We start from the raw sequence: 57,335 nt of genomic DNA on the forward strand, positions 1-57,335 counted from the left end.
GCCGGGTGAGGTTCGACGGGTAGTCCGAGAGCGTGAACTGCCACGTCACCCCGGTGATCGTCGAGCCCACGGGGAGAATTCCCGGACTGCTCGCGTACGAGCTGACGTAGACGGTGTTGGTCCGGTACACCGTGCCCCCGCTCGGGCTGGCGGTGTAGGAGCCGACGGCGGCCTGGGCCGCACCGGCAGGCAGGAGTGCGGCCATGCAGGCGGCGACGACGAGTACGGTTCTACGCCATATGGACATCGTTTCCTCCAATGGAGACGGTGAGGGTGGATGGGCCAATGATATTTATGGGGACACATATTCGTACAGGTAATCGTCCTCATATCGACTTGGCTTCATCTGATGAGGTCCACCCCCGGGAACTGCTCTATGCTGCGGCATCCGAAAAGCCTCGGAATACGCGCGCGACGCGTCGGCGAATTCGAGCGCGCATCGACGCGCGACCATGCGACGAACCAACCCCGGCCGGACCCGGCCCCCGACACCGGGGACGTGGCGCGACAGCGGTCGGTCGGCGCAATGCGACACAACGAGGGCAATGCACTGAAGATGGTCGATCTACGGAATGTCCTGCGAGACGCCGGTACGGCCGCGGCAGGTGCTACATTCCCGCCACGCGACCACCCCTGGCGGTACCAGCGACCGCCGTCGGGCCGGGCCAGAGAGGTGTCCGATGAGCAGTCGGGTCGAATTGCGCACCTGGCGGATGACGGTCAACGGTATCGGCACGCCGGTGCGCGAGGTCGGGCCGGGCGACGATCGGGAGGCCGTGGTCTTCCTCCACGGCAATCCCGGTTCGGGCGCCGACTGGCTCGGGCTCCTCGACCGGGTGGGCGACTTCACCCGGGCCGTCGCCTGGGACGCACCCGGTTTCGGCCGGGCCGACAAGCCGTCGGACTTCCGGCAGGACATCGACAACCACGCCGCCTTCGTCGCCGCCGCCCTCGACCGCCTCGGCATCGAACGGGCCCACCTCGTCCTCCACGACTTCGGCGGGCTGTGGGGCCTGGCCTGGGCGGCAACCGACCCGGCCCGGTTCGCGAGCGTCGTACTCGCCGACACCGGGCTGCTGGTCGACTACCGCTGGCACCGGCTGGCCCGGATCTGGCAGACCCCCGGACTCGGTGAACTGTTCATGGCGAGCACGACCGGGCCCGCGTTCCGCACCCTGCTCAGGGAGGGCAACCCGCGCCCGCTGCCCCGCGCCTTCACCGACCAGATGTACGACGACTTCGACCGGGGAACCCGAGCGGCGGTACTGCGGCTCTACCGTTCGGCGATCGACATCGGCACCCCGAGCAGGCGGATGTCCGCCGCACTGCGGCCGTTGAACCGACCGGCGTTGGTGCTGTGGGGCGCACACGACCCGTACCTGCCGAAGACGCTGGCCCGGCAGCAGCGCGAGACGTTCCCGGACGCGGAGGTGGTGGTCCTCGACCACAGCGGACACTGGCCGTTCGTGGACGATCCCGACCGCTGCGCAGACCTGGTCGCCGGATTCCTCCGACGGGTACGGACGACCGACCCGCACCCGTGAACCGATCGGGGGTCGACGGCCTTCGGATGCCCCGACCGGGGCGACCTTCGGTGACCCGACCGGCGATGGTGGTACCGGCGGGCGGTCGTCGCGCGGGACCGCGCGGCATTGGCTACCGGCGATAGAGTGAGTCGTCGCGTGCTCGTGCGCGACCACCAACGCCGGCGTCACCAGCGCACCAACTCGTCGTTGCCGGCGCCGGCGTCGGAGGGGCGGGTGTTGACGATCGAGTCGACGGGGCCGGAGACGGTCGACGCTTCGGAGTTCACGGTCCGGTTGGCCCGTGAGGTGACCAGGGCCCTCGCCCCGGAGGAGTCGAGCGTCTTCGACGAGGTGGCGACAACCTGGCGGGCCGGTGTGGCGGCGGGCCGGGCGCCCGGCGGGGCGATCGTCTTCGGGATCGAAGCGGCCCTGGTGAACGCGATCGTCCTCGAGGTCATCGCGGTGTCCGTCGCCGAGGTGATGGGGTTCGGTGTCGGTGTCGCGAAATCGCGCTGGCGGCAGTGGCGGACGCGCCGGCACGGCCCGTCCGGCGCCGAGCTGGTCGCCGCCGAGGCCCCGGCGGTGGCCGGCAGGATCGTCATGACGGCGGCCCAGTCGGCCCGACTGCGCGAGGTGTCCCGGCGCCACGCCGTGGCCTCGGGGCTGTCCGAGGCCGCCGCCGACCTGATCGCGGACGCGATGGTCGGTGCCGTACACACCCTCGACGCCCCGCCGCCACCGGACGATGGCGGCTCCTGACGGTCACCCGAGGCCACTGCTGTGGCTGTACGGGCTCATTGGGCGTCGTACACACGTCGGCGATGCTGGAGCCGCTCGACGAACGGTTGCTGGACAACGTACTCGCAAACGCGCTCCACACCCTGCTCCACCTTCGTTGACCTGCCGCGCAGGACCGCCACTGAGCCAGGAGGCCGACCATGACGCAACCGGATGCCGAGCTTGCCGCGACGCTGCGTTCCGAGGTGCCGCACGCCGCGCGGATCTGGAACCACTGGATGGGCGGCCGGGACAACTTCGCCGCCGACCGTGCCGCCGGGGACGCCGTGGCCGAGGTCTACCCGGAGGTCGTCGTCATGGCACGGCAGTCCCGTCGGTTCCTCATCCGCGCGGTGCGGTTCCTGGCCGCCGAGGCGGGCATCCGACAGTTCCTCGACATCGGGACCGGCCTGCCCACGATGCAGAACACCCACGAGGTCGCCCAGCAGGTCTCGCCCGAGTCCCGGATCGTCTACGTCGACATCGATCCGATGGTGCTGGTACACGCCCACACCCTGCTCTCCGGCTCCACGTCCGAGGGGCTGACCACGTACGTGCACGCCGACTACCACGATCCGGGGAAGGTTCTCGCCGGGGCGGCGGAAACGCTCGACTTCGGGAAACCGGTCGCGGTGATGTTCATGGGCGTCCTGGGCTACGAGCCCGACCTGGAGGTGGTGCGGTCGATCGTGCGACGGACGATGGCGGCCACCGCGCCCGGCAGCCACCTGGTGTTGTGGGACGGGACCGACACCAGCGCGGCCGTGGTCGAGGGCGCCGGCAGGCTGGCGGAGAGCGGCGGTGTCCCCTACATCCTGCGTAGTCCCGACGACCTCGCCGGGTGCTTCGAGGGCCTGGAGGTGGTCCAGCCCGGCCTGGTAGCGATCACACGATGGCGCCCGGACGACTCCTCCGCCGAACACATCGACGCGTACGGCGCGGTGGCCCGGAAGCCCTGAGCCGGCACCGGTCACGGCGACCGGCGGCGGCGCCTCGGTCGGCCCGGTCGGCGGTACGCGGGACAGCCCGCCCGACCCCGAGGCCACACCGTACACAGAGGACATGGTGAGCTAGCACACGTCTGCGCGGAGGGATGGCCGTACACGCGGGTGACCCTGTGATGCTGGATCTGGGATCTGGCGTCCGCAGGGCTGCATGGCCGTCGGCTTCCGCGCGACCTACGCAGTTTGACGTGCACTGCGTCGGCATCTCCCCACCGGCCAACTGGACCTGGAGAGTTACGTGACCAATCAAGCCGTCGCGGCGCCCGCGAAACTCGACGCCGCCGTCCTGAAAATCGCCGGAGTGGTCGTACTCGGCGCGATCATGTCGATCCTCGACATTACCGTCGTCAGCGTCGCACTGCCGACCTTCCAGACCGAGTTCGACGCCACGTACGCCGAGGTCGCCTGGACGATGACGGGTTACACCCTGGCCCTGGCCACGGTGATCCCGCTCAGCGGCTGGGCTGCCGACCGGTTCGGCACCAAGCGGCTGTACATGCTCGCCCTACTGCTGTTCACGCTCGGTTCGGCGCTCTGCGCGACCGCCGACTCGATCGGTCAACTCATCGCCTACCGGGTGTTGCAGGGCCTGGGCGGTGGCATGCTCATGCCACTCGGTATGACGATCATGACTCGGGCGGCCGGTCCGGCGCGGATCGGCCGGCTGATGGCGGTCCTCGGCATCCCGATGCTGCTCGGCCCGATCGGCGGACCGATCCTGGGCGGCTGGCTGATCGACGCGGCGAGCTGGCACTGGATCTTCCTGATCAACGTCCCGATCGGCGCGATCGCACTCGTGTACGCCCTCGTCGCGCTCCCCAAGGACAGCGCGGAACCGTCCGAGTCGTTCGACTTCGTCGGCATGCTGATGCTGTCGCCGGGCCTCGCCCTGTTCCTCTACGGCGTCTCGTCGCTGCCGGAGACCGGCACGATCACCGCCACCAAGGTCTGGTCCACGATGCTGGTCGGCGCCCTGCTGCTGGTCGGCTTCGTCCTGTACTCGTTCAAGCCGCAGCACCCGCTGCTCGACCTGCGGCTGTTCCGCAACCGCAACCTGACCGTCGCGTCGATCTCGCTGTTCGTGTTCATCATCGCGTTCATGGGCGCCGGGCTGCTGTTCCCGAGTTACTTCCTCCAGGTCGGCGGCGAGTCCACCCTGAACGCCGGTCTGCTGATGGCACCCCAGGGCATCGGAGCGATGCTCACGATGCCGATCGCCGGCATGCTGGCCGACAAGATCCCGATCGGCCGCACCGTGCCGTTCGCGATGGCCCTCATCGCCGCCGGGTTCTTCGCGTTCACCCAGGTCGGCACGGACACCTCGTACTGGCTGCTCTGCGGTTCGCTGTTCGTGATGGGTCTCGGCATGGGCGGCACGATGATGCCGATCATGACCTCGGCGTTGCGGACGCTGACCAACCACGAGGTGGCGCGCGGTTCCACGCTGGTGAACATCCTCCAGCAGATCGGCAGCTCGATCGGTGCCGCGATCATGTCGGTGATCCTCACCAGCCAGCTCAACGGGTCGGACCAGATTCCGGGGCTGACCGACCCGCGTACCGGTGAGCCGGTCACCGAGGCCGGCGCGGCGATCGCCAGCCAGCACGGCAGCCAGTTTCCGGTCGAGCCGTCGGTCATCGCGCGCGGCCTGGAGTTCGTGGCGGACTCGTTCGCCACGACGTTCTGGGTCGGTTTCGTGCTGGTCCTGCTGACCTTCATCCCGATCGCGTTCCTGCCCCGCAAGCGTGAGGTGTCGCACCTGCTCGACGACGAGAGCGACGGCGGTGACCGCGCGGCGGCACCGGTGATGATTCACTGAGTCTGCGGTCGGCGTCGCTGCGCACGCCGACGGACCGACGAACACCGGGACCGGTGGCTGCCGACCTGACGGCGGTCACCGGTCCCGCGTCGTTCACCCGACCCCGGAGCCGGGGAGGCACTCGGATGCCGCAAAACCCGCCCCGACCAGGCGCGCTTTCGACCATGCTCGGAAAATGGACGCGACGGGGCAGTCGGCACTGATCCGGCCGATGCTGGCCACCGCCGGTGAACTGCCGGCCGAGGCCGGCTGGGCGTACGAGTTCAAGTGGGACGGGGTACGCGCGGTCGCGTACGCCGAACGCGGTGGACGACTGCGCCTGTACTCCCGCAACGACCGGGACATCACCTCGGCGTACCCGGAGATCGCGATCCTGCCGTCGCTGCTCGGCGGCCGAACCGGCGTGCTGGACGGCGAGTTGGTGACCCTGGACCGGCGGGGTGCGCCGAGCTTCTCCGCGTTGCAGCGCCGAATGCACGTGCAGGCACCGAGCGCGGCCCTGATCGCCTCCGCCCCGGTGCGGTACCTGGTCTTCGACCTGCTGCGGCTCGGTCGGACCCGGCTGGTCGACCGGCCGTGGTCGCAGCGCCGGGCCGCGCTGGAGGAACTCGGGCTGCGGGAGCAGCAGGTGGCGGTTCCCCCGGTCTTCGACCTGGACCCGGATTCGGTGATGACGGCCGCCCGCGAGCGGGGACTCGAAGGGGTCGTCTCGAAGCGGATGGAGTCCGGGTACCAGCCCGGCCGACGGTCACCGGCGTGGCGCAAGACCGCGCTGATCCAGACCACCGAGGTGGTGGTCGCCGGCTACAAACCCGGTTCCGGCCGGCGGTCCGGGACGGTCGGGTCGCTGCTGCTCGGGATCAACGAACCGGCCGGGCTGGTCTTCGTCGGCGGTGTCGGTACCGGTTTCACCGGCGCCATGCTCGACGACCTCGGCGAACGCCTGCGACGGCTGGAACGCGACCGGGCCCCGTTCGCCGCGCCGGTGCCGGCGGCCGAGGCGAAGAACGCCCACTGGGTCGAGCCGACCCTGGTCGGCGAGGTGGTCTACCGGACCGTCACCCCGGACGGGCGGCTCCGCCACGCCTCCTGGCGTGGGCTGCGACCGGACCGTGATCCGGACGAGGTCACCCGCCCGCGATCCACCACCTGAACCGCGCCGGGACGACCCTCAACGAACCTCCAGGAAGCTCTCCGGGTTTTCCCACCCGCGCCGCGCATCGTAGATCAGGCCACGCCACCGACCACCGGTGGGTCCGTGGCGAAACACCCAACCGGGTGTTTGTCCCCAGGAAACACACGCGAGGGATTGCCAGCATGGCGAGTGAGAGCCGGAAGGAACGCGCGGCCGCGGCCCGTAAGGCGACGGAGCGTGCCCGGCAGCAGGAGCGGCGGCAGCGGCGGATGATCACCGGCATCGCGATCGGCCTGGCCGCGGTGGTTCTGGTGGTCGTCGGCCTGGTGGTCGCGCTGGATCGACCGGACAGGGCGCCGGCCGCCCAGGCGATCCCGACCCCGCCACCCACCACCGCCGCCCCGGGGCGGACGGACCCGCCGCCGTGGTCCGCACCGGCCGACACCTCCGCCCGGGTACGCGCCGCCGGGCTGCCCATGCTGGGCACGGAGGGTACGGTCGAGCACATCCACGCCCACCTCGACGTCATCGTCGACGGTCAACCGGTGGTGGTGCCGGCGGAGCTGGGCATCGACGAGTCCGCCGGTCAGATCAGCCCGTTGCACACCCACGACACCACCGGCGTCCTGCACATCGAGTCGCCGGTGCAGGCCGACTTCAGCCTGGGCCAGGTGTTCACCGAGTGGCAGGTGTCGATATCGGCCGACCAGATCGGTGGGCTCCACGCGGGCGACGGCAAGGTGCTCCAGGCGTACGTCAACGGCAAGCCGGTCAGCGGTGACCCGGCGGCCATCGTCCTGCACGCCCACGACGAGGTCGCCGTCGTGTACGGCACCCCCGCGCAGCAGGCCAACCCGCCGTCGAGCTACACCTTCCCGGCCGGGGAATAGCCGGCGGGGCGCACCCGGCTCTCCCGGTGGGACCGATCCGAGGATCGTCTCCGGGATCGCCGGGTGCGCCCCCGCGACCTGCCTGGCGGGTTCCGCCGTCGGCCGGGACGCACCCGGTTCGCGGCGGTCAGTCGAGGCAGGTGCCGTTTGCTTCCGGGCCCGCCACGCAGGGCCGGTTGCCGGTGACCACGGTCTTGTCGTCGAGCTTGACCACGACGTCCTTCGCGGCCAGACCGCCCGGCTGCTGGGCCGCGCCGTTCCCGGTCACCTTGCTCCCGAACAGCGACACCTGACCCCCGACCACCGAGATGCCGCCCCCCTTCGACTCCGGGCCGGCCGCGGTGTTGCGGCTGCTCTCGCTGTGCCGGACGAGCACGTTCGACCTGTCGGCGAAGATGCCGCCGCCGTCGCCGTCGGTGGTGTTCTCCACGACGGTGCTGTCGTCGACGGTGAGCAGACCCTGGGAGCTGGAGACGCCGCCACCGGCGACCTCCGAGCTGTTGTGGCTGATCGTCATGTTCCGCAGGGTGATGGTGGCGTCCTTGTTGACGACCCCGCCGCCGGTCCGGGCGGTGTTCGAGGTGATCTTGGTTTCCCAGACCTTCGTCCGGGCGTTGACGCTCGCGATCCCGCCGCCCTCCCCGGCCGTGTTGTGGACCAGGGTGCTCTCGCTGATGTCGGCCGCACCCTGGTAGTTGGCGAAGCCACCGCCGAACCCGCCGGCCCGGTTGTTGGTGAACTCGGTGCCCTTCACGGTGAGTACGCCGCCGTTGAGCAGGCCGCCGCCCCGGCCCGCCCAGCCGGCGGCGCTGTTGTCGACGAACTTGCCGCCGACGAGGGTGAGGTGGCCGTCGTTGAAGATCCCGCCGCCCCCTCCCTCCGGGGCAACGGCGGCGCTCTCGGTGACCGTGGTGCGTTCGATCACCGCGGTGCCGCCGTGGTCGATCGAGACGCTGCCACCGTTGGCGGCGCGTCCGTTCGAGAGGGTGAGGTCGGTCAGCTTCAGCTCGCCACCGTTGCGGACGGTGAAGAACCGGAACTCCTCGGCCGTCGCGTCCCGGACGATGCTCGCGCCCTCACCGGCGATGCTGATCGGTTGGTAGATCACCGGGAGGCCGGACCTGTCGTTGGCGTTCTCGGCCCCGCCGTCGGCTGACGCGAGGAGGACGTAGGCGCACGCCGGAGCGAGCTTGAGGTTGCCTCCGCCCTCGGCGTTGGCCTGGTTGATCGCGGCGACGAGGGCCGCGGGGTCGCACGGGACCGACTTCACCTCGCGACGTGCGTCCGCCGCGCTGGCCGGGTCCGGCTCGGCGGGAGCACGCTCCGCGACCACCGTCGAGGAGCGGTGCTCCAGGCGCGGGCCGGTCGACCCCCCGTCACCGGCCATCGGAACGAGCGCGGTCAGGCCCGCCGCCCCTGCCACCACGCCCCCGGCCAACAGACCACTGGCCAGCAGCCATCGTCGCTGCGACGGCCGTGCCGCCAACCGATCGGGATTCTCCTGACTCCCGTTAGAACCGGACATAAAGCTCCCCGCCTTCCGTACGAGACACGGCCGCACCACCTGGGGCGCGGCGGCTACAGACGCTGCAACCACTAAAAGCCACAGTACGGCGATCATCCGGGCAGGTAGGGCTTATGCGAACAAACCACATGTTCCCGAGAAACGGTCATCAAGCGTCGAAGCGGACAGAGTTCGACCGGTCCCGTACGGTCGTTCTTCGGCAACCGTCCCCTGGAGACCCCCGTGGTGGCGGGAGTCTTCGACGCGCTCGCCGCGCTGGCCGTCCATCCCTTCGCCGAGCGGGTGCACCTGGTCTCCAAGGCCGGACCGAAGGTGGCCGCCAACACCCGTGCCTGGCTGATCCACCACGACTTCTTCGGGCGCACCGGCATTCCCGCCGCCCACCTGCACTTCGTCCGGGAGCGTCGGGACAAGGCCCCGGTATGCCAGCGCCTCGAAATCACCCACTTCGTCGACGACCGCCTCGACGTACTGGCCCACCTCGACGGTGTCGAGCACCGCTACCTGTTCCTGGGCGGAACCGGCAGCCAGGCACCGGACGGACCGCTTCCCGATCGGGTGACAACGGTCGACACCTGGGCCCGACTCGCCACCCTGCTCTGCGGACCGACTCCCGCCCCGACCGGCGACGGCAACCACGACAGCGACGGCGACGGCGACGAACGGCAATCGCCCGCCGAGCCGGTTCCGGGCGGCGAGTCGGACGTACCCGTCATCGCAGTCGGGCGGCACGAGCGGTGAGGTGGCGCCGCTCCTGGAGGCTGGTCGCACGCCGGGCGGCTTCCCGGTAGTCGCCCTCGGCGGCGTGCCGCTCACCCGCCATCTCGCGCAGGTGCGCGCGGGTCGCCAGGAACCGGTGGTGGCGGGCCATCCGGTTGTCCGCGCCCAGCTCCGCCAGCAGGAGCAACCCGGCCGGCGGGCCGTACACCATGGCGACGGCGACCGCGCGGTTGAGCGTCACCATCGGCCCCGGCGCGAGCTGCTCCAGCAGTTCGTACAGGGCGACGATCTGCGGCCAGTCGGTGGCGTCCAGGTGCTCGGCCTCGTCGTGGACGGCGGCGATGGCCGCCTGCACCTGGTACGGGCCGACCGGCCCCCGGGTCAACGCCTCGGTGACGAGGGCGACCCCGTCGGCGATCAGTTGCCGGTCCCAGGTGCCGCGATCCTGCTCGTCGAGCGGCACCAGGGCACCGTCGGGTGCCGTACGCGCGGGTCGTCGGGCCTCGGTGAGCAGCATCAGGGCCAGCAGTCCGGTCACCTCGCCGTCGTGCGGCAGCAACCGGTGCAGCCAGGAGGTGAGCCGGATCGCCTCGTCGGACAACCGGGGTGCGGTCAGGTCCGGGCCGGTGCTGACCGTGTAGCCCTCGTTGAAGAGCAGGTACAACACGTGCAGCACGGCGCGCAGCCGCTCGGCCCGATCCGGTCCCTCGGGCGCCGCGAACCTCGCACCGCTGGCCCGGATGGTCTGCTTGGCCCGGCTGATCCGTTGCGCCATCGTCGACTCGGGGACCAGGAAGGCGGCGGCGATCTGGGCGGTGCCGAGGCCACCGACCGCGCGCAGGGTCAGCGCGATCTGACTGGGTGGCGACAGCGCCGGGTGGCAGCAGAGGAAGAGCAGGGTCAGCGAGTCGTCCCGGTCGGTGTCCGGGTCGGCGTCCGCCGGTCGGCCCAGCAGTTCCGACTGCGGGGTGGCGGCGGCGATCGCGTCCTCCCGTCGCCGCCGGGACCGTTGGCCGCGTACCTCGTCGAGGAGCCGGTGGGTGGCGACGGTGATCAGCCAGGCCCGGGGGTTGTCCGGCAGGCCGTCGGTGGGCCAGCGCATGGCGGCCCGCAGCAGGGCCTCCTGGGTGGCGTCCTCACAGGTGTCGAACTGGCCGTACCGGCGGACCAGCGCGCCGAGGACCTGCGGCGCCAGTTCGCGCAGCAGGTCCTCGACTCGCCGGTCGACGTTCACAGGTCGGCGGGCGCCTCGTGCAGGACCGGCCACACCTCGACCGGCTCGACGTCCGCCCACGGCATGTCCGAGGCGATCTCGTACGCCCGCTGCTCGCTCTCGCAGTCGAGCAGGTAGAAGCTGGCGAGGTACTCCTTCGTCTCCAGGTACGGCCCGTCGGTGACCGCCGGAGGTCCGTCCGTACGCCGCACCATCCGCACCGCCGCCGCGTCGGCCAGCCCGTACGCGCCGAGCAGTTCGCCGGTTGCCTGGTACCGGCGGTTGAACGCGTCCTGCTTGGCGATCTCCGCGGGCCACTTCTCGGCCGGGATCGAACTCCACTTCTCCTGGTTGCCATAGATCATCAGCAGGTACTTCACGAGGTCGTCCCTTCCGGTTCGCGCACCTTGCCGGCGCCATCACCCGGTAAACGGAGCCGGCACGCCGCTCTCGACATCCTTCCCGAAATTTCTTGGCCGAAGATGTCGAGCCGAGCCGGACCGCTCCGTTCGCACTGACGAGGACAGCAGATCACGCAGAGCGGGAGACGTCATGAACACGATCACGATCCGGGCCACCGACAGCCTCGCCACCCGACCGGTGTGGCTGGTCAGCACGCTGGCCGGACTCGCGGCGGCCGTCGCGACCGAGCTCTTCGGCCTGGCCGCCCGCGCGGTGGGGGTACCGATGGTGGCGGGCAGCATCGGTGCCACGGTCACCGAGCCGATCACCGTCGGCTTGTTCGCCATGGGTACGGCGATCTCCGTGTTCTGGGGCACGATCCTCGCGGTGCTCCTCGCCCGGTACGCCCGCCGCCCCGCCCGCACCTACCGGTGGACGACCATCGCGCTGACCGTGGTGTCGATGGCGGGGCCCTACCTCGCCGGGGCCACCGCGACCTCAACCAAGATCATGCTCGGGCTGGCGCACGTCGTCGCCGCGCTGATCGTCATCCCCGTGGTCACCCGCCGGCTCGCCCACGCCGCCGGCCGTCCCGACCGGTCGGTCCGACCCGATCTCGCCCCGGATGTAGCCGCCGACGGCGGGCGCCCCGATGGTCACCGGTAGCCGTACGGTCCGCTGCTCACCGCGATCGCCGGTTCGACCGCCGGCACCGCGCCGTTGTTGCGTACGTCGAAGTACCGGGACCGGTTGGACGCGCTCCCGCTGGACGCCGCCGAGTTCGAACGGACGGCGAACAAGGCGGTGATCGCCTTCGACCTCAACCGGGAGGTGTTCCACCAGCTGGGCCAGGCCCACCCGGCGGTGCGGTAGGGGCCGGGCGGGGACGGGCGATCGGACCACCCGCTCCCCGCCCGGCCGTCACGACGTGCCCGCTACCAGCCCGTCGGTCGAGCCGACGCCGGAGTCACCGTCGGTCGAGCCGACGCCGGAGTCACCGATGTCGTCGCGCCTCAGAAGTCACCGACGTCGTTGCGCCACCGGCGACCGCTGCGGCCGATCAGGCGCTCGGCGTCGGTCGGCCCCCAGGAGGCGGCCTCGTACGTCGGGATCGGCGACGAGTCCTTGGCCCAGTGCTCGATGATCGGGTCGACGATCCGCCAGCACTGCTCCACCTCGTCGGTACGGATGAACAGCGTCGGGTCACCCAGCAGGGCGTCGAGCAGCAACCGCTCGTACGCCTCCGGCGACTCCTCGCGGAACGTCTTGTCGTACGAGAAGTCCATGCTCGCCGTCCGCACCCGGAACGAGTGGCCGGGCACCTTGGCGCCGAAGCGCAGCGAGATGCCCTCGTTCGGCTGGATGCGCAGGATCAGCGCGTCCGCCTCCAGTTCGGTGAGCTGGTCGGTCGGGATCGGCAGGTGCGGGGGCCGCTGGAACTGCAACGCGACCTCGGTGACCCGGGCCGGCAGCCGCTTGCCGGTACGCACGTAGAACGGCACCCCGGCCCAGCGCCAGTTGTCGACGTTGAGCCGCATCGCCGCGTACGTCTCGGTGCGCGACAGCGGGTCGACGCCGGGCTCGTCGCGGTAGCCGGCCATCAGGTCGTCACGGGTGCCGCCTCGGGTGTACTGGCCGCGTACGGCCAGGTCGGCGATGTCCCGGTCGGTGGGGAGCCGGATCGCCTGGAGCAGCTTCACCTTCTCGTTGCGCAGCCCCTCGGCGTCGAACGAGGCCGGCGGTTCCATCAGCGAGAGCGCGAGCACCTGGAGCACGTGGTTCTGCACGATGTCGCGCATCGCCCCGGCGCTCTCGTAGAAGCCGCCCCGGGTGCCGACGCCGAGCGTCTCGGCGACCGTGATCTGTACGTGGTCGACCCAGCTCCGGTCCCAGATCGGCTGGAAGATCGAGTTGGCGAAGCGCAGGGCGATCACGTTCTGGACGGTGTCCTTGCCCAGGTAGTGGTCGATCCGGAAGACCTGCGGCTCGTCGAAGCTGGAGTGCACGATCGCGTCCAGTTCGCGGGCGGTGGCCAGGTCCCGGCCGTACGGCTTCTCGATCACCAGCCGGGAGAAGGAGCCCTCGCGGGCGTGGTTGAGTCCGGCGCCGGCCAGACCGTTGATCACCGGTTCGAAGGCCTCGGCGGGCGTCGACAGGTAGAACAGGCGGTTGCCGGCCGTCCCACGCTCGGCGTCGAGCTGGTCCAGCGTCTCGGCGAGGCGCTTGTACGTGTCCGGGTCGTCGTAGCCGCCGGACACGTACCTGATCCCGCCCTCGAACTGCGGGGTGTTGCGCAGGCCGTGGCCGGTCAGGGCCGAGTCGGCGAACTGCTCGTCGCTCATCGCGGTACGCGCGACCCCGACCAGGGCGAACTCGCGGGGCAGGCGGTTGTGGCGGGCCAGGCTGGCCACCGCCGGGATCAGTTTGCGCCGGGTGAGGTCACCCGAAGCGCCGAAGATCACCAGCGTGGCCGGTGGGGCGTTGCGCTCCTGCGCGAGCTGAGGGGTGCTGTCCATGGTCCTTGAGTCCTCCAACCGCGCGAAGCCGTTCGACCCGCGCGAGTGTCCGAATGTCGCTGGGTAGCGCTACCGAACTCGCCGTCGACATCTGTGGCGACGGCCATCGACGTGGGGGCGATGCCAGTCGTACCACGCCCCGCCGTCGCTCATAACCAGGAAGCTTGCCAGGATCTTCCGGGGCGGGCCGGACAGGGTCGGGCCACGCATCGGGAACACCCCTGGCAGGGCCACATCCGATCGCGCGGCACGGCTTGCGAGCCGGTACCGGTAGTGTCGCAGCTCACCTCGACGCCGCCCGGTCCACCCCCGCGCCGGACGCGGGCCGGTGCGAGCGCCGCCGGCCGCGATCCGGAACACGGACACGGAGAAGGAGAAGAGCGCGATGCGAGGAACCGAACCCGAGCCGGCGCTGGCCATCTCGACCGCGCTTGCGGCCGAGGCCGACGATCGCGAGTTCGTGGCGTCGGTCGTCGACCTGATCAACCGGGTGTACGCCGACGCCGAGAAGGGGCTGTGGCTCGACGGCGCCGCCCGGACCGGCCCGACCGAGGTGCAGACCCTGATCCGCGCCGGTCAGCTCGCCGTGGCCCGGATCGACGGCCACCTGGTCGGCACCGTACGGTTCCAGCGCCTGCCCGGCGGCGAGGGTGAGTTCGGCATGCTCTCGGCCAGCCCGCGGCACCGAGGGGTCGGCATCGGCCGGGAGCTGGTCGCCTTCGCCGAGCGCTGGGCGCGGGACCTCGGACTCGCCCGGATGCAGCTCGAACTCCTCGTCCCGCAGACCTGGGCGCATCCGAGCAAGGAGTTCCTGCGCGGCTGGTACACCCGCATCGGCTACCGCGAGGTGGGCAAGGGCCGACTCGACGAGGCGCACCCCGACCTGCGGCCGTACCTCGCCACCCCGTGTGACTTCGTGATCTACCACAAGTCCCTGTGACCCGGTTTCACACGGCCGCCGGCAGGTCGTAGCGGACACCGGTCAACTCCTCGGAAAGTCGCCAGAGCCGTGCGGCGGTCGCCGGGTCCCCGGCGGACGCCACCGGCCGGACCCGCTTCGGGTAGCCCCGACTCTCGCCCGGCCCGTCCGGGCCGATGAACTGTCCACTCTCGGCGCCCGGATCGGTGGCCGCGTACAACTGCGGCAGCGCCCCCACCTCGACGTTCTGACCGAGGAGCCGGTTGGTGGCACTACCCAGCAGTTTCGTCAGGCCGGTCGGTGCGGTGCTCTGCAGGTTCGTGGCCGTGTAGCCGGGGTGGGCCAGCACGCTGCGCACCGGACTGCCCGACGCCCGCAGACGCCGGTCGAGTTCGAGCCCGAACAGGGTGCTGGCGAACTTGGACTGGGCGTAGAAGCCGAACGACGAGTACTTCCGGGCGCCGGTCAGGTCGTCGAAGCGGATGCGGCCGAACCGGTGCAGAACCGAGCTGATGGTGACCACCCGCGGATCATCGCGTTGCTGCAGGACACCCAACAGCAGGCCGGTGAGCGCGAAGTGACCGAGGTAGTTGATTCCGAACTGGATCTCGTGGCCCTGCGGGCTCAGTGTGCGCGGCGGCATCATCACGCCGGCGTTGTTGACCAGGACGTCGACCGGTACGCCGTCGGCGTGGATCCGATTCGCGAACGTCCGCACCGAATCGAGATCGGCGAGGTCGAGAAGGCGCAGTTCGAGGCGGGCATCCGGCTGAGCGGCGGTGAGACCGGCAACCGCCTGCCGGCCCTTGGCCTCGTTGCGCACCGCCATGATGACGTGCGCACCACGTCGGGCAAGTTGGCGGGAGGTCGCCAGGCCGAGGCCACTGTTGGCCCCGGTGACGACGAAGGTCCGCCCGGTCTGGTCCGGGATGCGACTGGCACTCCATTTACTCTCGTCCATGCAGCCCAGCATGAGGGCGACGGGCGCGAGCTGTCCACAAAGGCCGCAGCCTCCGAGATGTCAGACCGGGCTTTTGCCGCAATCCATGACGAGGCAGCCGGTTCGGGGACCGGCCCCGCTCAGCGGGCGAGCGAGCGGGCGATCACCATCCGCTGGATCTGGTTGGTCCCCTCAACGATCTGCAACACCTTCGCCTCGCGGAAGTAGCGCTCGACCGGGTGGTCGGCGACGTAACCGGCACCACCGAGCACCTGTACCGCGTCCGTGGTCACCCGCATCGCGGTGTCGGTGGCGAAGAGCTTGGCCTTGGCCGCCTCGATCCGGTACGGCCGCCCGGCATCGCGCAACCGGGCCGCCGCCAGGGTCAGTGCCCGCGCCGCCGACACCTGGGTGGCCATGTCGGCGAGCATGAACCCCAGTCCCTGGAAGTCGATGATGGCGCGACCGAACTGCTGGCGCTCGCGGGCGTATCCGGCGGCGTAGTCCAGGGCCGCCTGGGCCAGCCCGACCGCACAGGCGGCGATCCCGAGCCGGCCCGAGTCGAGCGCGGCCATGGCGATCCGGAAACCCTCACCCTCCTCCCCGATCAGCCGGTCGGCCGGCACCGGGGCGTCGTCGAACACGATCTGGGCGACCGGCGACGACCGCAGGCCCATCGTCCGCTCCGCCCGCTGCGGCTCGATGCCGGTACCACGGGCGGGGGCGAGCAGGCAGGAGATACCGTCGGCGCCCGGCCCGCCGGTCCGGCAGAAGACGTTGTAGAAGTCCGCGGTGGCGGCGTGGGTGATCCATGCCTTGGTGCCGGTCACCCGGTAGTGGTCGCCGTCGCGGACCGCCCGGGTGCTCAGCGCGGCGGCGTCCGAACCGCCCTGCGGCTCGGAGAGGCAGTACGCCCCGAGCAGTTCGCCGCCGATCAGGTCCGGCAGCAGTTTGCGCTGCTGTTCGGTGCCGTACGCGGCGGTCGGGTAGCAGGACAGGGTGTGCACGCTGACCGCCTCGGCGACCGCGAGCCACCGGCTGGCGAGGATCTCCAGCACCTGCAGGTAGACCTCGTACGGCTGGTCGGCTCCGCCGTGCTCCTGCGGGTAGGGCAGGCCGAGCAGGCCGCTGCGGCCCAGTGTGCGCAGCACCTCCCGGGGGAACTCGCCCCGGGCCTCGAAGTCGGCGGCGCGGGGCGCGAGTTCGCGGTCGGCCAACTCGGTGACGAGCTCGAGCAGCTCGTACGCCTCTTCGGTCGGGAGGATGCGGTCGACCGTCATAGCTGCACCAGCTCCGTCGGGATGGTGTTGAGTCGTTCGACGCCGTCCACGGTGCAGACGACGATGTCCTCGATCCGGGCGCCGTGTCGCCCGGCCCGGTAGATGCCCGGCTCGATCGAGAAGACCATGCCGGGCTCCAGCGGCCGGTCGTTGCCGGTCACCAGGTAGGGGTCCTCGTGCCCGTCCAGCCCGATGCCGTGGCCGGTGCGGTGCAGGAACTCCGGCCCGTACCCGGCCTCGGTGATCAGGTCGCGGGCGGCGGCGTCGACCGCCTCGGCGGGTACGCCGGGACGGACGGCCGCGACGGCGGCGCGCTGGGCGGCGTACAGCACCCGGTAGTAGTCGACGAAGTCCGACGGCGCGTCGGCGCCGACGACGTAGGTGCGGGTCGCGTCGGAGCAGTAGCCGGTGGGCATGGTCCCGCCGATGTCGACCACCACGGGTTCACCCGCGTCGATCCGACGCGACGAGGTGGCGTGGTGCGGGCTGGCGCCGTTTTCTCCGGCGGCGACGATGACGAAGTCCACGCTCGCGTGGCCGGCTGCCCGGATCGCGGTGGCGATGTCGGCGCCGACCTCGGCCTCGGTCCGCCCCGGCCGCAGCCACTGCCCCATCCGGTCGTGCACCGAGTCGATCGCCGCGCCGGCCTCGCGCAGCGCGGCCACCTCGGCCGGCGACTTGCGCAGCCGCAGTTCGCGCAGCACCTCGCCGGCGAGGCGCTGGGTGCTGCCGGGCAGCGCGTCCCGCAGCGCCAGCACCTGCTCGGCCCACATCCGGTTGCCCAGACCCACGGTGCCGACCGGCCCGCCGAGGGCGGCCACGACCAACGGGTACGGGTCGGTGCCGTCGTCGTGCGCGACGATGCGTACGCCGGTGCCGGGTGCCGGGGACGCCTGCGCGGCCGGCCGCTCCAGGGCCGGTACGACCAGCGTCGGTTCGCCGTGGGCGGGCAGCACCAGGCAGGTGAGCCGCTCCTGCGCGTGCGCGTGGTAACCGGTCAGGTAGCGCAGGTCGGAGCCGGGGGTGACGAGCAGCGCGTCCAGACCGGCGCGGGCGGTGGCCCGTTGGGCTGCGGCCAGCCGCTGCGGTGGGTAGAGGTCGTCGGTACGCACACCGATAGCTTAACGGTCGTTCGGGTGAGGGTCGTCACCCGAGGAGGTGGAGGGGAATGGATCCCCGAGCCACAGGGTCGGCTAGCAGACATCGGGGCACATACGCTCGTCACCATGACAATGGAATACGTACGGCTCGGCGCGACCGGCCTGCGGGTGTCGCGGGTCTGCCTGGGGATGATGAGCTACGGCTCGCCGACCTGGCGGGACTGGGTGCTCGACGAGGAGGCCGCCCACCCGCTGGTCCGCCGCGCGGTCGAACTCGGCGTCACCTTCTTCGACACCGCCGACATGTACTCCCTCGGCGCCAGCGAGGAGGTCACCGGCAGGCTGCTGGCCAAGCTGTTCGACCGCCGGGACGACTACGTCCTGGCCACCAAGGTCTACCAGCCGATGGGTGACGGGCCGAACGAGCGCGGCCTGTCCCGCAAGCACGTCCTCGCCTCGATCGACGACTCGCTGCGCCGCCTCGGCACCGACCACGTCGACCTCTACCAGACCCACCGGTGGGACTACGACACCCCGATCGAGGAGACCATGTCGGCGTTGCACGACGTGGTCCGCGCCGGCAAGGCCCGCTACCTCGGCGCCTCCAGCATGTACGCCTGGCAGTTCGCCAAGGCCCAACACGTCGCCCGGATGAACGGCTGGACCCCGTTCAGCTCCATGCAACCGCACTACAACCTCGTCTACCGGGAGGAGGAGCGGGAGATGCTGCCGCTCTGCCTGGACCAGGGCGTCGGCGTCATCCCGTGGAGCCCGCTGGCCCGTGGGGTGCTCGCCGGCACGCGTGGCCGCGACGGCGACCGGCGTACCACCCGGGCCCACTCCGACGGCATCGCCGACACGCTCTACGACGACTCGGACTTCGCCGTGGTCGACGCGGTCGCCCGGCTCGCCGAGCAGCGCGGACTGCCGTCGGCGCAGGTGGCCCTCGCCTGGCTGCTGCACCAGCCCGCGGTCACCGCGCCGATCGTCGGCGTGACCAAGCCCGGCCACATCGAGGACGCGGTCGCCGCGGTCGGGGTACGGCTCGACGAGGACGAACGGGCCGCACTGGAGGCGCCCTACCGGCCGCACCCGGTCAGGGGCCACTCCTGAGCGTACGACCGGTCGGGGCCGGTACCGGGGCGTCGGCTCCGGCGCCGGCCACGACTGTGCCAGGCTGTCGGGTGTGACCGACCGACGCCCCCTGCTCCTCGTCGACGCGCCCAGCCTCTACTTCCGGGCCTACTTCGGCATTCCGGAGTCCGCCGCACGGGCGCCCGACGGCAGCCCGGTCAACGCCGTCCGGGGCTTCCTCGACATGATCGCCTCACTGGTGCGCAGCCGGCGGCCGGACCGGCTGGTGTGCGCGCTGGACTACGACTGGCGACCGGCCTTCCGGGTGGCGCTGCTGCCGTCGTACAAGGCGCACCGGGTCGCGCCGGCCGGTGGCGAGGTGGTGCCCGACACCCTGGCCCCCCAGGTGCCGCTGCTGCTGGAGGTGCTGGCGGCGATCGGGATCCCGGCGATCGGTGCCGACGGGTACGAGGCGGACGACGTGCTCGGCACCCTGTCCGCCACCCAGCCCGGACCGGTCGAGGTGGCCTCCGGCGACCGGGACCTGTTCCAGCTCATCGACGACGAGCGTGGGGTACGGCTGCTCTACTGCGGCCGGGGCGTGGCCAAGCTGGAGGACTGCGACGACGCGGCGGTGCGCGCCAAGTACGGCGTGCCCGCCGCCGGCTACGCCGACTTCGCCGCGCTGCGCGGTGACCCGAGCGACGGCCTGCCCGGGGTCGCCGGGGTGGGTGAGAAGACCGCCGCCCGGCTGATCGAACGGTACGGCAGCCTGGCCGGCATCCTCGCCGCCCTCGACGAGCCCGGGTCCGGTTTCGCACCGGGGCTGCGGACGAAGCTCGTCGCCGCCCACGACTACCTCGCGGTCGCCCCGCAGGTGGTACGGGTGGCGCTGGACGTCCCGCTGCCGGCGCTCGACACCCGGCTGCCGACGGTTCCGGCGGACCCGGAGCGGCTGTTCGCGCTGGCCGAGAAGTGGAACCTGGCCGGTTCCTGCCGCCGCCTGGTCGACGCGTTGGCCGCCGACCGCTGAGTCGCGGACGTGACCGCGGTGCTCGTGGGGTACGAGTTGACCTCGACGGCATGATCGGGTCATGACTGCCTACTGGATCAACACGTTCACCGCCATCCACGACGAGGCCAGGCTCGCCCGCTACATCGAGTTGGCCGTGCCGGCGATACGGGCCGCGGGCGGAGTGTTCCTCGCCCGCGGCATCCCCGTACACGTGTTGGAGGGATCCGCTGCCCTGCGCACCACCGTCATCCGTTTCGACAGCGCCGATGCCGCGGTCGCGGCCTATCGCAGTAGCGCGTACCAGGAGGCGCTCGCGGAGCTCGGCGACGGTGCCGAGCGCGACATCCGGATCATGAACGGCGTAGCGGACTGACGCCCACTGGAGCGGGGTCGGGTGGGGCATGGTGCGCCCGACCCGACCCCGGTACCGGTCTGTGAAACCCGATCCGAACCGCTTGCGGACCTATTCGGAGCGGGGCGAGCCGGTCGGGTTCAGGTACCCGACCGGACCGTCGCCGGCCGGGCTCCACCACCGGAACTCGGTGCTCGTCGCGCTCAGTGCGACCGACTCGCGGCGCTGGACCGTGTTGGTGCGGAACACCAGCGTCGCCGTCGAGGTGACGTCCGGCTGCGTCGGTGTGAAGCGCACCGACACGGTGCAGGTACGTCCCGGCGCGATCGTGCGGCCCGAGCACTGGTCGCGGTCGAGCCGGAACACGTTCCGGTCACTTTCGGCGCGGAGCGCGTCCCGTGCTTCCAGGCTCGTCTTCTCGACAGCCGTCGAGAGAATTCGCAGCGCCTTGTCGCCGCTGTTGGTGACCGTGACCTTCCGCACCTGACCGGACGTGCCCACCGGTTGCGCGGTGAACACCGGGGTCTCGGCGGAGAACTTCGGCCCGGCCGGCGGCGGCGGTCCGACCTGGATGGTCTTCGAGGTGGTGATCGGCGCGAGCGAGGCGCTGTCGGTGTACTGACGCATCGAGTCGTTCGTGACGGTGACCGTCACCGAACCGCGCCGCAGTGCGGTCAGCGTCTGGGTCTGCGGGTCGAGGATCGCGACCTTGCCGGCCTGACGGGCCTTGGCGATGGCCTCGGTGCCGCTGCCGACCGCGAGGCTCGACGATCCGCTCCAGTGCACCGACATCGGGTACCGCAGGGGCACGACACGCGAGCCGGTGGACACTCCCTGGGGCTGGACGATGCTGCCGCTCAGTTGCGCGGTCGTGTGCAGGTCGAGCAGCTCCGGCGCGTTCAAGGTGATCGACTGCGCGAAGGCCCGTACGTCCGCCTCCAGCCACTGCTGGTTCGCGTTGCGGCGGCTGTCCACCGACCAGTTCACCCATCCGGTGAAGCCGCCCCGGTCCGGCGTGCCGTACGGGTCCTTGCCCGACGACGGCAGCACGACGTACGGGACACCTTCGACGCGGTGGACGTCGGCGATCTGGGCGTGGGAGCCGAACATCACCGCCCCCTTGTTGCTCTCGTCGCGGAAGTCCGTGAGCAGGCTCTCCACGAGCGCCGCCTCATCGCGGTCACCGAGCTGGCTGGACTTCGTCTCGGCCGGGTCGTCCACCGGGTGGTGGGCGGCCACGACGACATTGCGTACCGACGGGTCACGCTTGGCGTCGTCGAGTGCCTGCTGCATCATCGGCAGCTGGTCCCACGCGGTGCCGCGCAGCGTGCCCAGGGAACTGGCCAGCAGGATGAACCGGGTGCCCTTGTGGTCGAACGTCCGGTACGGCTGCCCGAACTCGGCCTTGAACGCCGTCAGGTCCGACTGGGTGTTGTTGAGCCCGTAGGACTCGTGGTTACCCGGAACGTAGTAGCACGGCACCCTGCCGGTTGTCGGGTCGGGCGTGCTCTCCTCGGCCGGCTCCTGGCCGACCGGGATGAGATCGCAGCCCGCGTCGGTCAGCACCTGCCGAGCCAACGCGAGATCCTGCGGCAGACCGCGGTCGGTGATGTCGCCGTTGAGGATCACCAGGTCCGGCTGGGTCTGACGGATCCGGTGCAGGGCGGCGGTCGCGACCTGGGTCAGGTTCGGGTTGTCCGCGGTGAACTGCACGTCCGACAGTGACGCGAAGGTCCAGGTCCCCGCCGCGTCCTTCAGCGACCCGTCGGGCGACACGAGCGGGTCCGGCCGCAGGTCCGGCTGGGCCGGGAGGTCGATCGACGTCGGCACGTCGGCCTCGATGCGGCTGAGCACGAAGGTGCCCGCGCGCTGCTGGGGCACGCTGGTGTTGATCCCCTGGAAGCTCGAGATCGAGATCGGGAACGTCGTGTTGGCCGGCAGCGTGAAGCTGGCGTACTGCCAGTCGTCGCTGGCCACCAGCGCCGTACCGTAGACGCCCGTGCCCTTGCCGTTGGCGTCGGTGTAGCCCAGGTAGGTCAACCCGCTCGGCACGGCGATGCTCGACTTGATCCGTACCCGCACGCGCAGCGGCTGACCCGGCAGCGTCACCCGGTTGGCCGTGGTGGTCGCGGCGATGCCGACGTTGCGCATCGCGGCGAAGTCGATCCGCAGGCCGTCGGGGTCCTTGGCGAAGGTGGTCGCGGCGGTGCTGTTGTTGCGCCACCGCGCGAGCACGTCGTCGGTGAAGTCGTACGCCGAGATGTTCTGCACGCCGATCGTGATCGGCAGCTGTACCGACCTGTCCGCGACGGAGATGGTCAGGATCGTGCCGGCTGCCTTCAGCGGAGTGATCCTCAGTTTCCCGGCGGACGGCTGGACGTCGACGACACTGTGGTCGTAGTCCAGGGTGAGGTCGGCCGGGTCGATCGGAGCGGTGTAGCCCTGGTCGTCGCGGCCGGTGACACTCACCGTCGTCGCGGCGTCGGGCGTGGCGTCGGCGATGGCGAGGCGACCGGTCGACAGTTCGACGCTGTCGAGCTTGCCGAGCACGTCGACCTTTGTCGAGGCTGTCATGCCGCGGACGGCGGCGGTGACCGTGATCCGGCCGGACGCGCGCGCCGGGGCCTGGAGCACGCCGGCCTTCACCGGCGTGCCGGCGCCGTTCCAGCGCACCGACTCCGGGTCGACCGCCACCGGCGTCTCGTGGTTGTCGAGGCCCTGGGCGAGCAGCGTACGACGCAGCCCGGGGAAGACCTTCACGCCTCCGTCACCGGACGCCCCGGCCGGGGCCGGCTTGACCAGGAGCTGGTGGAGCTTGCCGTCGCCCGGTACGACGAACACGCCGACGCCGTTGGGGTCGTTGCGCTCCTGCCCGTCGGACGGCACGTTGCGTACGGTCGTCTCGGTAGCGCCCAGCGCGCGGGCGACCATCGTCGTGGAGCCGCCACCGTCGAGGTTGACCGCCGTCTCCACCCCCAGGGCGGCGAGATCGCGCGCCTCCTTGTCGATGCCGACGCCGCCCTTGCCGGTGCCGCCCGGACCGTCCCAGGTGGCGAGTACGAGGGTGCGACCACCGTCCTTGAAGCCGAGCGCGGTGCGTGGCGCGACCGAGGTGTCCAGGCCGGGTACGACCTTGCCGCCGGACACGATCGTCCCGCCGTTGCCGAGTGCGAACTTCATCGTCCTGGCCACGTCGTTCGACAGCGCGTACGTCAGCGTGGCCGGGTCGCCCGGTTGCAGGGCGCGCAGGGCCGTCGCCGCAGCGTCGCGACCGACGAGCACGAAGCTGTCGTCCGGGATCGCGCCGGAGCCCGCCGGTCCACCGGGCGCGACGGAGACGACCTTGCCGCCGGAGACGAGGACCTCGGCGATCCGGCTGGCGTCGACGCCGGTGAACCCACGGTTGCGGCTGTAGGTTCCCCATGCCGCCGTGAAGGCGACCAGTCCGTCGACGGGTACTCCGGCGCCGTTGGCGGCATTGATCGACAGGACCCTGTGGTCCGCGCCGGCGAAGTTCGCGTTCGAGTCGACGGCGAGGTCGACGAGCTGGGCGATCCCGTCCCGGCTCACCCCGACGTGCTGGCGTCCGCCGATGTCCGCCGTCTTCAGCAGCTGTCCGTCCTGGATCTCGCCGCCGAGCGCGGCGTTGCTGTTGCCGATGTCGAAGAACTCGCCGTTGACGCCGGCCACCGCACCGGCCCTGTTGGCCGCGACGCTCAGCGGGCCGCCCGAGGCGACCGGGCCCGAGGTCAACAGGTCCGTGCCGACCGCGGCGTTCGACAGGTCGACGGTCAGGAACTGCGCGTCGTACCAGCCGCTGCGGTCCAGCGCCTTCACGTGCGCGAGACCAATTCCGGGACCGATTTTCTCGTTCGTGTCGACCAGCGGAATTCCGCCGGTGACGGGTGTGGCCGGCTGACCGGATCTCGCCTGCGCGACCGCCGGAAACGCCATCAGGGTGAGCGCCGTGGCGAGCACGCTCACCAGCGGCGTGACACGCCCGAGGGTGGGGAATTTCGATCTCACTCGGATCCTCGACTCCATAGACACAGGCGCGCAAGCGCGCCACGCCCCGCTCGGCACGGGATCGGCCAGACGCTAACGATCTTGACCGAATCAAAGATGAATCAGCCTCGACCAGCCAATGAATGTCCGTGCGGAGAGAAGATCCGGGGACTGCATCCCGGCGGTTGTCAGCCGCCCTCGCGGCGCTGGGCAGTCAGGACGCCCGGGCGGCTGGCGTCGACCGAACTCTGCCGGACCCGGAGGGCGGCGGGGAACACGCAGCGCCAGTGCGGGGCGAGTTGCCGGTTCACCAGCGCTCGGGTGGCGGTGGCAGCCATCTGTTCGACCGGCTGGTGGACAGAGGACATCGGCGGGGTGGTGCAGGCGGCGAGCACGCTGTCGTCGAATCCCACCACCGCCACGTCCTGCGGCACCCGCCGGCCGGTGTCGGACAGCGCCTGCATCGCCCCGGTCGCCATCAGGTCACAGCCGACGAAGATCGCGTCCAGCGTCGGCTGCTCGGCCAGCAGGCGCAGGGTCAGCTCGTACCCCTCCTCCCGACGGAACTTGCCGACGGCGGAGATGTCCGGTAGCCCGAGGTCGCGTACCGCACGCCGGTGCCCCTCGCGCCTGCTGTCGGCGCACGGGTTGCCCGGTTGACCGTGGAGTGCGGCGATGCGGCGACGGCCGGTCTCGTGCAGGTGGATGACCGCCGCGTACGCGCCGCCGACATTTTCCACGTCGATGAACGGAACCGCCGGAGCCGACCGCCCCATCGCCACGACCCGGTCACACCGGGCATAGAACTCCGCCGCGAGCGCCGGTGCCACGTTGACGAGCAGGACACCCATGCTCGCCGTGTCGGCGACCTTGGCCAACAGCGCGCGTGCGTCCGCCTCCTCGACCACGTGAACACGCAACTGCGCGTTACTGCCGGCCAGTTCCTGCAGGATCCCGGCGGTCACCCGGCCGTAGTACGGACTGGTGCCGAACACCGACGGGTCGTCGACCACGATGAGTTCGACCACGTCACCGTGGCCTGACGCCAGAGCGCGGGCAACGGAGTCGGGCCGGTACCCGAGCCGGGCGATGACCTCCCGGACCCGCTCGCGGGTGGTCGGTGACACACCCGGTGCGTCGTTGACGACCCGAGAGACCGCCGCCTTGGACACGCCCGCCTCGGCGGCGACATCGGCCAGCGTCGGCCTCCTCTGTGACATCGGCCAACTATATGATCTGCAACCCCCTCCGGCCGAGGACGTCCGCGATCATGCCGGGTGGCCCGTCGTGGCCTCGGTCGGGACGGTGGACCGGCGGGTCGGCACCGCACGGCCCGGCACACCGGATCAGCCTTCAGGGGTACGTCCATGGTCTACCCACCAGCGCGGGCTGATACCTCCGTGAGCCGATGACGTCGCCACCGCCGAGCGGCCACCATCTAGGCACGTTGTCAACACGGGGAGGGCACATGGCAGAACCACCCACCACGCGCATCGACCGAGTACGAGTGACGCGCCGAAGCGTGATCGCAGCGGCGCTGGCGGTTGGGGCCGTCGTACCGGTCGGCGCGGCGGGACACGCATCGGTGGCTCGGGCCACTGCGGGTCCGGCGCGGCTCACCCTGCCCGTGCCGACCGGGCCGTACCCGGTGGGCACGGTGCAGTTGCGCGTCGTCGACCGTTCACGTCCGGATCCCGTGCTCGGCGCCGGGCACTACCGCGAACTGATGACCAGCCTCTGGTATCCCGCCCGGGACGTCGGGCGGCATCCGTTGACACGGTGGATGCCCCCCGCCGTCCTGCGCACGTACCTCACGGCCGCCGGGTTCGAGGCGGACGCGGCGGTCGCGCCACTCACGGCCGGTCACCTGGGAGCCCCGGTGCGGCGTACGGGTGAACGGCTGCCCGTCGTCGTGTTCTCGCACGGAGCGCACGATCACCGAGCCGACACCACGATCGTCGTTCAGGAACTCGCCAGCCACGGGTACCTGGTGGTCACAGTGGATCACACCTATGACGCGTACAGTGAATTCCCGGACGGCCGACTCACCGTACCGCTCGACGACCCGGCGCTGGTCCCGTCGGACTTCGCCCGGGACGTTCGGTTCGCCCTCGACCGCGTCGAGGACCTCGTCGCCGGGCGCAACCCGGACGCCGATCACCGGCCGTTGCCGGCCGGCCTGCGGGGCGCCCCCGACCCGCGTCGCGTTGGCATGTTCGGGTGGTCGAAGGGTGCGACGGCTACCGCGCTCGTCATGAGCGACGACCAGCGGATCCGGGCCGGGCTGGGCATCGACGGTCCGATGCAGGCGCAACCGCCGCTCAGCACCGACCTGCACCGGCCCTTCATGCTGATGACCGCGGACTTCACCCGGGCAGCGGAGCCGAGCGTCGCCGAGTTCTGGTCACATCTGCGCGGATGGCGGCTCAACATCCAGGCCGACGGCGCGATCCACTCGTCGTACGGCGACACCCAGGTGCTGGTCCCCCAACTGGCGAGGGCTATCGGGATGAGTGACGAGGAACTCCGGAACTGGATCGGCACCCTCGATCCAGTCCGGGCGCTGCGGATCCAGCAGGCGTACCCGCTCGCGTTCTTCGACCTGCACCTGCGGGGCCGGCGGAGCCACCTCCTCGATGGCCCGAGCGCGGTCTTCCCGGAGGTGCGATTCATTCCCTGACGCGGTGCTCAGATGGGAGGCGTGGGCAGGTCGGTCGCTCGTCCCCTCGACCGGATCGAATCGGCGACGACGATCCCGACCAGGACCGCGGCGGCCGCCGCGCCGATCGCCAGTGGGGGAAGGCGCCCGAGGGTCATCGCTGGCGCGATCAGCGCGACAAGGACCAGCCCGACCACCCGGGGCCAGGAGATCGAGCCGACCACCTGGTACTCGAACAACGCCCGCCCGGCCAGGAACACCACCGGCCCGCCGAGAATCGCGTACAGCCAGACCGGGGTGGTGCGCCCCAGCGGGGTGGTGACGAACAGTTCGTAGCCGACCGAGGCGAGCACTATCCCGCCGACCATCAACAGGTGCGTGTACGCCATCGCGAAGCCGAGTCGGGCCGGCTGGCGCGCCGAGGTGATCGCCGCCGGCAGGAGTTGCCCGGCGCGGTGGAAGTAGACCCGCCAGAGCAGCACGGTGGTCAGGAACGCCACCAGGAACGCGACCGTCCGGTCGAGGGCGAAGTTCTCACCGCTGAAGGTCAGGCCGATCACCAGGATCGACTCCCCCAGGGTGACCAGCAGGAACTGCTGGTACCGCTCGGCCAGGTGCTCTCCGGCGATCGACCACTGGGCGACCCGGGACCGGCCGAGTCTCGGGGTCGGCCAGCCGAACGCCGCACCGGCGAAGTCGAGGCCGACCGCCAGGGTCCACAGCACCCCACGTACACCGGGGTCGGCGGCCACGCCCCCGAGCAGCCACAGCACCCCGCTCACCCCGAGCCAGCAGATCACCCGCACGGAGACGACCCGCTCACGCGAGTGGACCACCGCGAGGAAGACCGACCGGCCGAGTTGGACCGCGACGTACGCCCCGGCGAACACCACCGCACGCTCGCCGAAGCCCCGGGGAACGGCGACCGCCATCACCATGGCCCCCAACATGCTCGCGATCACGACGAACTGGATCTCGGGCCGGTCCGGATCCAACCGGCTGGTGATCAACGCGGTGAACGACCACACCAGCCAGAGCGCCAGGAAGAGCAACAGGGTCTGGCCCGCCTCGGAGAGCAGGATCCGCCGGTCGGTACTGAAATCAGTGATCAACCGCTGGGACACCCGGGTCAGTCCGAACACGAAGACCAGATCGAAGAAGAGTTCCAGGAAGGTGGCCCGCTGTGAGGTCGCCTCGGTACGAAGCAGCCCCATATCCCCGGCACCGCTCATTGTCCCACCCACCGAAACCAGCCTCCGGGACTCGTCGGCCAGCGATCCCCACAACTAACGAGGCAACATCCGACGAGGGCGTGGACTATCCGGGGCGTTGCTGACGAATCTGCGGACAAGACCAGGCAGTAAGCATCCGAATAATCCGCTAAGTCCGACGTATCGTCTTTATCCGCTGCTACGGTCGTTCCGAGACCTCGCGATCCTTGAGGTCATCCGCCCTCGGCAACGAAGGCCACGTCAGGAGCCTCGCCAGCCGGGCGTGGATCACCTGACAGCTCCCTCGGCCATGGCCGGGCGAAGCTTCGAGGCCCGAGGGGTGGGTGTGCGGTGTTCGACGGATTCGAGGTCTTCGACGTCGCGACGTCGGCCACGACCATCCATGGGCGTCGTGGAGGAGCCGGACCACCCGTGCTCCTCCTGCACGGAATCCCGGAGACCCACCTCATGTGGCATCGGGTGGCGCCTCGGCTCGCGGAGCGCCACACCGTCGTCGCCACCGACCTGCGGGGCTGGGGCGACAGCGGTAAGCCGTCCAGCGCGGCCGACCACGAGCCATACAGCATGCGGACGATCGCGCGCGATCAGGTCGAGGTCATGCGGCAGTTGGGCTACGAGCGGTTCGACGTCGTCTCCCATGACCGCGGATCCCGATGTGGCTACCGGCTCGCACTCGACCACCCGGAGGCCGTGACGAAACTCGCCGTCATGGACGTCATCCCCGTGGGGGAGGCATACCGGCGAGCCGGGCGCGAATTCAGCCTCGCCTACTGGGTCTGGTCCTTCCTCGCCGCCCCGGAACCGGCGCCGGAACAGTTTCTCGCCGCTGCGCCGGGCGTGCTGGTCGACTTCATGCTCGACACCTGGACGGAAGTGAAGGACGCCTTCCCGCCCGAGGTACGCGCCGCGTACGTCAAACAGTTCGGCGACCCTGCCACCGCGCACGCGATCTGTGAGGAGTTCCGGGCATCCGCGACGCTGGACTACCAGAACGACGAGAACGATCGCGAAAACAACCGCAGGATCGACTGCCCGGTCCTGTTCCTCTGGTCGCAGCGGGGTTCGGTCGCGAAGCTATACGATGATCCACTTGCCATCTGGCAGGAATGGGCCGATGACGTGCGTGGTGGTCCGATCCCGGTCGGGCACTTCATCCCGGAGGAGGCGCCCGACGAGACCGTCCGCCGGGTGCTGGACTTCCTGCGGTGATCTCGTCCCTCGCGCGTGAACCTCGAACGACGGGGTCACCGGACGCACGACCTGGACCGGCCCTCTCCTGAGGAGGCGAACCGGGCCACGCTGGCCCGGATGGCCCCGCTCCACCTGGCACGACGGCGATCCTCGCCGCGCCGGGCCCGCGTACGCCGCCACCTCTGCCGCGGTGTCCGCCGCCGAAGGCATCCCGGTAGCCATGAGCTCCGGCGGCCGGCCGCCACCGGCTTTCCCAAGATCTGCCAGCAGCGCCACGGGGTCGAGTGCGACACCCTCCACTGGACGCGGGCCAGCCGTTAGGCCGATTGCGGTCAACATCGCCGTTCTATAGATACATTCCAGTACCTCGATGTGCCACCGCACCCATCTGGAGGTAAGTCAGAATGACGTTCTCCACCAAGACGATCGGTCGATGGCGGGCGATGGGCGTTGCGCTCACCGCAACCGCCCTGGTCCTCGCCACGACGGCCACCCCGGCGTCGGCGGGCACCGATCCGGCCGCCACCGACACCGGCCGGGCCGCCGCGGGCGCCAAGGGCTCCCCCGGCTCGCGCACGGCGGGCACCATCCTGCGGGCCGGCGGCAAGACAGCCGTCAAGGACAGCTACATCGTCGTCTTCAAGGACTCGACGGTCTCCCGGACAGCCGTGGCAGCCAAGGCACGGAACGTCGCCGACCGGGTTGGCGGTCGGATCGGCCACCAGTACTCGCACGCGCTGCGGGGCTTCGAGATCACGGTGAACGAACAGGCTGCCCGCAAGATCGCGGCTGACCCGTCGGTCGCCTACGTCGAGCAGAACCACACCGTGTCGCTCGCGGGCACCCAGACCCCCGTACCCTCCTGGGGCCTGGACCGCATCGACCAGCGCAACCGCCCACTGGACAACAGCTACACCTACCCGGTCACCGGGTCGGGCGTGCGGGCCTACATCATCGACACCGGCATCCGCTTCGACCACAACGACTTCGGCGGCCGCGCGGTCAGCGGGTACGACGCCATCGACGGCGGCAGCGCCGACGACGCCAACGGACACGGCACGCACGTCGCCGGCACCGTGGGCGGCAGTTCCTACGGGGTGGCCAAGAGTGTCACCCTGGTCGGCGTCCGGGTGCTCGACGCCAACGGATCGGGCACGTGGGCCCAGGTCATCGGGGGTGTCGACTGGGTGACCGCGGACCACGACCCCGGTGAGCCGGCGGTGGCCAACATGAGCCTCGGCGGCGCCGGCACCGCAGTGAACGCCGCCGTCGCCAACTCGATCGCCGACGGTGTCACCTACGCGGTCGCGGCCGGCAACGAGAGCACCGACGCGTGCACGCGTACCCCGGCGAGCACACCGACCGCCATCACCGTCGGCGCCACCGACAGCGGCGACACCCGGGCGTCGTTCTCCAACTACGGCACCTGCCTGGACATCTTCGCCCCGGGGGTGAGCATCACCTCGGCCTGGCACACGGGCAACACCGCCACCAACACCATCAGCGGTACCTCGATGGCCAGCCCGCACGTGGCGGGAGCGGCGGCGCTCGTCCTGGCGCAGAACCCCGCCCTCAGCCCCCAACAGGTACGCGACTCGCTGGTCAACGACGCCACCAACGGGGTGGTCGGCAACCCCGGCACCGGGTCGGTCAACAAACTGCTGTACGTCACCAACACCGGAACCCCGCCGACGAACGACTTCTCCGTGGCCGTCTCACCGGCCTCGGGCACCACGCCGCAGGGCGGATCGGTCGCCACGACCGTGGTCACCGCGACCACCTCCGGCTCACCGCAGTCGGTCAGCCTCTCCGCCGCCGGCCTGCCCTCCGGTGCCACCGCGACGTTCGCGCCGTCCTCGGTCACCTCCGGCGGCAACGCGACGTTGACCATCCAGACGTCGGGCTCGACGCCGCCGGGCAGCTATCCGGTCACGGTGTACGGCACCGGCGCGTCGGGCACCCGCACGACCACCTACACCGTGGTCGTGACCGGGACCGGTGGCTGTTCGAGCCCCGGCCAGAAACTGGCCAACCCCGGCTTCGAGGCGGGTCACTCGGTGTGGCAGATGACCCCGGACGTCATCGGCCAGCACGCGCCGTACCAGCCGCCCCGCACCGGGACGTACAACGCCTGGCTGCTCGGGTACGGGTTCACCACGTACGACATCCTGCAGCAGACGGTGACCCTGCCGGCCAACTGCTCCTCCTACCAGCTGAGCTTCTGGATGAAGATCAGCACCGCCGAGTACGAGGGCCTCGCCTTCGACGGCATCCAGGTGCAGGCCATCGTCGGCTCGACCACCACTCCCCTGGCGACCTGGACCAACCTGGACGCCAGCGCCGACTACGTACTGCGCACCGTCGACCTGTCGGCATTCGCCGGGCAGACGATCCTGTTGCGGTTCTACGCCACCGAGGACTGGTCGCTGCCCACCTCGATCGTGATCGATGACACGGCGCTGACCGTGTCCTGATCGCCACTGATCGCTGGTGCCCGGGTGCGGGCGCACCCGGGCACCAGCGACGCCCCAGCCCAGTGACTGACCGGGAAGCCGGCCGCCCGTTCAGGCGGTCGCGTGGTACGCGAGGACTCCCCGGTTGATCGCCACCATCGCCTGCCGGGCGGTCGCCCGCAGGTCGGCACTTGCGCCGTTGGCGTTGGCGAGCTGACCGAGCAGGTCGACCACCTGCCGGGTCCAGCGGACGAAGTCCCCGGCCGGCATGTCCCCGTCGAGGTTGTGACCGCTGCCCAGAACCTTGGTCAACGCCTCGCCCCTGGCCCACCGGTAGATCGGCCAGACGAACCCCAGATCGGGCTCACGGGTCGATTCCAGCCCCTGGGCGGCCTCGTCGGCCTCCAACTCGCCCCAGAGCTGCACGGTGGCGTCGACGGCGTCGGAAACGCCGCCGCGCGGCACCGAAGCCCGCTCCTCGGCATCCCGACGGGCCTCGAACACCACCACCGAGACCGCCGCCGCCAACTCGGCCGGGGCGAGCCCGTCCCAGATCCCGCGCCGCAGGCACTCGGCGACCAGCAGGTCCGCCTCGGTCCAGATCCGCCCCAGCATCCGGCCCGCGTCGGTCACCTCGCCCTCCGGGGTGAGATAGCCGCGCGAGGCGAGCAGCCCACAGATCCGGTCGAACGTACGGGCCAACGAACCGGTACGCCCCGACACCCGCTCCCGCAGCTCGTCGGTGTCCCGCTCCAGCCGGCGACGCCGTTCCGCCCAGCGGGCGTGTTCCTCCCGGTCGGTGCAGGCGTGACACGGGTGCCGGCGCAGCTCGACGCGCAACTGGGTGAGCCGGTCGTCCTCGCCGCTGCTCCGGCCCCGGCTGCCCCGCCGCGAGTGGCGGTCCAGACCCAGCCCGTTGAGCGCCGCCCCCAGGTCGCGGCGAGCGGCCGGGGAGCGGTGGTTGAAGTTCTTCGGCACCCTGATCCGGGCCAGTACCTCGGCCGGGGTGGTGAAGTCCGCCGGGGTGATCCGGCCGGCCCACCGGTCCTGGGTGAGCACCAGCGGCCGGGGCTCGCCGAAGCCCGGCGCACCCGGTTCGAGCACCACCGCCAGCCCCGCCCGGCGACCGGCCGGAACCCGGATCACGTCACCGATCCGCAGCCGTTCCAGGGCGGTGATGGCGGCGTTGCGGCGCTGGGTCTGCCCCTGCCGGTTCAACGCCCGCTCGCGCTCACCGATCATCGTGCGGAGCGCGAAGTATTCGTCGAAGTTGCCGTGGTGGCACTCCGCCTCGACGCCGTACGCCTCGATCGTCTCGACGTTGCGCTGCACCTGTCGGGCCAGGCCGACCACCGACCGGTCGGCCTGGAACTGCGCGAACGAGGATTCGAGCAGCACCCGCGCGGATTCCGCGCCGACCGAGCCGACCAGGTTCACCGCCATGTTGTACGACGGGCGGAAGCTCGACCGCAGCGGATAGGTCCGGGTGGAGGCGAGCCCGGCCACGTGCCGGGGATCCACCTCCGGCGACCAGACCACCACCGCGTGTCCCTCGACGTCGATGCCCCGCCGGCCGGCCCGCCCGGTGAGCTGGGTGTACTCCCCCGGCGTCAGGTCCACGTGCGCCTCGCCGTTGAACTTCACCAGCCGCTCCAGCACCACGCACCGGGCCGGCATGTTGATGCCCAGCGCCAGCGTCTCGGTGGCGAAGACCGCCTTGACCAGGCCCCGGACGAACAGCTCCTCGACCACCTCCTTGAAGGCGGGGAGCATGCCGGCGTGGTGGGCGGCCAGGCCCCGTTCCAGCCCGTCGAGCCACTCCCAGTAGCCGAGCACCGCCAGGTCCTCGCCGGGGATGCTGGTGATCCGCGCCTCCACCACCCGGCGGATCTCGGTCCGCTCGTCCGGCGTGGTCAGGCGCAGGCCGGCGGCGAGACACTGCTGCACGGCGGCGTCGCAACCGGCGCGACTGAAGATGAACAGGATCGCCGGCAGCAGGTCCTCGCGTTCCAGCCGCTCGACGATCTCGTGCCGCAGCGGTCCGCGCCACCGTGGCCCTCGCCCGCCGCTGCGTCCCCAGCCGGGCCCGTGCGTCCGCCCGTCGCCGAGTTCGAGCCGGCGCAGCATCTCCCGGGTGTAGCGCAGCAGTTCCGGGTGCACGTCGTGCTTGCGGGCGGCGTCGGCGTCGTGGAACAGGTCGAAGTTGCGCCGCCCGACCAGCATGTGCTGCCAGAGCGGCACCGGCCGGTGCTCGCTGACCACCACCTCGGTCTCGCCCCGGACGGTGATCAACCAGTCGGCGAACTCCTCGGCGTTGGAGACGGTGGCCGAGAGCGACACCAGGGTCACCGACTCCGGCAGGTGGATGATCACCTCTTCCCACACCCCGCCCCGGAACCGGTCGGCGAGGTAGTGGACCTCGTCCATCACCACGTACGCCAGACCGGCCAGGGTGGCGGAGCCGGCGTAGAGCATGTTGCGCAGGACCTCGGTGGTCATCACCACCACCGGGGCGTCCCCGTTGATCGCGTTGTCACCGGTGAGCAGCCCGACCTGGTCGGCACCGTACCGGTCGACCAGGTCGTGGTACTTCTGGTTCGACAGCGCCTTGATCGGGGTGGTGTAGAAGCATTTCCGCACGGCCGGCGGCTCGACCACCGGCGGCGCCCCGGCTGCCGGCGGCCGGCCCCGCAGTGCCAGGTGCACGGCGAACTCGCCGACCACGGTCTTGCCGGCGCCGGTGGGGGCGCAGACCAGCACCCCGCTGCCGCGCTCCAGTGCCTGGCACGCCTCACGCTGGAAGTCGTCGAGGTCGAACCCCAGATCGAGGGCGAACTCGTCCAACGCGGGAAACATGGTGACCTGCGCGGCCCGGCGGCGCGCCGCTGCGTACCGCTCGGCGGGGCTCGACATAGGGTCAAGATTAATGCGTCCCGGCACCACTCATGCGGTGAGGCCGTCGAGCAGACGGGTCGGACCCGGTCGGTAGGGTGCACGGCGTGCCGGACCATGCCGAACCGCCCAAGCCCCGTACGCCGAGCGGACCCGCCGACGCGCTCCCGGCACCACCACGCCGGCCGGTCGACGCGGTGCTCTTCGACTTCCACGGCACCCTCGCCCAGGTGGAGGACCCGGTCAGCTGGGTGATCGCCGGCGCGGCCGAGTGCGGCACCGCGCTGGACCGGGGTCGGGCGACCGTGCTCGCCGACCGGTTGATCACCGCTGGCCGGGCCGGTGGACCGTTGCCGAACCGGGTGCCGCCGCAACTGGCCGAGGTGTGGGCCAACCGTGATCTCTACGAGTACGCGCACCGGGCCGCGTACACCGGGCTCGCCGGCACCGTGAACACCGGCGTGGAGGGCCTCGCCGAGGCGCTCTACGAGCGGCTGCTCCGGCCGGAGGGCTGGGTGCCGTACCCGGACACGGCCGGCGCCCTGCGGGCCCTACGAGCGGCCGGGGTGCCGGTCGCCATGGTCAGCAACATCGGCTTCGACATCCGGCCGTTCTTCACCGCCTGGGGGCTCGACGACCTGATCGACACGTACGTGCTCTCGTACGAGGTGGGCCGTTGCAAGCCCGACCCGGACATCTTCCGGCGGGCCTGCGCGGCGCTGCGGGTCGACCCGGAGCGGGCCCTGATGGTCGGCGACAGCCCGGCGGATGCCGGCGCGGTCCGTGCCGGCTGCGCCACCCTGCTGCTGCCGGCGGCCGAGGCGGGCCGGCCGAACGGCCTGGGCGCGGTCCTCGACCTGGCGATCCCCGACGGCGGCTGAGCGGCCGACCGGCCCGGTCCGGTCGGCCGCTCACCGCAGCAGGCGGGCCGCGCCCGGCACCGCGTCCACGGTCACCGGCAGCGGTCCGATCCGCTCACCGTCGGCGTAGCAGACGATGCCCTCGGCGGCGGCGAGTTCCACCGTCCGGGCCCGGTAGCTGCGCACCCGTGGGTGGTCGACGTGGGTGCCCCGGTAGACCCGCGGCTTGATCCGGATCAGCGTGCCCCGACCGACGGCCCCGGCGACCACCACGTCGAGCCGCCCGTCGGTGGGGTCGGCGGCCGGGCAGATCCGCATGCCGCCGCCGTAGCTCGCGCAGTTGCCGATCGCGACCAGCACCGCCTCGATCTCGTGCGCGACCCCGTCCAGGCGCAGCGTGTAGGACCGTGGCCGGAGCCGGGCGAGTTCGACCAGGATCGCCAGGTCGTAGCGGATCGGGCCGCGCGGCCAGCGCATCCGGTTGGCCCGTTCGTTCACTATCGCGTCGAACCCGGCCGCGAGCACCGCGCCGTACCAGCGCGGCGGTGCGTCCGCACCGGTGATTCGGGCCAGGTCGACCGGGCGGGCCAGGCCGGCGCGGAGCGCCCCGGCGATCACGTCGGCGGCGGCGATCGGGTCGGCAGGAAAGCCGGTCTCCACCGCGAAGTCGTTGCCGGTGCCGACCGGGACCGGGCCGAACCCGACCGGTGTGCCGGCGACGGCCTGCAGGGCCGCGTGCACGGTGCCGTCACCGCCGACCGCGACGAGCGCGGCGGCGCCGTCGGCCACCGCGGCGCCGCAGCCGGCCAGGGCCTGTTCGGCCGTACGCGCCTCGATCAGGCGGACCGGGCGGCCGGCGGCGCGCAGCCGGTCCAGTACGCCGGGCAGCAGGTCACGGTGCCGCCCCCGGCCGGCGGTCGAATTGGCCAGTACGGCCACCGGCCCGTCCCCGATCGGGACGGAGGCGGAACCGATCGGGTCACGGCGCTGCGGCACGGTCACGGCGAGCACGGTACCGCCCGGCGTCGAGGATCGCCGATCCCTCGTTCGCCGGGCGGTGGTGACCGTCTGGTCGTTCGTGCCGTGACCGTGCTCAGGTCATGTCGTCGTAACGGCTGTCGATCGGCTGCGGCGGCGCCACCGGTGCCACCGTGTCGACCCGGGCGGTGGCCTCGACCGGCTCCGGCTCGTGCGTCAACGGGGAGACCTCGTCGTCGTCGAGACCGGCGTAGACCTCCTTGCCCCGCCCGCGCCGTTTGTCGTTGATGAACGCGACCCCGACGGCGGCGAAGTAGAGCAGGGAGAGGCAGAGTGCCAACGCCGTCATGCCGAACGGGTCCGGCGTCGGGGTGACCACCGCGGAGAAGGCGAAGAACAGGAAGATGACGACCCGCCACCAGCTCAGCAACCGCCGGGCGCTGGCGATGCCTACGAAGTTGAGCATCAGGATCACCAGCGGGAACTCGAACGCCACCCCGAACATCAGGATCATGCTGGTGACGAACGAGATGTAGCGGGTGACCTCCAGTTGGGTGTCGAGGCCGGTGACCCCGGACTCAAGCAGGAACTGGAGTCCCTTGTGTACGACGAAGTACGCCAGGAACGCGCCACCGGCGAACAGCGGGGCGGCCAGACCGGTGAACGCGTACGCGTAGCGCCGCTCGTGCCGGTGCAGACCGGGCGCGATGAACGCCCAGAGCTGGTAGAGCCAGACCGGTGCGGCGACGACCAGACCCACCCACAGTGCGATCTTGAGGCGGAGCAGGAAGCCGTCGGCCGGGCCGAGCTGGGTCATCTGACAGCTGCCGTCGGGCTTCGTCATCCCCGGCAGGTCGCAGTAGGGCGCCTTGAGGAGTTCGAAAACCGCGTCGGCCAGCCACATGCCGACGGCGAACCCGACCACGATCGCCAGCGACGCCCGGAACAGCCGGGTGCGCAGGTCGCGGACGTGCTCGATCAGCGTCATCGAGCCGTCGGCGGCCCGCTCGAATTGACTCGGTCCGCGCTTGCGGAGTGCGAAGGCCACGATGCTCGGGCCTCTCCGGGTCAGTTGTCGCGGACGCGCTGCACCGGGTCGGTGACCGGCGGCGCGGGCGGCTGGTAACCCGGCTGGTGCACGCTGCTCGGCTGGATCACCGGATCCGGCGTGTACGGCTGCCGGCTGTGCTGCGCGTCGGCCTTCTCGGCCAGGTCCTTGTCATCGTCGGTGAGGCTCTTGGTCTCGGCCTTGATGATGCGCAGCGAACGGCCCAGCGAGCGGGCCGCGTCGGGGAGCCGCTTCGCGCCGAAGAGCAGGATCAGCACGACCACAAGTACGGCGATATGCCACGGCTTGAGGGCACCCATGGGAAGCTCCAGTCGGTCTTCGTGGAATTGCGAGTGTCGGGGCCCATCGTACGTGTGTTCACGGCCCGTGCCACCCGTCGGGATGCATCCGGTCGCATCCGGTCGGTGAAGTCTTGACCAACACAAGCGCCCCGTCAACCCGCACAATGGCCTCTTCCTGCCCGAACAGCCTCGACCGGGGCCGAAACGGGGCAGCGAGCCGATCACTCCCCGTGTTTGGCCTTGATCAAAATGAGACGTTGCTGGGTGACCTCCGCCTGCCGTTGCAGGACATCGAGCCGCTCCTGGAGCGTCTCCGCCCGAGTGGCGAGCGCCTCTACCTGTCCCTGTCGGCGCAGCAGGGCGAGCGCGGCCCGTTCCAGGCCGGGCAGCCGGGACAGGACCGGCCGGACCGCCAGTACGAGCACCAGGAGAGCGAACAACACCACCGCGAGGACGATCCAGGTCACCACGCCGGTCAGCCTAGTGCCCGACTGCGGCCGGTGTCGGCACGGCGTACGCGTCGAGCGCGGCGGCGGCGGAGTCGCGTACCTGTTCCACCAGGTCCACCGGGGACACCACGGTCACCTCCGGACCGAGCCCGAGAACGAACCGGCGGGCCCAGTCCAGGTCGGTAACCCGCAGCGACACCAGCCACTGGTCGCCGTCGCCCGGCTCGATCTGCTCGCACGGGTAGTACTCCGTGATCCACCGACCACCGCGGCCGACCCGCAGGGTGACCAGGGGCAGGTCGGGGGCGGGGCGGAAGACACCTGCGCTGAAGTCGTGCAACCGGGCCTGCGGGGGCGCCATCGCGGGCTCGTCCAGCTCGGTCTGCGCGTCGATCCGGTCGGCCCGGAACATCCGTACCGCCTCGGCCCGCCGGCACCACGCCTCAAGGTACGCGCGGCCGCCGACCATCAGCACCCGGATCGGGTCGATGGTGCGTTCGGTCGTCTCGTCGCGGGCGGCGGTGTAGTAGGTGATCCGTAGCGCCCGCCCGCGCTGGACCGCGCCGTGCAGGGCCTCGACCCGGTCGTCGTCGCCGGCCATCCGGACCTCGACCGGGGCGTCGGCGAGATCCCCGGCGGCGTCCTCGATCTTCGCCAGCGCCCGCTCGATCGCGTCCCGGTTGGCGATGCCCGGCGTCTCGACGAGCATCCGCAGCGCCACGACCAGCGCCAGCGCCTCGTCGGGGGTGAGCCGCAGCGGCCGGTCGATGCCGGCGTCGTAGGTGATGGTGACCCGGTCCCCGTCGAAGGCCATGTCGATCAGGTCACCGGGACCGTAGCCGGGCAGGCCGCAGACCCAGAGCAGCTCCAGGTCCTCGCGCAGCTGCCGCTCGCTGACGCCGAGGTCGGTGGCCGCCTCGGCCAGTTCGATCCCCGGCCGGGCCAGCAGGTACGGCACGAGGTTGAGCAGCCGGGCGAGCCGGTCGGCCGAGGCTCGCGATCCACTCATAACGTCACTCCGTCGGGTGCTCATGCGCCGGCCCCGCCCACCATCACGTCGTGCTGGGTGGCGATCTCCTTGAGGCGCTGGATGACCGCGTCCCGGACCTCCGGCGGGTCGAGCACCCGGACGTCGGGACCGTAGCCGACCAGGGTGCCGGCGAGCGCCTCGGGGTCGGCGTACGGCAGCACCAGCCGGTCCCCGTCCGGACCGGAGATGATCTCCTGGGCCGAGCGGCGCAGGCCGGCGGCCCGACCCGGCCGGGCCAGTACGGTCGCCCGCCCGGTCCGCTCGACCGGCCCGAACCAGCGGGACACGTGACTGATCAGGTCGACGCCCTCGGGTGGGGCGTAGCCGCCCGGCCGACCGACCGTGCGGACCGTGCCGACCACCCGGGACAGGCGGAAGCACCGGGTCGCCGCCCGGTCGAGGTCGTGCCCGACGACGTACCAGCGGCCCCGCCAGCAGACCACGCCCCACGGTTGCAGCCGGCGGCTGGTCGACACGTCGTCGTCGGGCACCCGGTAGTCGAAGGTGACCGCCCGGCGGTCCCGGGCGGCGGCGGTCAGCGGCGCGAACGCCGGGTCGACCGTGACCACCGGTTCCATGCCCAGGGTCGCCTGCGGGTCGACGTCGATGCCGGCGGCCCGCAGCTTGGCCAGCCCGGAGGAGGCGGCGGCGGCCAGGCCGGCGTGCTGCCAGAGCCGGGCGGCGATGCCGACGGCGGCGGCCTCGTCGGGCTCCAGCGGGATCTCGGGCAGGGCGTACTCGCGGTGCGCGATCCGGTAACCGGGCTCGGTGTCGAACACGCTGGCCGTGCCGGTCTCCAGCGGCACGCCGAGTTCGCGCAGTTCCGCCTTGTCACGTTCGAACTTGCGCTGGAACGCCTCGTGGTCACGCGGGTCGTCCGGATCGTGCTCGTAACCGGGCACGGTCGCGGCGATCTGGGCGGCGGTCAGGAACCGCCGCGTGGACAGCAGACATATCACCAGGTTGACCAGGCGTTCGGTGCGGCTCCGCGACACCTGCAAGACGCTAGCAGTGTTGCCCCGACACGTAAGCACCCACACGGGTGTGGGAAGCAATCCGATCCATCCGTCATGTCGTCCGCAGGCCCATAGGCTGGCGCCATGGCGAGATCGCCGGAGGGCGCGCAGAGTGTCGGCACGGTGATCATCGCCGGGGCGGCCAACCTGACGATCGCTGCGGCCAAGACGCTCGCGGGCCTGCTCAGCGGCTCGGCGGCGGTGCTGTCGGAGGCCGCCCACTCGTTCGCCGACACCACCACCGAGGTGCTGCTCTTCGTCGCGCTGCGCCGGGGTAACCGACCGGCCGACGAGGAACGGCCGTTCGGACACGGACGGGAGAGCTACGCCTGGGCGTTCCTGGCCGCCTGCTTCACCTTCGTCGGGGGCGGCGTCTTCTCGATCACCCAGGGCGTCCAGGCCATCCAGACCGACCAGCGCCAGGACGACAACCTCATCTCGTACGTGGTGCTGGCCATCTCGGCCGTCGCCGAGGGAATCTCGTGGCGCCGGGCACGCCGGCAGATCAAGGGTCGTGCCCGGCGGTTCTCGGTCAGCCCGTGGCGGGTGGTGCAACGTACCCCGGACACCACCGTGAAGGCGGTCTTCTTCGAGGACAGCGCGGCCCTGATCGGGCTCGTGCTGGCCGCCGCCGGGGTGGGAATCTCCCAGCTGACGGACGACACCTTCTGGGACGGGCTTGCCTCGATCATGATCGGTCTGCTGCTGCTGGTGGTGGCCGTGACCCTGGCCAGGAGCAACCTGTCGCTGCTACTCGGCCGGTCCGCCGGGCCGGTCACCCGGGACGAGATCTACCGGGAACTGGTCGGCGTACCGACGGTGGCGCGGGTCGACACCCTGCTGACCCTGCAACTGGGCCCGGACGAGATCCTGGTCGCCGCGAAGATCGATTTCGAGGACGACGCCACCGGTGCCGCCATCGAGGCCGCGGCGGACGAGGCCGAGCGGCGACTGATCGCCCGCAACCCCGCCGTACGGTTCGTCTTCCTCGACCCGACCGGTTCCAAGGCACCGGACATCGAGCAGGACGGCCCGGACTGACCGGCGCCCCCGCCGCCCGGCCGCCCACCCACCCGGCTACCGTGCCGGACATGGTGCGATGGCGGTCCGCGACGGTGACGGCGGTACGGCGGCAGTGGCGCGGCGCGGTCGAACTGGAGGCGACGCTGCCCGACGGCACCACCGTCCGGGCGCTGGCCTACCCCGCACTGGTCGGCACCCCGGAACCCGGCGACCGGGTCCTGCTCAACGTCGGCGCCCTGCTGATGGGGCTCGGCACCGGCGGGTACGCCCTGGTCGTCGCGGTCCCCGACCGGCTACCGGCCGACCCGCCGGAGACGGTCGACACCCGCGACGGCGGGCACCTGGTGAAGGCGCGCTACACCCCGCTGCAACCGATCCTGCTCGGCGCGGACGAGGAGGCGTCACCGCACCGGGCCGCCCTGGTCGACGCCGACGACCTCGCCGGACTGCCGGTGGTCACCGCCGACCTGCACTCCGCGCTCCCGGCGATCGTCGCCGGGATCCGGGCCGACGCGCCACGGGCCGCGATCGCCTACCTGATGACCGACGGCGGGGCACTGCCGGCCTGGTTCTCCCGTACGCTGGCCGCCCTCGCCGACGAACTCGTCGGCACGGTCACCGTCGGCCAGGCCTTCGGCGGTGACCTGGAGGCCACCAACCTGCACGCCGGGCTGCTCGCCGCCCGGCACGTGCTGCGGGCGGACATCGCGATCGTGGCGCAGGGTCCGGGCAACCTCGGCACCGGAACCCGCTGGGGATTCTCCGGGGTCGCGGTCGGTGAGGCCGTCAACGCGGTGACCACGCTGGGCGGTCGCCCGGTCGGCTCGCTGCGCATCTCCGGTGCCGACGCCCGGGACCGGCACCGTGGTCTGTCCCATCACAGCGTCACCGCGTACGGCCGGGTCGCGCTCACCCGAGCGGACCTGGTGCTGCCGAACGGCCTGGAGCCGGCGCTGGCCGCCGAGGTGGAGCAGGCGCTGGCACCGCTGGCCCGGCGGCACCGGGTGGTCCGGGTGGACACGCACGGGCTGGACGCCGCGCTGCGGGCGGCCCCGGTCACGCTCTCCACGATGGGGCGGGGCCTGGACGCCGACCACGCCTACTTCCTCGCTGCGGCGGCAGCCGGCCGGCACGCGGCGACCCTTGCCGGATGAACCGGGCCGGCCGGCCTAGCTGAACACCACCACCGCGATCCAACCCGCGACGAGCAGCACCAACGCCGTCACCAACACCCAGGTCGGTACGGTGTACTCGCCTCGCCGGTTGCGCGCGATCTCTTCGACGATCTTCTCGCGGCGCCGGTTGACCCACCCCTGGCGCACCTGTTCGGAGCTGCGCTCGGGCGGATCCTCGGCGGAAGGGTCAGGAGACGTCATAACGCCCCGAGACTACCCGCCGCCGTCGCCGTCGCGTACGCCGACCCTGCCCTGCTCACATGCTCGCGATCAGCCGCTCCACCCGCTCGTCGTAGGCCCGGAACGGGTCCTTGCACAGCACGGTGCGCTGCGCCTGGTCGTTGAGCTTCAGGTGCACCCAGTCCACGGTGAAGTCCCGCCGCTTCTCCTGCGCGTGCCGGATGAACTCGCCGCGCAGCCGGGCCCGGGTGGTCTGCGGTGGCGTCTCCTTCGCCTCGAAGATCTCCGGGTCGGTGGCGATCCGGTCCACCTGACCGCGCCGCTCCAGCAGGCCGTACAGACCGCGCCCACGGCGGACGTCGTGGTAGGCCAGGTCCATCTGGGCCACCCGGGGGTGGGACAGCGGCAGGTCGTGCTTGGCCTGGTAGCGCTCGATCAGGCGCAGCTTGCTGACCCAGTCGATCTCTCGGGAGACCGGTTCGAGGTCGCCGCTCTCCACCGCGTTGAGCACCCGGCCCCAGAGCTCCACCACCCGCTTCGCGGTCTGGTCGCCACCCCGGCGCTCGACGAACTCGGTCGCCTTGGCCAGGTACTCCTGCTGGATCTCCAGCGCGCTGATCTCCTTGTTCGAGGCCAGCCTGACCTTGCGGCGGCCGGTGATGTCGTGCGACACCTCCCGGATCGCCCGGATCGGGTTCTCCAGCGACAGGTCCCGCATCACCACCCCCGCCTCGATCATCCGCAGCACGATGTCCGCGGTGCCGACCTTGAGCAGGGTGGTGACCTCGTTCATGTTGGAGTCGCCGACGATCACGTGCAGCCGGCGGTAGCGCTCGGCGTCGGCGTGCGGCTCGTCCCGGGTGTTGATGATCGGCCGGCTCCGGGTGGTCGCCGACGACACGCCCTCCCAGATGTGCTCCGCCCGCTGGGACAGGCAGTACACCGCGCCGCGCGGAGTCTGCAGCACCTTGCCCGCCCCGCAGATCAACTGCCGGGTCACCAGGAACGGGATCAGGACGTCGGCCAGCCGGCCGAACTCCCCGTGCCGGGAGACCAGATAGTTCTCGTGGCAGCCGTACGAGTTGCCGGCCGAGTCGGTGTTGTTCTTGAACAGGTAGATCTCACCGGCGATGCCCTCGTCGTGCAGCCTCTTCTCGGCGTCGACGAGCAACCCCTCGAGGATCCGCTCACCGGCCCGGTCGTGCGCGACCAGGTCGGTGACCGAGTCGCACTCCGGCGTCGCGTACTCCGGATGGGACCCGACGTCGAGATAGAGCCGGGCCCCGTTGCGCAGGAAGACATTGCTGGATCGTCCCCAGGACACCACCCGACGGAAGAGGTAGCGGGCGACCTCGTCCGGGGAGAGTCGCCGCTGACCGCGGTAGGTGCAGGTGACGCCGTACTCGGTCTCAAGACCGAAGATTCGCCGCTCCATGAACAGACACTAGCCGCCCGAGGCCGCGGAATGGTCGCCCTCGGGGTGCGCATTCCGCGCGTCGGCGCCGAAACTCCCCGCGGAACGGTTGATGCGGCCGGGCCGGCGGGCCCGGCGGCGACCTCAGCGCAGCAGGTTGAGCAGGTATTCGCCGTATCCGCTCTTGAGCAACGGGAGGGCGAGCGCGCGGAGTTGATCGTCGTCGATCAGGCCGGCTCGCCAGGCGACCTCCTCCACACAGCCGATCTTCATGCCCTGGCGCTCCTCGATCACCCGGACGAACTCGGCCGCCTGCATCATCGAGGTGAAGGTGCCGGTGTCGAGCCACGCGGTCCCCCGGTCCAGCACCGTCACGCTCAGCTCGCCGAGCTCGCGGTACGCCTCGTTGACCGCGGTGATCTCCAGCTCGCCCCGGTCGCTCGGACGCAGGTCGCGGGCGATCTTGACCACCCGGTTGTCGTAGAAGTAGAGGCCGGGTACGGCGTAACGGGACTTCGGCGTCGCCGGCTTCTCCTCGATCGAGAGCACCTGCCCGCGCTCGTCGAAGTCGACCACCCCGTACTCCTCCGGGTTGGCCACCTGGTAGGCGAAGACCCGCCCACCGACCAGGTCGTTCTGCCCGGCGAGCTGCCGACCGAGGCCGACGCCGTGGAAGATGTTGTCGCCGAGGACCAGCGCCACCGAGTCGTCGCCGATGAAGTCGGCACCGAGGACGAACGCCTGCGCGATGCCCTCCGGACGAGGCTGGGCGCGGTACTCCAGGCGCAGGCCGAACTGGCTCCCGTCACCCAGCAGACGACGGAACTGGTCCTGGTCGTCGGGCGTGGTGATGACCAGGATCTCCCGAATGCCGGACATGACCAGTGTGGAGAGGGGATAGTAGATCATCGGCTTGTCGAAGACCGGCATCAGCTGCTTCGATACCGCCTTGGTCAACGGCCACAGCCGCGAGCCGGTGCCACCGGCGAGCAGGATTCCACGCACTCGGGGAGAGTACCGACTCTGCGTGACGTCGGCACGCCCATGTGCCGCCCGGTTCCGCCTACTCGTCGCGTAGACTCACCAACCCGTACGGATCCCCCGTCCACGGGCCGGATCCCAGGGCTCGGCCGGTGAAGCGAGGCGGGGAATGACCGAACGGAACGGCAACTGGCTGGTCACCGGTGCCGGCGGCATGCTCGGCCGGGACCTGGTGACGGTCCTCGGGGCCGACCACGCCCGCCGGATCACCGCCGCCACCAGGGCGGAACTGGACCTGACCGACGCCGACGCGGTACGCGCCGCGGTGAGCGGACACGATGTCGTGATCAACGCTGCCGCCTGGACCAACGTCGACGCGGCCGAGACCAGCGAGGACGAGGCCACCGCCGTCAACGGACTCGGCGTCGAGAACCTCGCCCGCGCCTGCGCCCTCACCGGGGCACGACTGCTGCACGTCTCGACCGACTACGTCTTCCCCGGCGACGCCGACCGCCCCTACCCCGAGGACGCCCCGACCGACCCGATCAACGCGTACGGGCGCAGCAAGCTCGTCGGCGAACAGGCCGTGACCCGGCTGCTGCCGGAGACCGGTTACGTGGTCCGTACCGCCTGGCTCTACGGCACCCACGGCCAGAACTTCGTCAACACCATGCTGCGGCTCGCCACCGAGCGTGACCAGCTCGCCGTGGTCGACGACCAACTCGGCCAGCCCACCTGGTCCCACGCGCTGGCGTCCCAGCTGGTCGACCTCGGTACCGCCGCCCGGTCCGGACGGGCGCCGGCCGGCGTCTACCACGGCACCGCGTCCGGGCAGACCACCTGGTTCGGCCTGGCCCGCGCGGTGTTCGCGCTCACCGGCCTCGATCCGGAACGGGTCCGCCCCACCACGAGTGAGAGCTACGTCCGGCCGGCCCGACGCCCGGCCTACAGCGTGCTGGCCCACGATCGCTGGCGGTCGGCGGGCCTGACACCCATGCCAGACTGGCACGAGATGCTCGGCCGCGCGCTGGCCAGCCGGGGCCTCGTCGCCGCCACCTGACCCACCCGCCGGGCTGCGCCCCCCGCGTAGCCGGGCGACCATCCGACCCCCGGGAGAGAACGCCGACATGCCCGACCCGAACACCGGTTCCCTCGACCACACCCGCCTACCCCGGGTCAGCGCGATCGTGCTCGCGTGGAAAGCCGAGCCGCTGCTACGCCGTTCCGTGGAGTCGCTGCTCGCCTCGGCGAAGGTGGAGGTCGAGGTGGTGCTCGTCGACAACGGCTGCACCACCGACGACGTCGAGGTGCTGGCGAAGCTGCCCGGTGTGGTGGTGGCCGGGAAGGGCGAGAACGTCGGCTTCTCCGCCGGCTGCAACCTGGGCGTCGCGGCCTCCAGCGGCGACTACGTGGCGCTGGTCAACGGCGACGCGATCGTCGAACCGAACACCCTGGCCCGGCTGGTCGAGGTGGTGGACCAGTCGGACGTGGGCATCGCCGCCGGCGCGGTCCGGCTGGCCGACGAGCCCGAACTGCTCAACTCCTCGGGCAACGAGGTGCACGTGCTGGGAGTGAGCTGGATCGGCGGCTTCCGGGAACGGGAGACCCGGTCCGAGCCGACCGAGACCGCCGGGGCGATGGGCGCCTGCCTGGTGACCTCCCGCAGCCACTGGGACCGGCTGGGTGGCTTCGACCCGCACTACTTCGCCTACCACGAGGACGCCGACCTCTCCATCCGTACCTGGCGGGTCGGTCTGCGGGTGCTCAACGTTCCGGACGCGGTCGCCCTGCACCGGTACGAGTTCAGCCGCAACAGCTTCAAGTACTACCTGGTGGAACGGAACCGGCTGATGTTCGTGGCCACCCTCTGGGGTCGCCGCTCGCTGCTGCTGCTCGCCCCGCCACTGCTCGCCCTGGAACTGGTCATGCTGCTGCTCTCGGTCAAGGAGGGCTGGCTGCGGGACAAGCTGCGCGGCTACGGCTGGCTCTGGCAGCACCGCAAGCACCTCGGCGAGCGCCGCCGGCAGTTGCAGACCGAGCGGACCGTGCCGGACCGGGACTGGATGCGGGTGCTGACCGACCGGTTCAACACCCCGCTGATCAGCCCGCCCGGAGTGGGGCTGCTGAACGTGATGATGGCGGCGTACTGGCGGGTGGTCGGTCGCTGGGTCTGACGCCACCCGCCCCACCGGACACCGGGTCAGCCCTCGGGCTGCTCGGTGTCCTTCGTTTCCAGGTCGGCCGAGGCCGCCGAGACGGCGGGCTTGTCCGGGCCGGTGGCCGGGGTCGCCGGCCCGGCCGGGGTGAGCGCGTCGGGCTCGGCGCCCTTCGGCTCCGCCTCCCCGTCGAGCAGGCCGGTCAGGGCCGCACCGGTGATCCGCCGGAAGGTACGCCCGATTCGGCGCCGGTCCAGCACCGCGACCTCAAGCTGGTTGGCCGCGATCGTCCTGGCCGCGCCACCTTCGCCGCCGACGCTGCCCAGGGACTGGACCGCGAGCCGTACGGCCTCGCTGAGCGACATGTCGTTGCGGTGGTTGTCGCGCAGCGCGCCGGTGATCGCCTCGCTCTGCCCACCCATCGCCATCCGACCGGGCTCGTCGTTGACCGAGCCGTCGTAGGTGAGCCGGTAGATCTCGTCGTCGTCCGGACCGACACCGACCTCGGCGACGCAGATCTCCACCTCGAACGGCTTCGACTGCTCGGTGAAGATCGCACCCAGGGTCTGCGCGTACGCGTTGGCCAGGGCCCGGCCGGTCACGTCCCGGCGGTCGTAGCTGAGCCCGTTCAGGTCGGCCATCCGTACGCCCGCGCGACGGAGGTTCTCGAACTCGTTGTAGCGGCCGACCGCGGCGAAGCCGATCCGGTCGTAGATCTCACTGACCTTGTGCAGGGCGCTGGACAGGTTCTCCGCGACGAAGAGGATCCCGCCCTCGTAGCTGAGTACCACCGCGCTACGGCCCCGGGCGATGCCCTTGCGGGCCAACTCGGAGCGATCGCGCATGATCTGCTCTGGCGAGGCGTAGAACTGCATGGCCACGGCGGCGGTTCTCCTTACAAGCTGGTCTGGCGAGGTAACGAGCTGACGGCGTACGGCATTGGTCGGCCTCAGCCGCCCGGGTTCTCCATCCGGGCGGCGACGACGGCTTCGGCGACCGCAGCGGTCTCGGCCTCGGTGAGCCGGTTGGTCCCCTCCGCCGTGGCTGTCATCACCACCGGGTAGATCCGGCGGGTCAGGTCGGGGCCACCGGTGGCGGTGTCGTCGTCGGCCGCGTCGTAGAGCGCCTCGACGGCGAGCCGGACCACCTCGTCGGTGCTCAGGCCGGGCCGGTAGCGCTTCTTCAGCGCCGAGCGGGCGAACAGCGAGCCGGAGCCGATGGCGTCGTAGCCGGTCTCCTCGTAGGGGCCGCCCGCGACGTCGAAGCTGAAGATCCGGCCGGCCTTGGCCGGGTCGGCGACGGCGAGGTCGAAGCCGGCGAAGAGCGGGATCACGGCCAGCCCCTGCATGGCCGCGCCGAGGTTGCCGCGGATCATCGAGGCGAGCCGGTTGGCCTTGCCGTCGAGGGAGAGGACCGCACCCTCGATCTTCTCGTAGTGCTCAAGCTCGACCTGGAACAGTCGCATCATCTCGATGCCGATGCCGGCGGTGCCGGCGATACCGACCAGGGAGTGCCGGTCCGCCGGGTGGACCTTCTGGATGTCCCGGCTGGAGATCATGTTGCCCATGGTGGCCCGGCGGTCACCGGCCATCACCACGCCGGTGGCGCTGGTGATGGCCACGATGGTGGTCGCGTGCGGTGCGATGTCGGCCGCCAGCCCCGGCGGCAGCGGCCGTCGACCGGGCAGCAGCTCAGGCGCGACCTTGCTCAGGAACTGTGTGAAGGAGGACGTCCCCGCGTTGGTGAACACATCTGGTAGCCGCCCGGATGGATCAAAACCCGCTGCCACGTGGTTCCTCTCAGTACGTGATCGCCAATGCCGAACGCCCTGCGCCGTCGCCGAACCGGCCACGACCACCGTTACGGTTGAAGCAGACTACCGTCTGCTTCAGGCCGACGCGATGATCGCGGTACCGGCGTGGTGCGACGGACGCGGACGGCTTGCCGGGAGCCCGATCGGAGGCTACTGGCCACCCTTTTGGACATAGCCCCGGACGAACTCTTCCGCGTTCTCCTCCAGGACGGAGTCGATCTCGTCGAGCAGGTCGTCGACGTCCTCGGTGATCTCGGCGTGCCGCTCCGCGACCTCGGGATTCGCCTCGGTGGTGACGTCCTCGACCTCTTCGTCGCGGCGTCCCTTGCCGGACTGGGACTGACCGCCGGTGTCACGGGTAGCCATCTGGTGCCTCCTCCACGATCGCTTGGAAGAAACTTACCTCGGAAGAGCGACAGAACGGGGCGGCGCCCGCGACCTTTACCGCTCGCCTGCCCGATTCGTGGCCCGTCCCCAGGGCACCGGACGGGCCACCGGACGGCCGGGTTCTACCCGGCGGCGGGCAGCGCGGCCGGTGGCCGACTCCGGTCCGAGGCGTCGGTGCGGTCGGTCGGGCCGCCGGAGGGTACGGGCACCGGGTCCGCCGGAGCACCGCCGCCGGGAGCACCGGGCGTGCCGCCCCGGCGCCGCAGGCGGGGCGGCCAGTCCTTGAGCCGGAGCGCCTGCTTCTCCACCAGGTTCCAGAAGAGCGCGGCGGCTCCCCCGCCTCAGTTGCCGGTGATCGTCTCCAACAGGTCCTTGGCGCTCGGGCAGCGGTCGAACAGCGCGCCGACGTGCTTGCGGGTGCCCCGCTCGGGCTCCATCATCGGCACCCGGACCAGCGACTCCCGGCCGACGTCGAAGATGACCGAGTCCCAACTGGCCGCGACCACCTCGGAGGCGTACTGGGCGAGGCAGCGACCTCGGAAGTAGGCGCGGGTGTCCTCGGGCGGCTCGACCATCGCGAGCCGGGTCTGCTCGTCGGGCAGCAGGGTGGCCATCGAACCACGGGCGACCAGGCGGTGGTAGAGACCCTTCTCCGGCCGTACGTCGGAGTACTGGAGATCGACCAGTTGCAGCTTGTGCGACGCCCAGCCGAGCTTCTCCCGCTCCCGGTAGCCCTCCAGCAGCCGGAGCTTGGCCACCCAGTCCAGCTCACCGGCGCAGAGCATCGGGTCGCGGCCGAGCCGGTCCAGTACGCCCTCCCAGCGTTCGAGCACGTCCAGGGTCTGCTCGTCGGCGTCGTCGCCGTACCGGTCCTCGACGAACGCGCGGGCCCGCTCGTAGTACGCCCACTGCAGGTCGAGGGCGGTGAGCCGGCGGCCGTCGCGCAGCCGCAGCAGGTGTGACAGCGACGGGTCGTGGCTGACCGCGCGCAGGTCCGCCACCGGGTCGGCGATGCCGAGGTCGGGGCTGAGCGCCTTCTCCTCGATCATCGTCAGGACCAGGGCGGTGGTGCCGACCTTGAGGTAGGTGGAGATCTCGGAGAGGTTCGCGTCGCCGATGATCACGTGCAGCCGGCGGTACTTGTCGGCGTCCGAGTGCGGCTCGTCGCGGGTGTTGATGATCGGCCGCTTCAGGGTGGTCTCCAGGCCGACCTCGACCTCGAAGAAGTCCGCACGTTGGGAGATCTGGAAACCCGGCTGCGAACCGTCCTGGCCGATGCCGACCCGACCGGCCCCGCAGAAGATCTGCCGGGTCACGAAGAACGGGGTGAGGTACGTGACGATGTCGGCGAACGGGGTCTGCCGGCGCATCAGGTAGTTCTCGTGCGCGCCGTAGCTGGCGCCCTTGTTGTCGGTGTTGTTCTTGTAGAGATGGATCGGGTGGGTACCGGGAATCGTCTCGGCCCGGCGGGCCGCCTCGGCCATCACCCGCTCCCCCGCCTTGTCCCAGCGGACCAGGTCCATCGGGTTGGTCACCTCGGGAGTCGAGTACTCCGGGTGGGCGTGGTCGACGTAGAGCCGGGCACCGTTGGTCAGTATCACGTTGGCCAGGCCCAGATCCTCGTCGGCGAGTGCCTCGGCCGGATCGTAGGCCGCACCGGAGTAGGTGAACCCGCGCGCGTCGCGCAGCGGTGACTCCTCCTCGTAGTCCCACCGAGCACGACCGCCACGGGTCAGCTCGGGACGTGCGCCGTAGGCGTTGACCACCTGTGACGAGGTGACCATCGGATTGGCCCCGGCCTGCCCGGGAACCGAGATTCCGTATTCGACCTCGGCGCCCATGATCCGCCGCACGCTCATGCCGCTGCCCCACTTTCCTCTTCCATGAGGCGAGCGTAGTCCGCTTTCAGGCTCATCCGTTCGCCCGATGTGACGACACGGCCGCGGAATGCACCTATTGGCCGGTGTCACCCCGTTGGCGCGGTTGCGCGCCGTGGCGGAGCAGCGACGGCGGCCGGCGGGCGCTAGTCGCGCTGGACGGGCAACGGGTACGGGTCCACGTCGACCGGTTGCCGTTGCCTCGGCACCGCCGGTCGGGCCGTCGGCGGGGGCACCGGCTCGTAGCGGCGGACCAGCGCCAGGCCCAGCACCACCATCGCCCGTCCCAGGTAGAACGAGGCCTTGGCGACGGACTGGCTCGGCGTACCGGCCATCCGGGCCCGCATGGCGACCGGGACCTGCACCACCCGCAGGCCGACCCGGGCCACGTGCACCACGGTCTCGACCGTGTCGCCGAGGTACTCCACCGGATAGGCGCGGGCGAACAACTCGATCACCCGCCGGTTCGCCGCCCGGAACCCCGAGGTGGTGTCGGTCAGCCGCGAACCGGTGATCCGGCTGAGTACGGCCGCCAGCAACGACATCGCGTACCGACGCGGACCCCGTACGGCGTAGTCGCCGACACCCGCGAACCGGGCACCGATCACCAGGTCGGCGTGATCCAGGGCGGCCACCAGCTCGGGTACGAACAGCGGGTCGTGCTGGCCGTCCGCGTCGACCTGGATCGCCACGTCGTAGTCGTGGTCGCGGGCGTACCGGTAGCCGAGCCGCATCGCCCCGCCGACGCCGAGGTTGAACGGCAGTTGCAGCACCGCCGCGCCGGCCGACCGGGCCTGCGCCGAGGTCCGGTCGCGGGAGCCGTCGTCGACGACGAGCACGTCGACGGTGGGCAGGGCGGTGCCGACCTCGCGTACCACGTCGGCGATGGAGCCGGCCTCGTTCCAGGCCGGGATGACGATCAGGATCCGCTGGTCACCGATCACCGTTCCACCTCTGCCCCGCGGACCTCGGCCCGCAGCAGCGCCACGTCCTCGGCGAGCACCCGCGTCTCCTCCTCCAGCCGGCTGAGTTCCCAGCTGAGGTGGATGCTGATCAGCAGCAGGAAGACCACCCCGCCGAACAGCACCAGGCTCACGCCGCTGACCACGCCGAGCGCACCGGCGATCTCGTCCGGCAGCCGGGGGAAGAAGGCGAGCGGCAACGCCACCAGCGCGACGGCGATCCAGAGCGCCGCGTACTTCTCCCGCAGTTGGCGGCGGCGCATCAGCTCGACCACGACCACCAGCAGGACCAGGCCGGTGATTCCGGTCAGGAGAGTGAGTCGCATCAGGAGGTCCGTTCCTCTCGCGTACGCGGGCCGGCGGCGACGTCGATCAGCTCCCGCTCGCCGGGCGGCGGTTCCGGGGCCAGGCCGTCGGGGACGGGGACGGGCCCGGCGGGCAGCACCCGGTCGGGCACGGTGAGCCGCCAGTGGTAGGCGACCAGGATCGCGCCGGCCACGGCGGCGAGCAGGATCGGGGTGGCCGAGCCGAGCGCCGGGTGCCAGGCGCCGCCGAGCACGTTGAACGAGATCACCCCGGGCCGGCCCGGCAGCCCGGACTGGTACCGCACCATCAGGTAGGCCAGCGCGGCCAGGTGGGCGGGGACCAGCAGGATCACGAACAGCCGGATCAGCTTGCGCAGCGGATCGACCAGGCCACTCTCGGCCACCGTGTACGCCGCCAGGATCGGCACCCCGACCAGCAGCGGCAGGAAGTACCGCCCCTGACCGATGAACGCGTACTCGTTGACGTTGATCGCCTCGATGACGCTGGGGACCAGCATGCCGAGCACGCCGAGTCCGGCGACCCGCCACCGGGCGGCGTTCCCGCCCAGGGCGAGCGCCAGCAGGACCAGCGTGCCGACCGAGAAATACCAGGCGAGGTTGAGCAGGATCGGCAGCGGGGTGTCGAGCCAGCCGAGGACGCCGACGAGTTCCTGGACGTAGCTCCGCCACCGGTCGAAGACCTCGATCTTCATCGCGTCGACCAGGCTCAGGTGCCGGCTGCCCACCCCGTTCGGGGTGATCTCGGCGGCCTTCTTCCAGAGCGTCCAGCCGACCGAGGCGATCCCGGTCAGCGCGAGCGCCCCGGCCAGGATCCAGAACCGCCGGGACCGCAGCAGGGCGCGGTACGCCGGCAGGGTCAGCCCGATCAGCATGACCGCGGCGATGACCGCGAACCAGGCCGGGCCACCCGACCGTACGGTGAGCAGCACCGCCCCGCCGACCCCGGCGAGCCACCAGGCGGACCGCCGCCGGCCGGCGCCGTCGGGTTCCAGCAGGATGGCGATGAGCGCGACGACCAGGGCGGCACCGGCGGCGATCTCGACCGCGTTCGGGTTGATCGCCCCGGCGAGGTGGGCGGTGATGGGGGTGACCGCGACCAGGATGGCGCCGAACGCCAGCCGGTGCCGCAGCGACAGGGCCACCGACGTCGCCCACGCGAACAGCGCCGCGACCAGGGCGGCACTCACCAGCCGGGCAAGCAGGACGCCGGCCATGTTCGGGGAGAGCACCAGCGGCCAGCCGACGGTGAGGTAGTAGGCGGGGTTGTAGCGGCCGGCCGGGGTGAGCACCTTGACCAGGGTGTCGTCACCGCCCGGCGGGCGGGCACAGCTCGCCGGCTGGTCCGCGTGGTGGGCGAAGCAGTTGGTGCGGATCAGGCTCTTCGGCACCTCGTGGTACGCGCCGGGAAACTTGCCCTCTTTCGCGGGGGCGGGGGCGATATCGCCGGAGGCCACTCCGTACGCGTGCTGGATGTGTCGCATCTCGTCCGGCGTGCCGTCGTACGGTGTGGCGATGGCCCAAGCCGCGAACAGCAGGAAGTAGCCGGCGAACGGCAACATCACCCGGAGTAGCAGGCTGGTGGGGTGCCGGGCCGACGATGGTGGCCGTGCTGGTGCGGCCATGGGGGTGGTCACGGGTGCCGAGGGTACTCGATGTCGGCCCCCGGACGGGTTCGGGCCTGAGCGCGTTCCGGTGCGTACGTCGCTATGCTCACCGGTCGTGACGACGACTGCCGACCAGAGCGCTCCCGACACCCGGGACCCCGCGTCCGCGACCGCCCCGCCGACCGGGCTGCTGCGCCAGCTCCTCAACAGCGGTTTTGTCCGGTACCTGGTCGTGGGCGGTGGCAGCGCGGCGCTCGACACCGGCCTGCTCTGGCTCCTGCACGGGGCGTTCCACGTGTGGCTGCCGTTGGCGACCTTCGTCGGGGTGGTGACCTCCACCGCGCTGAACTTCCTGCTCAACCGGAGCTGGGTCTTCTCCACCACCGGCGAGGCCGGCGGGCAGCTCGTCCGTTACCTCATCCTGGTCGGCGTCAACTGGGTGCTCACCGTGCTGATGGTGGCCGCCCTCGCCGGGCTGGGTCTGAACTACCTGGTGGCGAAGTGCCTGGCACTGGCGGTGCTGACGACGCTCAACTTCGTGCTCTACCGGGCCTGGGTCTTCCGCGACCCGCGGCCGGCACCCGCCCCGGAGTGAGTCCGGGGCGGTAGCGGCACGGTCGGAAACGGGGGGCGACGCGTCACGCGTCGCCCCCCGTTCATCGCTGACAGGTCAGAGGTACTGACCGGTGTTGCTGGCGGTTTCGATGGAACGGCCGGCCTCGGCGCCCTTGCCACCGGAGACGAGCGTACGGATGTAGACGATCCGTTCGCCCTTCTTGCCGGAGATCCGGGCCCAGTCGTCCGGGTTGGTGGTGTTCGGCAGGTCCTCGTTCTCCCGGAACTCGTCGACGCAGGCGTCGAGCAGGTGCTGCAGTCGCAGCCCCTTGCGCCCGGAGGAGAGGAACTCCTTGATCGCCATCTTCTTGCCCCGGTCGACGATGTTCTGGATCATCGCGCCCGAGTTGAAGTCCTTGAAGTAGAGCACCTCTTTGTCACCGTTGGCGTAGGTGACCTCAAGGAACCTGTTCTCCTCGGTCTCCGAGTACATCCGCAGCACCACGGCCTCGATCATGGCCGCCACCGTGGCCTGGGCATCCTGCCCGTGCTCGGTGAGGTCGTCCGAGTGCAGTGGCAGCCCGGTGAGGATGTACTTCGAGAAGATGTCCCGGGCCGCTTCGGCGTCGGGCCGCTCGATCTTGATCTTCACATCGAGTCGGCCCGGACGCAGGATGGCCGGGTCGATCATGTCCTCCCGGTTGGAGGCGCCGATCACGATGACGTTCTCCAGCCCCTCCACGCCGTCGATCTCGCTGAGCAGCTGAGGAACGATCGTGTTCTCCACATCCGAGGAGACACCCGAACCACGGGTACGGAACACCGAGTCCATCTCGTCGAAGAACACGATGACCGGAGTGCCCTCGCCGGCCTTCTCCCGAGCCCGCTGGAAGATCAACCGGATGTGCCGCTCGGTCTCGCCGACATACTTGTTGAGCAGCTCCGGACCCTTGATGTTCAGGAAGTAGCTGGTGTGCTTCTGCTCACCACGCCGCTCGGCGATCTTCTTCGCCAGCGAGTTCGCCACCGCCTTGGCGATCAGGGTCTTCCCGCAACCGGGTGGACCGTAGAGCAGGATGCCCTTCGGCGGGCGCAACTGGTGCTCCCGGAAGAGCTCGGCGTGCAGGAAGGGCAACTCGACCGCGTCCCGGATCTGCTCGATCTGGGACTGGAGGCCACCGATGTCGCTGTAGTCGACGTCGGGCACCTCCTCGAGGACGAGTTCCTCCACCTCGCTCTTTGGAATGCGCTCGTACGCGTACGCCGAGCGCGGCTCGATCATGAGCGAGTCGCCGGCTCTGATCGACGAGCCGATCAGGGTCTCGGCGAGGTGCACGATCCGCTCCTCGTCGGCGTGGGAGATCACCAGGGCCCGGTCACCCGGCCCACCGGTGGGACTCTCCAACACCTCCTTGAGCATCACGACCTCTCCGACCCGCTCGAACCCGAACGCGTCCACGATGTTGAGCGCGTCGTTGAGCAGGACCTCCTGACCACGTCGTAGTTCGTCGACCTCCAATGACGGAGATACCGCCACGCGCAGCTTCCGACCGCCGGTGAAGACATCCACCGTGCCGTCATCGTGCCGCGCGAGGAAGACGCCGTACCCGCTGGGCGGTTGCGCCAGCCGGTCGATCTCTTCCTTGAGCGTGACGATCTGGGCTCGTGCCTCTTTGAGAGTGCTCACGAGCCGGTCGTTGTTCTCGGTCAGTCGAGCCAGCTGCGCCTGAGTGGCCGCCAGTCGTTCCTCGAGCTGCCGGACGTGTCGGGGGCTTTCGGTCAGCTTGCGCCGTACCAAGGCCAGTTCCTCCTGAAGGAACGCGACCTGGGTGGAGAGATCGTGGGCCTCCTTCTCCCACCGTGCGGCGCGCGAGTCCGCGTCGTCGCTGCGTGCCACGTCCCACCTCCCCGGGGGGCTTGAACGTTCTGCCCTAACACTAGCCGCTATGACGCCGATTCGGTCCCATGCAACACCCTCGTCACCGAACCTTGATCGTCACCAGGGACGCCGCTGGGGTCGTACGGGGGCGTTCGGGTACCGTCGGGTACGTGCCGGACGAACGGATGGAGGGGTCATCGTGGTAACCCAGACCGAGACCGATGAGCTGCGAGTCTGGGTGGACCAGGACCTCTGCACCGGTGACGGGCTCTGCGTCCAGTACGCCCCGGAGGTCTTCGAGTTCGACATCGACGGCCTGGCGTACGTCAAGGACGGCTCGGGCGAGATGCTGCTCGCCCCGGGCAGCCGGGTCGACGTCCCCGCCCACCTGCGGCTCGACGTGATCGACGCGGCCAAGGAGTGCCCGGGCGACTGCATCCACGTGCTGCGCAGCCGGGACGACGTCGAGATCGCCGGTCCGGACGCCGAGGACTGATCCGGACACCGACGACCACCGGCCGACCCGACGCGCGGTCGACCGGGATCCGGCCGGAGGAGCACCCCGGCCGGACGGTCACAGCACGGGACGACCGAGCACCGACGCGACCAGTCGGGCGAACTCCTCCAGCCGGGCGATCTGTCCCGCCCCGCCGTCGTCGAACGTCTTGCCGAACCGCAGCG

54 protein-coding genes (2 of these 54 running past the window's edge) are annotated in these 57,335 nt (G+C 70.9%); 23 read left to right on the plus strand and 31 right to left on the minus strand.

Going from position 1 to position 57,335, the window contains the following annotated elements; all coding sequences use genetic code 11:
• On the minus strand, positions 1–247 hold the 5' portion of the coding sequence (locus tag ACZ6QQ_RS22755) for a flagellar protein FlhE (protein ID WP_465878824.1). It extends 197 nt beyond the left edge of the window; only the first 247 of its 444 coding nucleotides appear in the window; it begins with the start codon at positions 245–247; its stop codon lies off the left edge, out of view.
• Positions 248–680: 433 nt separating this feature from the next.
• Between ACZ6QQ_RS22755 and ACZ6QQ_RS22760 the strand changes: the two genes are divergently transcribed.
• From ACZ6QQ_RS22760 to ACZ6QQ_RS22785, 6 genes are all read left to right on the plus strand, one after another.
• A complete protein-coding gene (locus tag ACZ6QQ_RS22760) occupies positions 681–1,544 on the plus strand; it encodes an alpha/beta fold hydrolase (RefSeq protein ID WP_465878826.1) in 864 nt (287 codons plus the stop codon).
• A 126-nt stretch (positions 1,545–1,670) separates the two neighbouring features.
• Complete coding sequence (locus tag ACZ6QQ_RS22765) at positions 1,671–2,285, plus strand: hypothetical protein (protein ID WP_465878828.1); 615 nt, start codon at positions 1,671–1,673, stop codon at positions 2,283–2,285.
• Between the two features lie 179 nt (positions 2,286–2,464).
• Positions 2,465–3,262 carry an SAM-dependent methyltransferase gene (locus ACZ6QQ_RS22770; RefSeq protein WP_465878829.1) on the plus strand — a complete coding sequence of 266 codons (798 nt, stop codon included), beginning with the start codon at positions 2,465–2,467 and terminating at the stop codon, positions 3,260–3,262.
• Positions 3,263–3,545: 283 nt separating this feature from the next.
• Positions 3,546–5,126, plus strand: a complete 1,581-nt coding sequence (locus ACZ6QQ_RS22775) for a DHA2 family efflux MFS transporter permease subunit (RefSeq protein WP_465878830.1) — start codon at positions 3,546–3,548, stop codon at positions 5,124–5,126.
• Between the two features lie 175 nt (positions 5,127–5,301).
• Complete coding sequence (gene ligD, locus ACZ6QQ_RS22780) at positions 5,302–6,279, plus strand: non-homologous end-joining DNA ligase (RefSeq protein ID WP_465878832.1); 978 nt, start codon at positions 5,302–5,304, stop codon at positions 6,277–6,279.
• Positions 6,280–6,443: 164 nt separating this feature from the next.
• Positions 6,444–7,151 (plus strand): hypothetical protein, encoded by a 708-nt coding sequence (locus ACZ6QQ_RS22785; protein WP_465878834.1) that lies wholly within the window; start codon positions 6,444–6,446, stop codon positions 7,149–7,151.
• Between the two features lie 127 nt (positions 7,152–7,278).
• On the opposite strand, the gene ACZ6QQ_RS22790 is transcribed toward ACZ6QQ_RS22785, so the two are convergent.
• A complete protein-coding gene (locus tag ACZ6QQ_RS22790; RefSeq protein WP_465878836.1) occupies positions 7,279–8,637 on the minus strand; it encodes a hypothetical protein in 1,359 nt (452 codons plus the stop codon).
• Positions 8,638–8,898: 261 nt separating this feature from the next.
• Here ACZ6QQ_RS22790 and ACZ6QQ_RS22795 point away from each other — a divergent pair, with 261 nt between their 5' ends.
• Positions 8,899–9,417 carry a hypothetical protein gene (locus ACZ6QQ_RS22795; protein WP_465878838.1) on the plus strand — a complete coding sequence of 173 codons (519 nt, stop codon included), beginning with the start codon at positions 8,899–8,901 and terminating at the stop codon, positions 9,415–9,417.
• On the opposite strand, the gene ACZ6QQ_RS22800 is transcribed toward ACZ6QQ_RS22795, so the two are convergent.
• Both ACZ6QQ_RS22800 and ACZ6QQ_RS22805 read right to left on the minus strand, forming a co-directional pair.
• The gene (locus tag ACZ6QQ_RS22800) at positions 9,389–10,630 is read right to left on the minus strand and encodes an RNA polymerase sigma factor (RefSeq protein WP_465878839.1); all 1,242 of its coding nucleotides are present in this window, start codon (positions 10,628–10,630) and stop codon (positions 9,389–9,391) included. The genes ACZ6QQ_RS22795 and ACZ6QQ_RS22800 overlap by 29 nt on opposite strands.
• Positions 10,627–10,989: a YciI family protein gene (locus ACZ6QQ_RS22805; protein ID WP_465878841.1), complete on the minus strand. Its 363-nt coding sequence runs from the start codon at positions 10,987–10,989 to the stop codon at positions 10,627–10,629. Before ACZ6QQ_RS22805 ends, ACZ6QQ_RS22800 begins: the two co-directional genes overlap by 4 nt.
• A gap of 172 nt (positions 10,990–11,161) precedes the next feature.
• On the opposite strand from ACZ6QQ_RS22805, the gene ACZ6QQ_RS22810 reads away from it, so the two are divergent.
• Together ACZ6QQ_RS22810 and ACZ6QQ_RS22815 are read left to right on the plus strand one after the other, a co-directional pair.
• Entirely contained in the window at positions 11,162–11,677 is a 516-nt protein-coding gene (locus tag ACZ6QQ_RS22810; protein WP_465878843.1) for a DUF6069 family protein, read from the plus strand.
• A 57-nt stretch (positions 11,678–11,734) separates the two neighbouring features.
• Positions 11,735–11,884 carry a biliverdin-producing heme oxygenase gene (locus ACZ6QQ_RS22815; RefSeq protein ID WP_465878846.1) on the plus strand — a complete coding sequence of 50 codons (150 nt, stop codon included), beginning with the start codon at positions 11,735–11,737 and terminating at the stop codon, positions 11,882–11,884.
• Positions 11,885–12,024: 140 nt separating this feature from the next.
• Here the strand turns inward: ACZ6QQ_RS22815 and zwf are convergent, their stop codons facing one another.
• Positions 12,025–13,527, minus strand: coding sequence for a glucose-6-phosphate dehydrogenase (gene zwf, locus ACZ6QQ_RS22820; protein ID WP_465878848.1), 1,503 nt, complete (start codon positions 13,525–13,527; stop codon positions 12,025–12,027).
• A gap of 385 nt (positions 13,528–13,912) precedes the next feature.
• Here zwf and ACZ6QQ_RS22825 point away from each other — a divergent pair, with 385 nt between their 5' ends.
• Entirely contained in the window at positions 13,913–14,467 is a 555-nt protein-coding gene (locus ACZ6QQ_RS22825; RefSeq protein WP_465878850.1) for a GNAT family N-acetyltransferase, read from the plus strand.
• A 7-nt stretch (positions 14,468–14,474) separates the two neighbouring features.
• On the opposite strand, the gene ACZ6QQ_RS22830 is transcribed toward ACZ6QQ_RS22825, so the two are convergent.
• The 3 genes from ACZ6QQ_RS22830 to ACZ6QQ_RS22840 form a co-directional block, all read right to left on the minus strand.
• On the minus strand, positions 14,475–15,407 hold the full coding sequence (locus tag ACZ6QQ_RS22830; RefSeq protein WP_465878852.1) for an oxidoreductase: 933 nt from the start codon (positions 15,405–15,407) through the stop codon (positions 14,475–14,477).
• 119 nt (positions 15,408–15,526) lie between these two features.
• Positions 15,527–16,666 carry an acyl-CoA dehydrogenase family protein gene (locus tag ACZ6QQ_RS22835; RefSeq protein ID WP_465878855.1) on the minus strand — a complete coding sequence of 380 codons (1,140 nt, stop codon included), beginning with the start codon at positions 16,664–16,666 and terminating at the stop codon, positions 15,527–15,529.
• On the minus strand, positions 16,663–17,778 hold the full coding sequence (locus ACZ6QQ_RS22840; protein WP_465878857.1) for a M24 family metallopeptidase: 1,116 nt from the start codon (positions 17,776–17,778) through the stop codon (positions 16,663–16,665). Before ACZ6QQ_RS22840 ends, ACZ6QQ_RS22835 begins: the two co-directional genes overlap by 4 nt.
• A gap of 120 nt (positions 17,779–17,898) precedes the next feature.
• On the opposite strand from ACZ6QQ_RS22840, the gene ACZ6QQ_RS22845 reads away from it, so the two are divergent.
• The 3 genes from ACZ6QQ_RS22845 to ACZ6QQ_RS22855 all read left to right on the plus strand — a co-directional run bounded on the left by ACZ6QQ_RS22845 (position 17,899) and on the right by ACZ6QQ_RS22855 (position 20,228).
• A complete protein-coding gene (locus tag ACZ6QQ_RS22845; protein ID WP_465878944.1) occupies positions 17,899–18,879 on the plus strand; it encodes an aldo/keto reductase in 981 nt (326 codons plus the stop codon).
• Positions 18,880–18,952: 73 nt separating this feature from the next.
• On the plus strand, positions 18,953–19,873 hold the full coding sequence (locus tag ACZ6QQ_RS22850; protein WP_465878859.1) for a 5'-3' exonuclease: 921 nt from the start codon (positions 18,953–18,955) through the stop codon (positions 19,871–19,873).
• 61 nt (positions 19,874–19,934) lie between these two features.
• Positions 19,935–20,228: a DUF1330 domain-containing protein gene (locus tag ACZ6QQ_RS22855; RefSeq protein ID WP_465878861.1), complete on the plus strand. Its 294-nt coding sequence runs from the start codon at positions 19,935–19,937 to the stop codon at positions 20,226–20,228.
• A 90-nt stretch (positions 20,229–20,318) separates the two neighbouring features.
• On the opposite strand, the gene ACZ6QQ_RS22860 is transcribed toward ACZ6QQ_RS22855, so the two are convergent.
• Both ACZ6QQ_RS22860 and ACZ6QQ_RS22865 read right to left on the minus strand, forming a co-directional pair.
• Complete coding sequence (locus ACZ6QQ_RS22860) at positions 20,319–24,233, minus strand: phosphodiester glycosidase family protein (protein ID WP_465878862.1); 3,915 nt, start codon at positions 24,231–24,233, stop codon at positions 20,319–20,321.
• A gap of 167 nt (positions 24,234–24,400) precedes the next feature.
• On the minus strand, positions 24,401–25,432 hold the full coding sequence (locus ACZ6QQ_RS22865; protein ID WP_465878863.1) for a LacI family DNA-binding transcriptional regulator: 1,032 nt from the start codon (positions 25,430–25,432) through the stop codon (positions 24,401–24,403).
• Positions 25,433–25,797: 365 nt separating this feature from the next.
• On the opposite strand from ACZ6QQ_RS22865, the gene ACZ6QQ_RS22870 reads away from it, so the two are divergent.
• Positions 25,798–26,892 carry an alpha/beta hydrolase family protein gene (locus ACZ6QQ_RS22870; RefSeq protein WP_465878865.1) on the plus strand — a complete coding sequence of 365 codons (1,095 nt, stop codon included), beginning with the start codon at positions 25,798–25,800 and terminating at the stop codon, positions 26,890–26,892.
• Positions 26,893–26,900: 8 nt separating this feature from the next.
• Here ACZ6QQ_RS22870 and ACZ6QQ_RS22875 read toward each other — a convergent pair whose 3' ends face one another.
• Positions 26,901–28,085 carry a low temperature requirement protein A gene (locus ACZ6QQ_RS22875; protein ID WP_465878867.1) on the minus strand — a complete coding sequence of 395 codons (1,185 nt, stop codon included), beginning with the start codon at positions 28,083–28,085 and terminating at the stop codon, positions 26,901–26,903.
• Between the two features lie 429 nt (positions 28,086–28,514).
• On the opposite strand from ACZ6QQ_RS22875, the gene ACZ6QQ_RS22880 reads away from it, so the two are divergent.
• Positions 28,515–29,312 (plus strand): alpha/beta fold hydrolase, encoded by a 798-nt coding sequence (locus ACZ6QQ_RS22880; protein WP_465878869.1) that lies wholly within the window; start codon positions 28,515–28,517, stop codon positions 29,310–29,312.
• Between the two features lie 386 nt (positions 29,313–29,698).
• Positions 29,699–31,768, plus strand: a complete 2,070-nt coding sequence (locus ACZ6QQ_RS22885) for a S8 family peptidase (RefSeq protein ID WP_465878871.1) — start codon at positions 29,699–29,701, stop codon at positions 31,766–31,768.
• Positions 31,769–31,858: 90 nt separating this feature from the next.
• Here ACZ6QQ_RS22885 and ACZ6QQ_RS22890 read toward each other — a convergent pair whose 3' ends face one another.
• A complete protein-coding gene (locus ACZ6QQ_RS22890; protein ID WP_465878872.1) occupies positions 31,859–34,660 on the minus strand; it encodes a DEAD/DEAH box helicase in 2,802 nt (933 codons plus the stop codon).
• Between the two features lie 86 nt (positions 34,661–34,746).
• On the opposite strand from ACZ6QQ_RS22890, the gene ACZ6QQ_RS22895 reads away from it, so the two are divergent.
• Positions 34,747–35,520, plus strand: coding sequence for an HAD family hydrolase (locus ACZ6QQ_RS22895; RefSeq protein ID WP_465878874.1), 774 nt, complete (start codon positions 34,747–34,749; stop codon positions 35,518–35,520).
• Between the two features lie 30 nt (positions 35,521–35,550).
• On the opposite strand, the gene ACZ6QQ_RS22900 is transcribed toward ACZ6QQ_RS22895, so the two are convergent.
• The 6 genes from ACZ6QQ_RS22900 to ACZ6QQ_RS22925 all read right to left on the minus strand — a co-directional run bounded on the left by ACZ6QQ_RS22900 (position 35,551) and on the right by ACZ6QQ_RS22925 (position 40,301).
• A complete protein-coding gene (locus ACZ6QQ_RS22900; protein WP_465878946.1) occupies positions 35,551–36,474 on the minus strand; it encodes a diacylglycerol kinase family protein in 924 nt (307 codons plus the stop codon).
• Positions 36,475–36,592: 118 nt separating this feature from the next.
• Positions 36,593–37,525: a twin-arginine translocase subunit TatC gene (gene tatC, locus ACZ6QQ_RS22905; RefSeq protein ID WP_465878876.1), complete on the minus strand. Its 933-nt coding sequence runs from the start codon at positions 37,523–37,525 to the stop codon at positions 36,593–36,595.
• Positions 37,526–37,545: 20 nt separating this feature from the next.
• Entirely contained in the window at positions 37,546–37,845 is a 300-nt protein-coding gene (tatA, locus tag ACZ6QQ_RS22910) for a Sec-independent protein translocase subunit TatA (RefSeq protein ID WP_326558564.1), read from the minus strand.
• A 203-nt stretch (positions 37,846–38,048) separates the two neighbouring features.
• Positions 38,049–38,297: a hypothetical protein gene (locus ACZ6QQ_RS22915; protein WP_465878878.1), complete on the minus strand. Its 249-nt coding sequence runs from the start codon at positions 38,295–38,297 to the stop codon at positions 38,049–38,051.
• Between the two features lie 10 nt (positions 38,298–38,307).
• A complete protein-coding gene (locus ACZ6QQ_RS22920) occupies positions 38,308–39,309 on the minus strand; it encodes a helix-turn-helix transcriptional regulator (protein WP_465878880.1) in 1,002 nt (333 codons plus the stop codon).
• Positions 39,306–40,301 (minus strand): helix-turn-helix transcriptional regulator, encoded by a 996-nt coding sequence (locus ACZ6QQ_RS22925; RefSeq protein WP_465878881.1) that lies wholly within the window; start codon positions 40,299–40,301, stop codon positions 39,306–39,308. Before ACZ6QQ_RS22925 ends, ACZ6QQ_RS22920 begins: the two co-directional genes overlap by 4 nt.
• 105 nt (positions 40,302–40,406) lie before the next feature.
• Here ACZ6QQ_RS22925 and ACZ6QQ_RS22930 point away from each other — a divergent pair, with 105 nt between their 5' ends.
• Complete coding sequence (locus ACZ6QQ_RS22930) at positions 40,407–41,363, plus strand: cation diffusion facilitator family transporter (RefSeq protein ID WP_465878883.1); 957 nt, start codon at positions 40,407–40,409, stop codon at positions 41,361–41,363.
• A gap of 50 nt (positions 41,364–41,413) precedes the next feature.
• Positions 41,414–42,499, plus strand: coding sequence for a DUF3866 family protein (locus tag ACZ6QQ_RS22935; protein ID WP_465878885.1), 1,086 nt, complete (start codon positions 41,414–41,416; stop codon positions 42,497–42,499).
• 15 nt (positions 42,500–42,514) lie between these two features.
• On the opposite strand, the gene ACZ6QQ_RS22940 is transcribed toward ACZ6QQ_RS22935, so the two are convergent.
• The 3 genes from ACZ6QQ_RS22940 to rfbA all read right to left on the minus strand — a co-directional run bounded on the left by ACZ6QQ_RS22940 (position 42,515) and on the right by rfbA (position 45,119).
• Complete coding sequence (locus ACZ6QQ_RS22940) at positions 42,515–42,721, minus strand: hypothetical protein (protein WP_465878886.1); 207 nt, start codon at positions 42,719–42,721, stop codon at positions 42,515–42,517.
• Between the two features lie 55 nt (positions 42,722–42,776).
• Positions 42,777–44,135, minus strand: a complete 1,359-nt coding sequence (gene pafA / locus ACZ6QQ_RS22945) for a Pup--protein ligase (protein ID WP_465878887.1) — start codon at positions 44,133–44,135, stop codon at positions 42,777–42,779.
• A gap of 123 nt (positions 44,136–44,258) precedes the next feature.
• Positions 44,259–45,119 carry a glucose-1-phosphate thymidylyltransferase RfbA gene (gene rfbA, locus ACZ6QQ_RS22950; protein WP_465878889.1) on the minus strand — a complete coding sequence of 287 codons (861 nt, stop codon included), beginning with the start codon at positions 45,117–45,119 and terminating at the stop codon, positions 44,259–44,261.
• Positions 45,120–45,264: 145 nt separating this feature from the next.
• On the opposite strand from rfbA, the gene rfbD reads away from it, so the two are divergent.
• Positions 45,265–46,155: a dTDP-4-dehydrorhamnose reductase gene (gene rfbD, locus ACZ6QQ_RS22955; protein WP_465878892.1), complete on the plus strand. Its 891-nt coding sequence runs from the start codon at positions 45,265–45,267 to the stop codon at positions 46,153–46,155.
• Between the two features lie 67 nt (positions 46,156–46,222).
• On the plus strand, positions 46,223–47,269 hold the full coding sequence (locus ACZ6QQ_RS22960) for a glycosyltransferase family 2 protein (protein ID WP_465878894.1): 1,047 nt from the start codon (positions 46,223–46,225) through the stop codon (positions 47,267–47,269).
• A gap of 26 nt (positions 47,270–47,295) precedes the next feature.
• Here ACZ6QQ_RS22960 and prcA read toward each other — a convergent pair whose 3' ends face one another.
• From prcA to ACZ6QQ_RS23000, 8 genes are all read right to left on the minus strand, one after another.
• On the minus strand, positions 47,296–48,132 hold the full coding sequence (gene prcA, locus ACZ6QQ_RS22965) for a proteasome subunit alpha (protein ID WP_465878897.1): 837 nt from the start codon (positions 48,130–48,132) through the stop codon (positions 47,296–47,298).
• Positions 48,133–48,200: 68 nt separating this feature from the next.
• Positions 48,201–49,040 carry a proteasome subunit beta gene (gene prcB / locus ACZ6QQ_RS22970; RefSeq protein WP_363602788.1) on the minus strand — a complete coding sequence of 280 codons (840 nt, stop codon included), beginning with the start codon at positions 49,038–49,040 and terminating at the stop codon, positions 48,201–48,203.
• 174 nt (positions 49,041–49,214) lie between these two features.
• Entirely contained in the window at positions 49,215–49,430 is a 216-nt protein-coding gene (locus tag ACZ6QQ_RS22975; protein ID WP_329110119.1) for a ubiquitin-like protein Pup, read from the minus strand.
• A 143-nt stretch (positions 49,431–49,573) separates the two neighbouring features.
• Positions 49,574–49,759: a hypothetical protein gene (locus ACZ6QQ_RS22980; protein WP_465878904.1), complete on the minus strand. Its 186-nt coding sequence runs from the start codon at positions 49,757–49,759 to the stop codon at positions 49,574–49,576.
• Positions 49,760–49,792: 33 nt separating this feature from the next.
• Positions 49,793–51,310: a depupylase/deamidase Dop gene (gene dop, locus ACZ6QQ_RS22985; protein WP_465878906.1), complete on the minus strand. Its 1,518-nt coding sequence runs from the start codon at positions 51,308–51,310 to the stop codon at positions 49,793–49,795.
• Between the two features lie 164 nt (positions 51,311–51,474).
• Positions 51,475–52,272, minus strand: a complete 798-nt coding sequence (locus tag ACZ6QQ_RS22990; RefSeq protein ID WP_465878909.1) for a glycosyltransferase family 2 protein — start codon at positions 52,270–52,272, stop codon at positions 51,475–51,477.
• Positions 52,269–52,616, minus strand: coding sequence for a DUF2304 family protein (locus ACZ6QQ_RS22995; RefSeq protein WP_465878911.1), 348 nt, complete (start codon positions 52,614–52,616; stop codon positions 52,269–52,271). The genes ACZ6QQ_RS22990 and ACZ6QQ_RS22995 overlap by 4 nt, the downstream gene beginning before the upstream one ends.
• Positions 52,616–54,250 carry a DUF2142 domain-containing protein gene (locus ACZ6QQ_RS23000; protein WP_465878913.1) on the minus strand — a complete coding sequence of 545 codons (1,635 nt, stop codon included), beginning with the start codon at positions 54,248–54,250 and terminating at the stop codon, positions 52,616–52,618. Before ACZ6QQ_RS23000 ends, ACZ6QQ_RS22995 begins: the two co-directional genes overlap by 1 nt.
• 85 nt (positions 54,251–54,335) lie before the next feature.
• On the opposite strand from ACZ6QQ_RS23000, the gene ACZ6QQ_RS23005 reads away from it, so the two are divergent.
• Entirely contained in the window at positions 54,336–54,815 is a 480-nt protein-coding gene (locus ACZ6QQ_RS23005; protein ID WP_465878914.1) for a GtrA family protein, read from the plus strand.
• 75 nt (positions 54,816–54,890) lie between these two features.
• Here the strand turns inward: ACZ6QQ_RS23005 and arc are convergent, their stop codons facing one another.
• The gene (gene arc / locus ACZ6QQ_RS23010; RefSeq protein WP_363602800.1) at positions 54,891–56,672 is read right to left on the minus strand and encodes a proteasome ATPase; all 1,782 of its coding nucleotides are present in this window, start codon (positions 56,670–56,672) and stop codon (positions 54,891–54,893) included.
• Positions 56,673–56,853: 181 nt separating this feature from the next.
• Here arc and ACZ6QQ_RS23015 point away from each other — a divergent pair, with 181 nt between their 5' ends.
• Positions 56,854–57,150 carry a ferredoxin gene (locus ACZ6QQ_RS23015; protein ID WP_465878916.1) on the plus strand — a complete coding sequence of 99 codons (297 nt, stop codon included), beginning with the start codon at positions 56,854–56,856 and terminating at the stop codon, positions 57,148–57,150.
• A 78-nt stretch (positions 57,151–57,228) separates the two neighbouring features.
• Here the strand turns inward: ACZ6QQ_RS23015 and ACZ6QQ_RS23020 are convergent, their stop codons facing one another.
• Positions 57,229–57,335: the end of a hypothetical protein gene (locus ACZ6QQ_RS23020; protein ID WP_465878917.1), read on the minus strand. 466 nt of this gene lie beyond the right edge of the window; 107 of the gene's 573 nt are visible here — the last part of the coding sequence; the start codon falls outside the window, past its right edge — the gene reads right to left on this strand; the stop codon is at positions 57,229–57,231.

This window comes from Micromonospora sp. NPDC049529, from assembly GCF_055586685.1.

Coding starts and splice junctions, on each gene's coding strand:
- ACZ6QQ_RS22760 (WP_465878826.1), top strand. CDS start 681: ATGAGCAGTCGGGTCGAATTGCGCACCTGGCGGATGACGGTCAACGGT.
- ACZ6QQ_RS22770 (WP_465878829.1), top strand. CDS start 2,465: ATGACGCAACCGGATGCCGAGCTTGCCGCGACGCTGCGTTCCGAGGTG.
- ligD (WP_465878832.1), top strand. CDS start 5,302: ATGGACGCGACGGGGCAGTCGGCACTGATCCGGCCGATGCTGGCCACC.
- ACZ6QQ_RS22785 (WP_465878834.1), top strand. CDS start 6,444: ATGGCGAGTGAGAGCCGGAAGGAACGCGCGGCCGCGGCCCGTAAGGCG.
- ACZ6QQ_RS22810 (WP_465878843.1), top strand. CDS start 11,162: ATGAACACGATCACGATCCGGGCCACCGACAGCCTCGCCACCCGACCG.
- zwf (WP_465878848.1), bottom strand. CDS start 13,527: ATGGACAGCACCCCTCAGCTCGCGCAGGAGCGCAACGCCCCACCGGCC.
- ACZ6QQ_RS22825 (WP_465878850.1), top strand. CDS start 13,913: ATGCGAGGAACCGAACCCGAGCCGGCGCTGGCCATCTCGACCGCGCTT.
- ACZ6QQ_RS22830 (WP_465878852.1), bottom strand. CDS start 15,407: ATGGACGAGAGTAAATGGAGTGCCAGTCGCATCCCGGACCAGACCGGG.
- ACZ6QQ_RS22835 (WP_465878855.1), bottom strand. CDS start 16,666: ATGACGGTCGACCGCATCCTCCCGACCGAAGAGGCGTACGAGCTGCTC.
- ACZ6QQ_RS22845 (WP_465878944.1), top strand. CDS start 17,899: ATGGAATACGTACGGCTCGGCGCGACCGGCCTGCGGGTGTCGCGGGTC.
- ACZ6QQ_RS22855 (WP_465878861.1), top strand. CDS start 19,935: ATGACTGCCTACTGGATCAACACGTTCACCGCCATCCACGACGAGGCC.
- ACZ6QQ_RS22865 (WP_465878863.1), bottom strand. CDS start 25,432: ATGTCACAGAGGAGGCCGACGCTGGCCGATGTCGCCGCCGAGGCGGGC.
- ACZ6QQ_RS22875 (WP_465878867.1), bottom strand. CDS start 28,085: ATGGGGCTGCTTCGTACCGAGGCGACCTCACAGCGGGCCACCTTCCTG.
- ACZ6QQ_RS22885 (WP_465878871.1), top strand. CDS start 29,699: ATGACGTTCTCCACCAAGACGATCGGTCGATGGCGGGCGATGGGCGTT.
- ACZ6QQ_RS22890 (WP_465878872.1), bottom strand. CDS start 34,660: ATGTCGAGCCCCGCCGAGCGGTACGCAGCGGCGCGCCGCCGGGCCGCG.
- tatA (WP_326558564.1), bottom strand. CDS start 37,845: ATGGGTGCCCTCAAGCCGTGGCATATCGCCGTACTTGTGGTCGTGCTG.
- ACZ6QQ_RS22920 (WP_465878880.1), bottom strand. CDS start 39,309: ATGAGCACCCGACGGAGTGACGTTATGAGTGGATCGCGAGCCTCGGCC.
- ACZ6QQ_RS22930 (WP_465878883.1), top strand. CDS start 40,407: ATGGCGAGATCGCCGGAGGGCGCGCAGAGTGTCGGCACGGTGATCATC.
- ACZ6QQ_RS22935 (WP_465878885.1), top strand. CDS start 41,414: ATGGTGCGATGGCGGTCCGCGACGGTGACGGCGGTACGGCGGCAGTGG.
- ACZ6QQ_RS22940 (WP_465878886.1), bottom strand. CDS start 42,721: ATGACGTCTCCTGACCCTTCCGCCGAGGATCCGCCCGAGCGCAGCTCC.
- pafA (WP_465878887.1), bottom strand. CDS start 44,135: ATGGAGCGGCGAATCTTCGGTCTTGAGACCGAGTACGGCGTCACCTGC.
- rfbD (WP_465878892.1), top strand. CDS start 45,265: ATGACCGAACGGAACGGCAACTGGCTGGTCACCGGTGCCGGCGGCATG.
- ACZ6QQ_RS22960 (WP_465878894.1), top strand. CDS start 46,223: ATGCCCGACCCGAACACCGGTTCCCTCGACCACACCCGCCTACCCCGG.
- ACZ6QQ_RS22975 (WP_329110119.1), bottom strand. CDS start 49,430: ATGGCTACCCGTGACACCGGCGGTCAGTCCCAGTCCGGCAAGGGACGC.
- dop (WP_465878906.1), bottom strand. CDS start 51,310: ATGAGCGTGCGGCGGATCATGGGCGCCGAGGTCGAATACGGAATCTCG.
- ACZ6QQ_RS22995 (WP_465878911.1), bottom strand. CDS start 52,616: ATGCGACTCACTCTCCTGACCGGAATCACCGGCCTGGTCCTGCTGGTG.